Genomic DNA, 57,671 nt, shown 5'->3' with positions numbered 1-57,671 from the left:
GCATATAATTTGTGCTGAAGACCTGCCGAAACAAGACCGATTTTCCTTCTGAGCCTGTCACCGAGCTCTGTTTTGCCGAATTGGTGGCCGAGCACCTGCATCTCTCCTGAAGTGGGGAAGTAATAAGAGCATAACATATTCAGCAAAGCCGTTTTTCCGGCTCCGTTTAATCCGTACAGCACCCAATTTTCGTTTTTCTCGACGCGCCAGTTGATATCTTTCAAAATCCATTTCCCGTTTCTTTTTAATGACACACTGTCCAGCTGTAAAATCATTGCAGTTTCCCCCGTTTACTTTATTTAAATTTTCTAAAAACTTTTACACATTAGAATACATCACTTTTTTGCAAACGTAAACCATCGCATGAAAAAAGCCTTTAAACAAGGTTTAAAGGCTTTTTCCGTTATTGATGGATATTCTTATTCATTTGTTTAATGGCTGCTTTTTCAAGCCTTGAGACCTGAGCTTGGGATATGCCGATTTCTTCAGCGACTTCCATTTGGGTTTTCCCTTGGAAAAAGCGCTTTCGCAAAATCATTTTTTCCCGTTCGTTCAGTCTTCTCATGCCTTCTTTCAGAGCGAGCTCCTCAATCCATTGTGTATCCTTATTGCGCTCATCGCTGATCTGGTCCATCACGTAGATCGGATCGCCGCCGTCATTATAAATCGGCTCAAACAGTGAAACCGGATCCTGGATGGCGTCAAGGGCAAACACAATTTCTTCATGGGGCACTTCAAGAACTTTGGCGATTTCCTCTGCTGTCGGCTCCCTGCTTGTCTCACTGATTAACCGCTCTCTTACTTGAAGCGCTTTATATGCGATATCGCGAAGCGACCTCGAGACGCGGATCGGATTATTATCCCGCAAATATCTGCGGATTTCTCCGATGATCATCGGTACAGCGTATGTTGAAAACTTAACATTATGGCTTAGGTCAAAATTATCAATGGATTTCATTAGTCCGATGCAGCCGACCTGAAATAAGTCATCAACATACTCTCCTCTGTTGTTAAACCTCTGAATGACGCTTAAGACAAGGCGCAGATTGCCGTTTACAAGCTTTTCCCTCGCTGAATCATCGCCCTCATCCTGTAATTGCCTAAACAGCTTTCTCATCTCTTCATTCTTGAGCACCGGTAATTTGGAGGTATCCACCCCGCAAATTTCGACTTTATTTCTTGACACGTTTTTCCCTCCCACTAGGAGCTGCTGTACAACGTTAAGTATCTCCTCGGGTGGGAAAAATATGCACCGCCATTTTACAGAAATAAACATCCGGCTGCGGCAATCCTTGCAGCAGTAAGGGCTGTCAGATGGAAAAAATTTTACACCATTTTGTTAAACTCTTTTCTCAGTCTTTTGATAATCCGCTTTTCGAGCCGGGAGATATAAGATTGTGAAATCCCCATCATGTCGGCTACATCTTTTTGTGTTTTTTCTTCTTCTCCGACAAGCCCGAAACGCAGTTCCATAATCTGCTTTTCTCTTTCGTTTAATTGCTCAAGCGCTTTTTTCAAAAGTTTTTTATCCACATTGGCTTCAATGTCTTTTGTAATAATATCATCATCTGTGCCGAGCACATCCGAAAGCAGCAGTTCGTTTCCGTCCCAATCAATGTTCAGCGGTTCATCAAAGGACACCTCTGAACGGATTTTATTGTTTCGGCGCAAGTACATTAAAATTTCGTTTTCGATACATCGCGACGCGTAGGTGGCGAGTTTGATTTTCTTTTCCGGATTAAAAGTGTTTACCGCTTTGATCAAACCGATGGTGCCGATGCTGATTAAGTCCTCGATGTTAATGCCGGTATTTTCGAATTTGCGGGCAATGTAAACGACAAGACGTAAGTTTCTCTCAATCAGGATGGCCCGCGCCGCCTGATCCCCGCTCGGCAGCTTTAATAAGAGCACCTGCTCCTCTTCTTTAGACAAAGGCGGCGGCAGCGCCTCGCTTCCTCCTATGTAATACACTTCATCGCTTTTCAGTCCGAGTTTCATCAGCCATTTATACCACAAATATGTCAGACGCAGCTTAAGTTTTTTCATCTTCCTCCCCCTTCTAAATACAACGCGTTTTGAGTATGATGAATAACAGACTTTTCGTCAGGAAACATGTTTTACAGCCTTCCCTGTCAGCATCTTCGGATGAACGATTCCGTCAAATTCACCGTCCGCGGATAATGGTTTTGTGCTGATGCCGATCAGGCATTTTTCACAAGCGATCATTTCGTCTTTTGTTAAAATCGTGACGTAATCCGGCTTTAAACAGAGTAAAAATTGATTATCCTGGCCGACGCCCCTGTATGGAATCAGCCTCAGCTTATCCGCATGGCGGAACGAATCATCAAGCTGCTCTATCACTTCAAGCGGACTGGCGGATTTGATGAGGGCCGTTTCCTTTTCGCTGAGAATCGGAGCGAATTTGTCAATGTGAAGGATCATGACCGGCGTTTTCGTCAGCGGATCATACAGCTGATTCCCGGAATCCACCAATCCTTTCGCGCGGATTGTCTGTCCGCTGAATTCCGCCTGCACCATGACAAGTTCATCGTACTGAATGGACTTCGTCTCGATGTCTTCAATTCTCTTTTTCGAAAAAAACCATATGGCCGGAAATCCGATAACTACAAACATCCAGCTGATCGGGTCGCCGAATCCGGTCTGGCTTGTGACCATTACGCCTTGCTGCACAATTGATTCTGTCTGCAGCAGGGAATGTACGCCGATCATTCCCCCGCCGACGAGAAAAGTCGCGAAATAAAAGGCGAACAAATTTTGAAAAAAGTATCGGAACCGTTTAAAGCCAAAAGCCGCAAGCACGATGACTACTGAAAACGCCATTTTTCCCGCCGGATGCTCCACAAAGGGAGAAACAGGCGTAAACATCAGAAGCACAATGGCTGACCCGATGAAACCGCCGGCGGCCACTCTTCTTTTTTTTACCTGGCGTTTTAAAATAAAGGCGGTCAATAAAAGCAAAAGAGAATCAAAACAAAAGTTCAACAGCCAAATGACATCCAGATAGATTTTCACATCTGACCCCTTTCCTCTTTTGTCTTACTTATCTGTTTCTCTCTCTTGTTTCATAAGTATAAAGCAAGCTCTGTGGGAAAGTCTGTCAATTAATGTTGAGGGTAAAGTACAATTTTTAAGGGATAACCGTTTTATTTGTCGAGGGCCAAAAAGGTTGATTTCCTATTGTCCGCTTCAACTAAAAAAGCGCTGCCGTGATCTGGCAGCGCTCTGTTTTTACTCATTGATATAAAGTTTTCCTTTAGCCGTCTGTCTCGTTTCATTTCCGTAGTCATCTCTAGCGATAACGTCAATTTTTGCTCCGCTTGCTTTGATGGAAGAAGTCGCCGTCCAGTAACTCTCATATCGTCCCGGAGAAATTTCTCTCAGCGGAAGCTCTGTTGCGTTTTGGCTCCCTGCCCGGGCGTTTGTCAGAGGCAGACGGATAACGAAGGAAGCGTCTAATTTCTTTCCGCTTGAAAAAGCGATTTTCACTGATTCTCCGGCTTTTAATTCCTTATCCGCTCCGGGAACCAATCCGGAAATGACGGGAGCATTGTAATTGACATCGATTACCGTCTTTTTCGTTGTTTTGTTACCCGCTTCATCTGAGGCCGTGACCTTGATCTCATTGCTGCCGTTTTCCAGAAGGGTTCTCGCTTGATAAGAACCGTTATTTACTTCAGCTTTTTTTTCGTTCACCTTTACCCATTTTAAATGGGCGTCGTGCACTTTTCCTTTTACGGTCACTGCTTCTTTATTTGTTTTATCACCGTTTGCCGGACTGTCAATCGTCACATCCGGCTTATCCTCATCCAGTATGACCGTGACAGGGCTTGACTCATCGGTTGACCCGCTGTCTGTCACAGATGCCGCCGTCAGCCGATTGGCATCTTCAGTGAGTGTGACGCCGGCCTGGAAATTGCCGTCTGCATCTGCTTTCGTTTCTGCGGCGGTTTTACCGTTATTGGTAAGACGGACAGCGGTTTTTGGTGAAGCCGTTCCTTTCACCGTGATTGACTTCTTGTTTGTAAATGACCGGTCTTCAGGCGACGTTATGTCAGGCACAGAAGCTTCGTAGTCGACCAAAGCCCTGATCATAAAGTTTCCGTCTGATTTATCGGTTTTAGACCAGCGGCCGTCGAGGTATTGCCAGTTTCTGTTCGAGTACGGACTGCCGTCATCAGATGACAGGGCAGGTGTATAAGGATCGGGTTTCGTCTGGCGGAACACAAGATAAAAATCCTTTCCGACCGCGATTCCTTTTGAGCTGAGATCCACTTTGGTCCATTCGCCGTTTCGAAGCGCTTCAGCTTGGAACGGGCCGGCAATTTTGCTGCCCGGAGCTCCATCAGGGCCGGATGCATCATATACTTCTGCTTGAAATTCGGTACCGCCCGGATCAGGCCAGTCGGCGCCCCAAAATTTAAAAAGGCCTCCCGTCAGCATACCGTGTTCTTTTCCGTCTTTGAGCGTCATCTTAACGGCAGATTTGCTGCCGGCTTTAAAATATGACAGCGCGGCTTCTTCCGTTCCGTTATCATAGGCAATTTCCCCTTCATAACCGATATACGGCTTAAGCTTGACGTTTTTTTCAGCATCTCCTTTGATGTCAACGGAAAATTCGCTATTGTAAAAGCCTTTTGCCGCTACTTTGATTGTGTAGGAGCCTTCGTACGCCTTAAGCGAATATTCCCCTTTATCGTTTGTCACCGCCGGTTCAATTGCGGCATCCTCAGCCACATAAAGCGCAGCCCCTTTTACCGGTTCGCCTGTTGACTGATTGGTGATGGTTCCTTTTAGCGTGCCGGACGGCATTTGCTCCAGTGTAAAGTCTGCCTGTGCGGTTTTGTCTGATTGAATAGAAACTTGTTTCGAAGCGGACTTAAATCCGTAAGCCTCGGCTTTCAGCGTATAGCTTCCCGCCTTATGCGACAGGCTGTAGCTTCCGCTTGCAGGGTCGGAATATACGGATTTCCCCGTCTCGGCGACACTGATTTGCGCTCTGAGAGGCAGGAGGTTTGTTTCACGTTTTACTCTTTTTCCGGGTGATTTCACTGCCGGTTTGGCCTGTTTCGGACTGACTGCTTTTTTCTTCAGGTGGCCGGGAGGTGTTTGTCTATTGTGTTTACTTTTTTTAGCCGCCTTGCCGAGAGGGCTGCTTGAAAGCCGGACATCATCGATATACCATCCGTCTTCATTGAGTACTTCGTCTGACTGCATATTAAACATGAGCTTTATGTTTTGGCCTTTATACGCAGATAAATCTGCCTCTTCATCGTTCCATCCTGCGGAGTCACCATTGTAAACGGCCGCCTGCTCCCAATGTGATTTTCCTTCCGGAAGAACGAACACATACCCGTAATCAAAAAATTCTTCGAGCTTGTGCCAGCTTTTAAATTGCAAAAACAGCCGTCCTGTTTCCGGAACTTGAATCGGAGGCATCACCAAATTCATGTTGGCTGAATCGGCATAAGGGCCGGACAGATTCGTCGCATACACTTTATCTCCGGAAAATGCGGTGCCGGGCCCTGAACCCGGGATACCCCATTCCCATTGGTCATGTGTCCCGTAACTGGACCAGCCCGCCGGCTGTGATTCAAAATCCTCTTTGTATCCCGCCGTAATGCTCGGTTTCACGTCAGCCCGGTACGTATCAGATTCTACAGAATGGCCTCCGAAATCTTTTATGGTCCATTTATAACTTATCTTGCTTCCCGTTACATCCGGAATTTCCGCCTGGTATGTTCCCTTTTTTTCATCACCGCTTTTTTGAACGGCGGCTGTCGTTTTCCACTCTCCTTCATCAAACTGATAGGAAAGGATGACTTCAGTTACGCTTACATCGTCTTCTGCTGTAACCGTTAACGGAAGGTTTGCCCCTTTGTAAGCCGCTGAGACCGGTTCATGGTGAAAGCTGGGCGGATTGTGATCTTCGCCCGCAGAAGAGACCTTGCCTTCTACGCTTCCGATTCCGTCCGTTACGGCAGAAACGGCATCAAAAGCGTTAACGAGACCGTGGCCGTAACCGTTATTCGGTGATTCCGGAAAAACGGAATCTGTCAGCTTTTCGGCGGTGCGCGTCAAAACGTCTTCCATTTCATCGACCGTAATAGAGGCGTTCGCCTGCCTTAACAAAGCCGCCGTCGCCGCCACATGCGGCCCGGCCATTGAAGTTCCGTCCCAGCCGCCTTCGTATGTTCCTCCAGGAATCGAAGAACGGATATTCACTCCCGGAGCCGAAATGTCCGGTTTTGTTTCATGATACGGTGAGGGGCCTTGAAGTGAGAAATCAGCGAGTTTCTTGTCGATGTCAGTCGCACCTGTCGCAAATGCTTCAGGATAATTGGCCGGATTTGCGATTGAACCCGGTCCTCCCGGTGTAAATAAGTCTTCATTTCCCGCAGAGAATTCCGGAAAAATCCCTGCCGCTCTCCACGCATTCACCATATCGCGGTACCACTCGTCCATTCCCGAACCGCCTGCCCAGGAATTATTAACAACATCCGGCGCCATCTCGGGATGCGGCGTGCCGTTTTTATCTTTAGGCGCGAGCACCCATTCACCGGCATCCAAAATATCGGCATCAGTTCCTCCGTCATCTGAAAATGCTTTTACTGCGATCCATTTCGCCCCCGGAGCCACACCGATTTGATTTGAGCCGTCAGGTTCTGAACCCGTCATGGTCCCTGTTACATGAGTGCCGTGTTCAAGATCATCGTAGGGAGCGTCTTTATGGGACACGGCATCATACCAGTTCATTTCATGATTCGGCGCTGCGGGATTTTCAGGATCGTAACCCCGGTATTTTTCTTTAAGCGCCGGATGATCCCACTGAACTCCCGTATCAATGGAGGCGACAACCGTGCCGGTTCCGTCGTATCCTGAAGCCCAGGCCTGCGGCGCATCAATTTGGCTGATATTCCATTCGATGCCTTCCTTTGCTTTGATCTCTTTTTGTTTTTTCTTCATTTGAAAAGGAGCTTTTGATTGTCGTTGAGTAAGCTGACGTTTTTCATTCGGAAGAACTTTTTCTACTTCAGGAAATGAGGCGGCTTTTTCCATTACCTCTTTCGAAGCAGTGACTGCCATTCCGTTAACAATATAATAGGAATGGATGTGATCAGCCTTGCCTTTCTTTTTTTGTTTTTCCAAATATGTTTTCAGATTCTGCTGCGCATCATGAGCCGCCAGTTTTAAAGAAGAAACGACGGCTGACCGCTTTTGATATTCAGTTTTTGCTGCGGAAAGCGATTGAGACTTGGCGTTTTTTTCTGCTTCTTTGACCGCTTTTTTCGTATTGGCTTTCTCTTTAAATTTGATAAGAAACGTGACTTTATCATTTTTTTCAAAACGCTTCTTGACTGAATCGGAAATCTTATGCTGAATGCTCTTAGAGGAAGAAAGATCTTTGGTGAAAGAAACTGCCCCCGGTGTGCTGTTCGCTCCGGCTGCACCCGGAAACAACAGGGAACTGACGACAATCGCGCTTAAAACGGAGCCTGTCCATCTGTTTCTTGTTTTTTTCTTCAATCGTATCCCCCCTTATTTGGTAACGCCCTATAAAATGTGTATCCCTCCTTCATAATTGGAATCGTTTGTTATTTCGATGCTGTACGTTAAATGTAGACAATCTTCCATCCAGATATTGTCACATTCTGTAGAAAGCCGTATGAAATTAAAAAACAATCAATTCGTCATAGGTATAAAGTTGCTTTTTTCACTGTATAGATCATGGGGATAGGAAGGAAGACTGTACACAAAAAAGAAAAAGGACAAAACCATGTGGTCTTGTCCTTTTTTACATCAGCCGCGTTTGTTGCGGTTTCTTAAAAATGTAGGAATGTCGAGAGCATCATCCGCCGGCTGTGATGTATGGCGGTTCACCGTGTTTTGATGCTGTGTTTCTTCTCGTTTCGGCTCGCGTTTCGCAGCGTTTTGGCTTTGAGACTTCAATCCTTGGTTTAAAGTCGGACGCTGCGGTTTTGAGTCATCTTTTTCCTGTTCGATAAAACCGGTCGCAATAACGGTGACGACGATTTCATCTTTCAGATTTTCATTGATAACTGAACCGAAAATCATGTTGACATCAGGGTCAGATGCAGAAGCGACGATGTCGGCTGCTTCCTGCACTTCGTAGAGGCTCAGGTTTGTACCTCCCGTAATGTTCATCAAAACACCTTGCGCTCCGTCGATTGCCGCTTCCAGTAACGGACTGGAGATCGCCTTTTTGGCGGCTTCAGCAGCACGGCTTTCGCCCGTAGCGATCCCGATACCCATCAATGCTGAACCTTTGTTGGACATGATGGTTTTGACATCGGCAAAGTCCAAGTTGATTAAACCAGGCGTCGCGATGAGGTCAGAGATACCTTGCACCCCTTGGCGAAGCACGTTATCAGCTTCACGGAATGCTTCAAGCATCGGTGTGTTTTTATCGACAATTTCAAGAATGCGGTCATTCGGAATAACGATCAGTGTGTCAACGGCTTCTTTCATTGCCGTGATACCGCCTGCAGCCTGCAGCTGACGTTTTCTTCCTTCAAATGTAAACGGTCTTGTTACGACACCGACAGTCAAAGCGCCTAAGTCCTTTGCGATTTGCGCGATAACCGGTGCGGCTCCCGTTCCGGTACCGCCTCCCATTCCGGCTGTAACGAACACCATGTCAGCACCTTTTAGCGCTTCTTCGATTTGTTCCTTACTTTCTTCAGCGGCTTTTTTGCCGACTTCCGGATTCGCTCCCGCTCCGAGACCGCGGGTCAGCTTTTCCCCGATCTGCATTTTCACTTCCGCTTTTGACAGGTTAAGAGCTTGCGCGTCCGTGTTTACCGCAATGTACTCTACACCCTGCACTTCATTTTCAATCATTCGGTTGACCGCGTTATTACCGCCGCCTCCTACTCCGATTACTTTAATTGATGCTAAGCCGTCTATGTTTGTTTCGAAATCCAACATGCTAAATCCTCCTAATCTGCCGAATGACTATCAATCTATTCCCAAAACATGCTTAATAGTTTTTTCATTTTGCTCGGTTTGTTGTGTTCGGCTTGTGTTTTTTGTTTTGCTTTTGGACGCTGCTGCGCCTCTGGCCGCTGATGATGTTCTTCTTCGTGAGAGACCGCGATTTCCTGCACGGCTTCTTCCGGCATATGAAAGCCTATTTTTCTTCCCTGAATTCTGGCATTTCGGCAGGCAAATTGTATCAAGCCGACACCCGTCATATACTGAGGGTCTCTTACACCGATATAATTCGGGCTTGCGACCCTTACATTGTGCCTCAGCACTTCCTGTGCCAATGAAAGCACTCCGGGCATTGCGGCCTGTCCGCCGGTCAGCACAAAGCCGCCGGGCAGATCTGTAATTCCCATATGCTCAATTTCGGCTGCGGCAATCTCAAGAATCTCTTCCACTCTTGCTTCAATAATATTGGCAATTTCCTGCTGTGTAAAAGATTGCTTTTGATTCGTTCCTATGACGGTGACTTCAAATACTTCATCTTCTGAAGCCTCATCGTAGAATGCATGTCCGAATTGTTTTTTTACTCTTTCAGCCTCTTCGGTGGAAGTGCGCAATCCGATCGATACATCTTTCGTGATGTTTTCGCCTCCGAGCGGAATGACGGCTGTCTCCTTCAGGTGCCCCTGTTCAAATACCGCCACCGTCGTCGAGCCACCGCCGATATCAATCATGGCGACTCCGAGGTTTTTTTCGTCTTTTGACAAAGCCGCCGAACCGGCCGCAAGCGGCTGCAGGCAAATATCAGTAATTTCAACGCCCGCTCTCTCCACACAGCGAAGTAAGTTATGTAAGATCGTTTTGGAGCCGGTAATCAGCGTGCCTTCTACTTCCAGGCGCACGCCGAGCATTTTTTTCGGATCGGTAATTTCGTCTCTTCCGTCAACGATAAACTGTTTCGGAACGACGTCTACGATCAGCTGCTCATGCGGAACTGACACGACCTGTGCCGCTTCCATTACCCTGCGGACGTCTTCAACGTGAATTTCTTTGTTTTCACTGGAAACAGCGACAACGCCGTTCGTATCTTGAATATGAATATAATTTCCATTAACGCCGACAATGGCTTTTTTCAGCGGAAAACCTACCATTCTTTCAGCTTGGTCAAACGCTTTTCTTATAGAATGAACGGTTTCATCTATATCAACGATTGAGCCTTTTTTCAACCCTTCAGACGGTACATTTCCCACTCCGATAATGTTAAGGGAATCATCTGTCATTTCTCCGACGATCACTTTTGTATTGGACGTACCGATGTCAAGACTGACGTAAAGTTCATTGTTGTTCATTCTATGGCACCTCCTCACATTTCGATCAAATTCTATTCTATTATTTGCGGAACAACAATACAATGAATGTGGCTTTACAAGTGTGTAACAAAAACAACAGCATCAACAAATTCTTATCTGATTTCTCACAATTTATGTTTAATGAAACTATTCGTTATATTCTATGTATATCCTCTTTTATATCGTATTTTTTTTATTTTTTTTAGAGACGGCCCACCTTACCGTAAGATTTCCTGTCACGGTGCCATACTGTGCAAACCAGATGCAAATATACCCGCTTTCCATTAGTCTACACTAAGATGAACCTCCAGAAAAGCTATAGATATTGCCAGAAACATCCGAAAAAAGAAGAAACAGGAGGAAAATTCCAAATGCAATGCTCATTGCAGAAGACACGCCCATTGCATTGAGAATTTTCCGCTTGTCCGGCAGCCATATCCCGGGCAAAAACAAACATAGTCATAATGATTCCGCTATCGGTTATATCGGCTGCCCCGCTGATTGTAATAGATTCTTTTGAACCACCTTGAAATTAGTTCTTTAGAACTATTAATCATTTTCTTTTTTCTTGCCGGATTTACCTTTGTTAAATTCTTCAAAATACGTAGCGACTTCTAAGTGGATAATCCCCTTTTTCCCGCCGTCCAGCTGGGAAACGATAGAAGGATAGGTCTTCATCCGGCCGGCAAACGTTTTAATAGAAGCGGTAACTACATACCCGTCGTTCATATACAGCTTGATCCGGTCCTGATCCATTTTTACCGGTGTATAATAGATTTCAGAAATCGACTGCTTTAGCGAACCGGAAAGCTTATCAAGCTGCTCCGCCATTTTGACCCGCTTTTTCGCGTTTGTCCAGTCAACCAAAATCGGGCCCGCGTCATCCGGCGTGACTTCGTTCGGCAGCACAGTGCCGTTTTCGAGCACTTCATAATATACATCATGTCGCTGCAGATACGCGATCGTCTTGTATTCTTCAATGTGAATGCTGACTTTGTTAGGAAATACTTTTGAAAGTTCCGCCTTTTTCACCAGCTTATTCTGCTCAATCTTTTCTTCTGTTTGTTTCTTGTTCAGACTCCAGAACTCGGTTTGTCCGTTATGTATATCAGAAAGCGCGTTGATCTCTTTTACAGACACGTTTTCGTTTCCGGAAACGGTGACAGAAGACACTTTGCTGATCGGCATCTGCAAGTACACGATGATCAGCACCATCATAAAAAAGAGCACAATGAATGAAATCAGCCGGCGGTTTGCTTTTTGTTTCCGCTGCTCTTTGATTTTCGGAATCCGCTCTTCAATATTTACAATTTTTTCTCTTTCATGATTTGGGTTCACTGCCTGTCCACCTCACTAAGAATGAAACAGCTTGACATTCGTCTGATTGAAAAACAAACGGCATGCTGTGATGCCGTTTGACATTTGTTAAAAGTATATCACATGAGCTCACGTAATCAGAGAACCTTTTAACGATTCCCTCCGATGATTTCAACTTCTGTATGCATGTCAACATCATACTGCTCACGGATTGTCTTTTTCACATATTCAATCAGGTCGAGAACGTCCTTGGCAGTCGCTCCGCCGGCATTGACGATAAAATTCCCGTGCATTTCGGACACTTTTGCTCCGCCGATCTGATGTCCTTTTAATCCCGCTTTTTCAACGAGGTTTCCGGCATGATCCGGCAGCGGATTTCTGAATATGCTCCCGGCGCATGGGCTTGAATACGGCTGAGTGTTTTTTCTGTAATCTTTGTTCTGCTGCATTTGCGCCGTAATGGCTTCCCGTTCCTTTTGCTCAAGCTGAAGAACTGCCTCGAGACAGACGCCGGGGCGTTTTTTCTGCAAAACAGACGTTCTGTAGCTGAAATCCATCTCTTCGTTTGTCAGCCATTCGATTGTGCCGTCTTCAAATAAGATACGGGCTTTCACAAGAATCTCACTCATATCAGATCCGTGCGCCCCGGCATTCATATAGACGGCTCCGCCGATTGATCCGGGAATGCCCGCTGCAAATTCGAGACCGGACATTCCTTTTTTACTCATGGAAGTCGCAAGCCGGACGACCGAATAGCCGCCTCCGACCGTCACCTGATCACCGTCAATCTCCAAATGATCCAGACCCGCTCCCAGCTTGATGACAACTCCTCTTATGCCTTCATCAAGCACGAGCAGATTTGAACCGCGGCCGATAACCGTCCATGGCAGATCATGTTTCTTCACAATATCCATAATATCTTTGACCGCTTCCACACGGTTGGGGATGATTAAAATGTCCGCCGGACCGCCGATTTTCATCGTTGTATGGTTCGCGAGCGGTTCTTGTTCCAGCACTTTGCCGACTTCGCGGTCTCTTAATTCCTGAATTACGTTCTCCATCATAAACCTCCGCATTCCATTTGCTCTATTTTTTTATGTCTTCCATGATACTGTACAGTCTGGCTGCCGCATCCGGAACACCGAGTGATTTTGTCCGCTCACTCATGTCTTTTAAGGTTTCTTCATTCATGACGATTTTGTCCAGCGCAGCGATCAGTTTTTCTCCGGTGAGCTCGGTTTCCTTCAGTACGATTGCAGCGTCATGCTGGCTGAGCGCCTTCGCATTGACTTCCTGGTGATTGGCTGTCACATACGGGCTCGGAATAAGCACGCTCGGAATGCCGAGAGCGGTGATTTCCGCAATCGTCGTCGCTCCGGCTCTGGCCACAATGACATCAATTGATTGTAAGTACTCCGGCATTTGGTGCAAAAACGGTTTTGTCACCATATTATCAGCGGCTTTTCCGCCTTTCAGCTCAGCCGTTACCTTCTCGTAATGCACTTCCCCGGTAATATAAAGCACTTGGTAAGGTCTCGTTTTCAATTCTTCCTGCATATCTATAACGGCACGGTTAATGGGAGCCGCGCCTCTGCTTCCGCCGAAAATGAGCACCGTTTTTTGATTGTCTTTCAGCCCGAACTCAGTTAACGAGCGGCCTGTCTTAATTGAGACGACTTCAGAGGCTCTCGGGTTTCCCGTAAACACAACTTTTTCAGCAGGAAAATGCGATTTTGCCTCTTCAAAGCAAATTGCCACCTTATTAACATATTTCGAGAGAAACTTATTTGTGATGCCGGGCAGGCTGTTTTGCTCATGAATGATCGTCGGAATTCCCATTTTTGCCGCCGCGTATACGACCGGACCGCATACATAGCCGCCTGTACCGATAACGGCATCTGGTTTAAACTCTTTTAAATATGATTTGCTTTTCTTCACGCCTTTTAAGAAGCGCATGACGGTTTTTACATTTTCAAAAGAAAGTTTTCGTTTGAAACCTGTAATTTCAATGGCGCGGAACGGAATATTTTCCCGTTCAACAATTTTTTTCTCAAGACCGTTCTCTGTTCCGATATACAAAAATTCCACATCCGGATGCCGGCGCTGAACTTCTTTAATAAAGGCCAGGGCCGGATAAATATGTCCTCCGGTTCCGCCTCCGCTTACTGCAATACGCATTCGTATGTCCCCCTTAATCACATAGCGATAACCCTGTTTTTTAGGACAGGGTTATTGATGTTGTCTGTTTTTTTATAGATAACGAATAAATCATGAGTGATGAGGTAAGATACAGATCAATACCTCGAGTACCGGCTGACATTTAAAAGCACGCCGACCGCTGCGAGCATCAGCGTCAGTGATGAGCCTCCGTAGCTTAAAAACGGCAGCGTAATTCCTGTTACCGGGATCAGCCCCGTCACAACGCCGATATTAATCATGACTTGAATAGCTATCATAGAAATAATACCGATGGCGACAAAGCTTCCGTATAAATCCGGCGCGCCGAGGGCAATCCTGACGCCCCGCCATAATAAAATAGTGAACAGCAGCAATATGAGCGAACCGCCGATAAAGCCGAGTTCCTCAGATAAAATAGCAAAAATGAAATCGGTTTGCGGCTCCGGCAGGTAAAAAAACTTTTGCCGGCTTTGGCCGAGCCCCATCCCGAACAGTCCGCCCGGACCTACGGCATAGAGCGACTGAATGATCTGAAATCCGCTTCCAAGCGGATCCTCCCACGGGTTTAAGTAAGAGGTAATCCGTTTAATCCGATAAGGAGCGGACAGAACTAGCGCCGCAAATCCGCTTAAACCGATGAGTCCGAGGAACGCAAAATGAGCGATTCGCGCACCGGAAACAAAAATCATCACGATGCACGTGCCCACCATTACCGTCCCCGTTCCCAGGTCTGGCTGGCACATAATAATAATAAATGCAGAAAACACGATTCCGAGCGCGGGAACGAATCCGCGTCTGAATGACGTAATATTCTTCTGTTTTTCAGAAAGAAATTTAGCCAGAAACGCAATCATCGCCAGTTTCATAAACTCCGAAGGCTGAATGCTGAACGCTCCCACTCCGATCCAGCTTCTTGAACCGTTCCGCACCATTCCGACTCCCGGAATCAGCACAAGCACAAGCAGAAAAAAACAAATGATCAGAAGCAGCTTCGACCATGTGCGCCATGTCCAATAATCCACATTCATAATGAAAAACATGGCAATGACGCCGATCCCCGCAAACAGCAGCTGCCGTTTCGCGAAGAAAAACGAGTCGTCAAATTTATAATCCGCCCATACCGCACTTGCACTGTAGACCATAATTAATCCTATTGTTAAAAGCAATAACGTAATGATAACTAATAACAAATCAGGCGCTGTTTTTTTAGTAGTCAAAGCAATCGACACCCCAAGCATAAGTCATTTAGGGCTGCCGATGAACAGAGACAAGCCCTTACTTAAGCATATGCACGGCATCTATAAACATGTCACCGCGTTCTTCAAATGTTTTGAACTGATCCCAGCTTGCACACGCGGGTGACAAGAGGATGACGTCTCCTTCATTTGAGAGCGCAAACGCCGCAGATACTGCTTGTTCAACATTATCGACACGTTTGACATGTTGTATTCCCAGCTCATTGCCCAGTTTTTCTATCTTCGGCGCTGTCTGTCCGAACGTCAGGACCGCTTTGACATTGTCCATATACGGTTTCAGGTCGTCAAAACCGTTGCCGCGGTCCAGTCCGCCTGCAAGCAGAATAACCGGTGCTTTGAACGCGGAGAGCGCTTTGCTTGTGGCCAAAATATTCGTCGCTTTGCTGTCATTATAAAATCTACGATTCTGGATCGCAGTTACATACTGCAGACGGTGTTTGACACCGGTAAAGCTTGTCAGCACCTTCTGAATCGCTTTATTAGACGCGCCCGCCGTTTTTGCCGCGGCTACAGCGGCTAAAATATTTTCTAAATTGTGCGCGCCCGGCAGTACGATGTCATCAACAGGCAGAATCGCTTCATCGCCGAACATCAGCATTCCGTCTTTAATGAATGCGCCGCTTGACAGTTCCTGGTGAACTGAAAACGGAACGGTGCCGGCTTTTCCGCTTTCGGCAAGCCGCACGACTGTTTCATCGCTCTGATTCACGATGGCCGTATCACTCTCAAGCTGATGAAGATACACGTTCTGCTTGGCTTTTTCATAGTTTTCACGGCTGTGATGGTAATCCAAATGAGCGTCGAACACATTTAAAATCAGGCCGATTTCAGGTCTGAATGCATGAGTCCCCATCAGCTGGAACGAAGAAAGCTCTGTGACGATCCATTCATCACCGTCAGCATGATAAGCCACTTCACTGGCGACAGTGCCGATATTCCCTGCGATCAGCGTCTTTATCGAATCAGCTTTCAGCATTTCATAAATCAGGGTCGTCGTTGTTGTTTTCCCGTTTGAACCTGTAATGCCGATGAATTTTGCATTGGTGATATAATACGCAAGCTCGATTTCCGTCCAGACCGGGATGCCTCTTCTTTGCGCTTCCTCCACCATGATATTTTCATACGGGATTCCGGGATTTTTGATCAGAATGGTAATGTGATGCTGATCAAAAAGTGACGTCGGATGCTCACCGCAGATGACTTCAATTCCTCTTTCTGCAAGCCTTTGGGCAGGTTCGTTCTCTTCAAAGGCTTTTTGATCATTCACGACGACGTTAATGCCTTTTTCATGAAGAATCGACGCAGCCGCATATCCGCTTTTCGCCAGTCCGAGGACCAGAAAGTTTTGTTTTTGCAAAAAAAGTTCGTTTTCCACTTATAACCACACCTCGATGTAAATTCCTAAAACGGCAAGCAGCAGTCCCGCAGTCCAGAATGTGACGACAACTCTCCATTCAGACCATCCGACCAATTCGTAATGGTGGTGAAGCGGACTCATCTTAAAGATTCGTTTTCCTGTCGTTTTAAAGCTGATGACTTGTAAGATAACAGATAAGGTCTCAATAACAAATACTCCGCCGATAATGACGAGCAGAATTTCAAGCTTCGTCAGAATGGCAACGGTCACGATCGCTCCTCCGAGCGCAAGCGAACCGGTATCCCCCATAAATACCTTGGCGGGATGGGCGTTGAATACAAGAAAACCGAGAACGGCGCCGACAACGGCAACCGAGAAAATCGCAACGTCATATTGTGACTGGTTCCACGCAAGGATGGCGAAAGCGCCGAATGCGATAGCCGCGGTACCGGACAAGAGACCGTCCAGACCGTCTGTCAGGTTGACGGCATTTGAACCTCCGACAAGCATAAAGAGAACGAGGATAAAGTATCCCCAGCCGAGATCGATTGACAGATGTGTGCCCGGCACCCTGATGCCGGTTGAAAAATGGCAATAATGATATACTCCGTAAAATACTATGGCAATAATGATCTGGCCGATCAATTTCTGCTTCGACGTCAATCCGAGATTCCGTTTCATTACTACTTTAATATAGTCATCCAGAAAGCCGAGCAGGCCGTATCCGATCGTGACAAACAGCAGAAGAAACATTTCCGCGCTCAGATGCGAAAATTTCTGCGTCATGACAATCGCCGTAATGGCGATGGATACAATAATCATGACCCCGCCCATCGTCGGCGTCCCTGATTTTTTCATATGTGATTTCGGCCCCTCTTCCCTGATACTTTGGCCGAATTTTAAACGTCTTAAAAACGGGATAAGAATCGGAGATATCAGAACACTGATTAAAAATCCCATTATTATTGTAAATAAAATCACTTGCTCAAGCATTGCTCTTTTCTCCTCCCGTTTCGTTCAAACGACATACGTATTTATCATATTCACATTGTGTCCCCGTAATTCTTTTCATTTCCCTCATTCTAACACTCTTTCCTGTTTTACTTTTTATTCAGCTCAACAATAGCTCTTCCCGCTACTTCGGCGTCATCAAAGTCGAATGTTTCATTGCCGATCTGCTGATAGGTTTCATGCCCTTTCCCGGCAATCAGAACCACATCTCCCTTTTTCGCGTTGGCAATGGCAAAAAAGATAGCCTGCTCGCGGTTTGCGATACTGTGATAGTAAGTGCCTTCTACCCCTCTTTCCATATCTCTTAATATGGCCAGCGGGTCCTCGCTTCTCGGGTTATCTGAAGTGAAAATCGGTTCGTCGGCAATCCGCACCGCAATTTCCGCCATTTTCGGGCGTTTCGTTTTGTCCCGGTCTCCGCCGCAGCCGACGACGACGAAAAGCTTGCCCTCTGTCATGTCTTTACATGTATTCAGGACGTTTTCCAGACTGTCAGGCGTGTGCGCGTAATCGACGACCACAGGAAACGGCTGATTGTGATTCACCAGTTCAAACCGGCCTCTGACACCTTGCAGCTCTTCAAGAGCGCTTGTGATCGTATCAAACGGCAGACCCGCTGCGATCGCTGTCGCCGCTGCAGCCAGTACGTTATACACGTTGAAGCGGCCGACGAGTGAAACCGTGATCTGCTTTGTTCCTTTTGGCGTAACGAGCTCAAAGCTTGTGCCTTGCGCAGAGATCTCGATTTGTTTCGCCATGACATCGGCATCATTCTCGATTCCGTATGTAAGGATGTGCGCCGCCGTCACTTTTTCAAAATAAGCACTGGCTTTGTCATCTGCGTTTAAAACGGCCCGCTTCGGCTTTTCGTGATTAAAGGAGCCGCCCAGCTGGGAAAACAGGAGGCTTTTAGCCTGTCTGTAGTCTTCCATCGTCTTGTGATAATCTAAATGGTCCTGCGTCAGGTTCGTGAATACGGCGATATCATAATCGCAGCCGTGAACCCTGCCGAGTGACAGAGCGTGAGAAGACACTTCCATAATAGCTGTGTCAACATGCTCATCATTCATTTTCTTGAACGTTTTTTGCAGTGTGACGCTTTCGGGCGTTGTATTTTTGACCGGGAATGTCTCATCCCCGATTTTAATGTACATCGTTCCGATTAAACCGGTCTGTCTTCCCGCTTTTTTGAAAATCTCATCAACCATGTGCGTCGTTGATGTTTTGCCGTTTGTGCCGGTGATGCCGATAAGCTGAAGCTGCTTTGTCGGCTGCCCGTAAAACGCGTCAGAAAGAACGCTGAGCGCCCGCTGTGACCGGCGGACAATAATGACAGGAACATCGACGTCAAGCTCTTTCTCGGCAACGATGGCCGCTGCGCCGTTTTCTGCGGCTTTTTGGGCAAAATCATGTCCGTCTACCGTATACCCTTTTATACACACAAAAAGACTCCCTTTTCTCACTTCCCTGGAGTCCATCTCAATTGAAGTTATGTCAGGGTCATGAAAGTCATTTTGAACAGGTTCGGCCATTAAATATGTAAGCAGCTTTGTAAGTTTCATTGTATCAAACCTCTCAGAAATTCTATTCATTCTTTTATCATGATAACCGTTTATAAAAGTCAGAATGGCTTTTAAACATACAGTTCATATTTTAGCGTAAATAAAAGGATACATCCAGTTAATCTTAAAAGTTATCTTCTTTTTTTCTCTTTATGATAAGAGGCAGCCGAAAACAATCGGCTGCCTCAAAAAGACTCATTCTTCACTCAAGTAAACACGGATCTTTGAGCCTTCTTTTACTTTCGTTCCGGCTGCAGGTGATTGTTTCACAATTTTGCTTCCTTTTCCTGAGGAGTCAATATTCAAATTGACAAGCAGCGACTCAAGATCAGAGACAGACATCCCTACAACATTCGGAACCTCTATTGTTTTTGTGTCGTTCCATTGATATTTTTTCTCGATTTGATTTTTTCGCGGTTTCACGCCGAGCTCAGGCAGACTGTCTCTCATCATATTTCCGACAATCGGCGCGGCGACGGTTCCCCCGAATTGAATCGTGCCTTTCGGATTATCAACCGCGACATACACGACAAGGCTCGGGTCATCGGCCGGCGCAAAACCGATAAAGGAGACGATATGGTTGTTTTCGAGATATTTGCCGTCTTTCACCTTTTGTGCGGTACCTGTTTTTCCGCCGACGCGATATCCTTCCACAAAGGCATTCCGCCCCGTTCCCTGAGCGACGACGCTTTCTAAAGCATATCTGATCTGCTTTGACGTTTCCTGGGAAATAACTTGCCTTTTCGCAATCGGCGATTGTTTCTTAACGGTTTTTTTCGTAACGGGATCAACCCACTCTTTGGCAATAAACGGAGTATAAAGCGTTCCGCCGTTTATTGCTGCGGAAACGGCTGCCACCTGCTGAATCGGCGTGACGGAAACCCCTTGTCCGAAAGCGGTTGTCGCCTGTTCGACCGGGCCGACTCTGTCAAGCGGGAATAAGATCCCCGTTCCTTCCCCTTGCAGATCAATGCCTGTTTTCTTTCCAAAACCGAAGTCCTTAATATATTGAAACAGCTTTTGTTTTCCGAGCCGTTCCCCCAGCTGTACAAACCCGGGGTTGCAGGAATTTTGAACGACTTCAAGATAAGATTGCGAACCGTGGCCGCCCTTTTTCCAGCATCGGAGGCGGGCGCCGTCGACCTCGGCAAATCCTTTGTCATAAAAGTGGTCTCTTTGCAAGTTTACTTTTTGCTCTTGAAGAGCCGCCGCAAGCGTAATAATCTTAAAGGTCGAACCCGGTTCATATGTGCTCCATACCGGCAGGTTCCGGTTGTAAACGGACGGATCCACCGATTGATAGTCAGCCGGATCAAAATCAGGACGGCTTGACATGCCGAGCACTTCCCCGTTTTTCGGATTCATTGCGACCGCAATCATTCCGTCCGGGTTATATTTCGCCGCTGCATTGTCGAGCTCTCTTTCTATAATCGTCTGAACCTTGGCGTCAATCGTCAGTTTCATATCAAGTCCGTCTTTCGGAGGGGTGTAATCATCCGCTTCATCAGGCATTTTCTTCCCCTTGGCATCCGTATAAAATTTCACGGATCCCTTTACACCTTTTAAGTCATCATCATAATAAGCCTCCAAACCGAGAAGACCCTGGTTATCAATACCGGCAAAACCGAGAACATGGGACAAAAAGCTTCCGTACGGATAATGGCGGATGCTGTCTTCAGCCACATACACCCCTTTTAAGTCGAGCGCTTTGATTTCTTTCGCTTTTTTATTGGAAATTTTCCGCCCCTCGGGTGAGATTTTTTCTATGGAGGTTTTCTTAGTAATGTGTTTGTAGACCTTCTCTTCCGACATATTTAAAACTGACGCGAGAAGTTTGCCCGTTTTTATGGGATTTTGGATCTGGCGCGGTACGACAAAGACGGTCGGCGCGCTTTTATTAGTAGCCAGCTTCACGCCGTTTCGGTCAAGAATCTCTCCCCGCTCAGGCTCAAACGGCAAATTCCGGCTCCAGGAATCCTTAGCCAGTGAAGTCAGCTTTTCTCCCATCACAAATTGGACATAGCCTAATCTGCTGTCAATGATCAAAAAAATGATTACGCCAAAAAGCAAAACCAGTAATAAACGTTTTCGAACCGTTACATTTGAAACGCGCAAGGGACCGTCCACTCCTTATTTAGGCTTGTTTCAATTTATGCCTCAGCTTGGACACATAGAACGGCGGCGCATAAAAAAGAAGCCCGCGGGCATCCGCGGACTTCTCTGTCCCGTTAATCAGGATTTTTAAATTTCACCTTGATCACGGTATTTCCTTTCAGTTCTTTGCCTTTTTTCACACTTTGGCTTGAAGCGTAACCTTCACCGCTCACATCAATGTGAATGCCTGATACTTTGCTGAATTGAAGCACTTCCCGCCTCGACCATCCGGACATATCCGGCATCGTCATCTTTCCGTCTGTTTTTAAGAAGATTTTCTGATTGGTGATCACATCTTCTCCGGCTGTCGGATACTGCTCTTTTACGGCAACATCGCTGCCGATGACAATCGGTGTGAGATGTTCATTTTTCGCTTCCTTCTCAGCGCTCTTGACCGTCTTATCTGTCAGGTCAGGCATCTTTTGGCTTTTCGTTTCTTCCTGACCGGAATCTGTTTTTTCCGTCGGTTCGATATTCATGTAGTGGAGGCTGTTTTTCATCGTCGGGTTAAAGATTTCCGCGACAGGATCAGAGCTGCTTTGCCCCGCTTTTAATTGCGGCTGCTGCACGGCTACATAGATGACAAGCTTAGGATCATTTTTCGGCGCCATGCCCATGAATGAAAACACATAGTTGCTCGTTCCTCTTAAATATCCGCCCGTCCCGGCAATTTGTGCGGTTCCCGTTTTACCCGCGACGTCAAATCCTTCAATTTTATAAGGTTTTCCGGTTCCGATGTCTGACGTCACGACTTCTCCGAGCAGATTCCGGACTTTTTTAGCCGTATCGGCTGAAATCGGCGTGCCTGCCTGCTCTGGTTTTGTCTGCTTGACGACTTTTTTCGTATCGGGGTCGACAATATGATCAATGACGTAAGGTTTCATCATTTTGCCGTTATTGGCAATCGCCGTGACGGCCTGAAGCTGCTGGATCGGCGTTATCGCCGATGCTTGGCCGTAAGCCGTAGACGCTTTGTCAAAATCATATTTGTAGTTAATTTTACTTGATACTTCACCGGGCAGATCAATCCCTGTTTTTTGATAGAGCCCGAATTTGTGCAGGTACTCATTAAACCGATCAAACCCCAGTTTTTCGTTGGCCAGTTTGGCGAAAGCAACATTCGATGACCTCATGAGGCCGTCATGGAAGCTTGTCATACCCCAACCGGCGCCATCGTTCCAATCTTTAACAGGTTTGCCTCCCACTTTATATGTTCCTGATTTATATTTCTCGTTTGCAGAAAACACATTTTCCTGAATCGCCGCGGCAAGCGTAAAGATCTTCATCGTTGAACCCGGTTCATACGCGTACGACACTAAGTCGTTGTAATAATTGGTGACGTTTCTGATATTCGGGTCAAAACTCGGACGCTGCCCCATCGCAAGCACTTTGCCTGTTTTCGGTTCTACGACAGCCGCCATAATTTTTTTCGGTTTATATTTTTCCGCTACTTTCGTCATGCTGTCTTCTAAAAAGGTTTGAATTTTCTGATCAATGGTTAAATATACATTGTCACCGTTTTTAGGTGCGGTGATTTTTTCTTTGCTGTTCGGAAGTTTCCAGCCGGATTTATCACTTTCGTAAGTGACGGATCCGTCGCGTTCCGTCAGATAGTTGTTCAGTATTTTTTCAAGCCCTAAAGAGCCTTGTATCTCGTTTGTTTTTTCATTCACATCGGCATACCCGAGAACATTTGACAAAAATACGCCGTTCGGATAGTAGCGCTTCGTATCTCTTAAGAAAGAAATACCCGGAAGATTCATTTTTTCGATCTTTTGTTTTTTCGCATAAGAGATATCGCGGCCGGCTGAACCGAATTCCACCTGCTTCGCGCCATCCCTGTTTAAGATGTCCAGAATCTCGCTTTTATCAAGATTGATAACGGTCGCCAGTTTTTCCGCCGTTTTCTCTTTGTCTTTGACATGCTGAGGATGCTTCGGATCACTTGTCATTTTTTTATCAAGCACGGCAATGAGCTTATATGTCGCCGTGTCCTCTGCAAGCACTTTGCCGTTCCGGTCAAGAATAGAGCCGCGGCTCGCTTCTATCGTCCGCTTTTTTTCGTGCTGCTCGGTCGCTTTTGTTGCAAGTTCTACACCGTTTGCTTTACCAGTTAATTGAATGTACGCCATTCTCCCGAGAATGACAAAGAAAAAGAGAGCGAAACAAATACTGAGTATCGCTGCTCCTCTGTTCATAAACTTATTTTTTTTCGGCATGGGTTATCATTCCTGTATGTTTTTCACTTTTTTATCTTTCAGATTCAAACCGTGCTTTTTAGCGATATCCATCAGGCGCTGCGGCTGGCTTAAGTCAGCAGCCGTCTTTTCGAGATCACCGATCTGCTTATTCTTCTCAGATACTTTCTCCTCCAGTTGTTGCACCTCAATATTGGATTGGTACGCCGCGTATGCCTTTGATACGATAAACATTGATGTGGAGAGAACGGCAATGGCAAACAGGACGAGCAGCACCTTTTCCCCGAGTGTAATGGAAGCCCTCTTTTTGACAATCACCTTTTTTTCGGGACTTATCACTGGCCGTTGTTGTTTTTCCTGCTGGTAAGCTAAGTTGCTCATAGGCTGATGACCTCCTTTAATGTTGTCATTTGCTGCCCTTTATATTCGTTTCTCCGCAATGCGGAGCTTCGCTGACCGGGCGCGGTTATTTTCTTCAAGCTCCTCTTTTGATGCCGTAATGGGCTTTCTTGTAATCAGTTTTAATTCCGGTTCAAATTCTTCCGGTATCACAGGAAGACCCGGAGGCAGTTCGGGAAGTGATGATTTTTCCTTGAATGTCGTCTTGCACATTCTGTCTTCCAGCGAGTGAAAAGTGATCACAGACACCCTTCCGCCCGGCTTCAGCACCTCTATCGCTTGCAAGAGGGCCTCTTCAAATACTTGAAGCTCGTCGTTTACGGCGATTCGAATGGCTTGGAATACACGTTTGGCCGGATGACCTCCGCTTCTTCTTGCCGGAGCCGGTATCGCGTCCTTTATTAGATCGACCAGTTGGCCGGTTGTTTGAATAGGCGATTTTTCTCTTGCCTCTTCAATTTTTCGGGCGATCTGCTTGCTGAATTTTTCTTCTCCGTATTTAAAGAAAATCCTCACAAGGTCCTCATACCGCCATTCATTTACGACTTCTTTCGCCGTAAGGGCGGCCGACTGGTCCATCCTCATGTCCAGCGGTGCGTCATGATGATAGCTGAATCCCCGTTCCGGTGTATCAAGCTGCGGAGAGGATACTCCTAAATCAAATAGAACTCCGTCGACACTCGTAATGCCGTGTTCATGTAAACACTCTTTTAAATAACGAAAGTTGCTTTTCACCAGAATGAGCTGTCCTTTGTATTCGGACAATGTTTTCTTTGCGTTTTCAAGTGCCGTATCATCTTGATCAAAGGCGATCAAGCGTCCTTTTTCCGATAATTGCTGCAATAAATATGTACTGTGCCCGGCGCCGCCAAGGGTGCAGTCCACATAGGTTCCGTCCGGTTTGATATTTAAACCGTCGACGGTTTCACGAAGAAGTACTGTCTTATGCTGAAACATTTGTGTCGGTCCCACCTTTATCAGGAATGAATTGAATTGTCAGTTGTTGTTGTGATGCACGAAGATCCATTATATATCAAATCCAATCATGTTTTCAGCAATTTCAGCGAATGAATCTTCTTGCTCTTCTGTGTATTGTTCCCATATTACCTTACTCCACAATTCAATTCGATTGGAAACCCCGATGACAACACATTCTTTTTCCAGTTTTGCGTAATTCAGAAGAGATGACGCAATATTAACCCTTCCCTGCTTGTCCAGTTCGCATTCGGTCGCACCGGAAAAAAAGAATCGGGTAAATGCGCGGGCGTCTTTTTTGGTGAGCGGCAGAGCCTTCAGCTTTTCTTCAATCAGCTTCCATTCATTCATCGGATAGCCGAAAAGGCATTGGTCAAGTCCTCTTGTCAGCACAAACTGCTCACCGAGGCCTTCTCTGAATTTTGCGGGTACGATCATGCGGCCCTTTGCATCAACAGTATGCCGGTATTCACCCATAAACATGATAAGGACCCCCACTTTCTCCCCTAAACTCACCACTATCCGCCACTTCTCTCCACAACCTCATTTTACACTGTTTACACATAAAAAAAAACCCTGAACTATTCAGGGTTCTTTAAAACTTTATTTCAAAGTTTGACAATCTGATGTTGGTTTTGAAAAGAAAATGGCAGATGTTTGAAGGTTGTGAAGAATTTTGGACCGTAGCGGTTCAGATAATACATCACATTCCAAATCCGTTCCTGCGGAGCGCCGAGCGGTCTGATGCTGTTTTGGATTCTTTCATAGTCACGCAGCACAAAGCCTTCTTTTTCTTCAATTCTTTTCGTTACCGTCCGTTCTAAAAACAAGAGCTGATCTTGAATGAAGGCGGCATTCTTCTGTAAGAGCGGCTCAAGGCTTGAATCGACCTTCAGCGCTTCGTCCCTTGCGCGTTTATGGACAGCTTCAATCTGCGACTTCGCCTGTTCCATTACAGAAGAAAACTCTTCCGGAATCTGCTCTTCAAAATAAGTGTCTTTCAGGTGTCCGGTGCCGTGTTCGATCGCTTCCTGAAGCGGGATATTTCGTTCTGAAAGCTTCTTTTCAATATGGCGCTCAAGAATCGTAATGTTCAGTCTCGGCATTACCGGGGTCATGCGAAAGCCCATTAATGAGAAAGCCCGCTTCAGCTCACCCCAATAATTGATCTCCCCCGGTCCCGCGATAAACGCCAGAGTCGGGATGAGAAACTCCTGCATAAGCGGCCTTGTCACAACGTTATTGCTGAAACATTCCGGTTTTTCTTCCATATGGGTATGAAGCTCGTCGTTCGTCCACTTCAGGTCAAGCTCCTTAATGACAAAAACGCCGTTTTCTTTTTCAATTAAGAAACGCTCTCCCTCATGTTCGTAAAACAGATTGGCCTGATCTTTGTCCGATTCAATAATCGGGTGATAACCGGCTTCCCGCATAAGACGCTGCTGGTCTGACACGGCTTTGGCAAGCTCATGATTGTGTTTTAAAATCTGCTGAAACATACCCGTTTCCAGCTTTTTAATCCCCGGATCTCCCGAATTCATCAGAATAAGGCCTTCTTCTTGAAACAAGTCGGCGATCAACAGTTCAAAAAAGTCCGTGAATGTCTCTGATGAGCGTAAACATCGCTTCACGTTTTGAAGGAGTGTGTTTGTGTGATCCGTCTCCTCAAAAGCAGCGAACACTTCATCAATCCAAGCCGCGCATTTTTCCTGATCAAGCTCGGTTTTAGCCGCCGATGTTTTTTTCCAGTACGACTGCGGCAGTTTCTGTTTCACCGGACCTTTATTCTCTGTTGACGTATGCACAAAATTGATTTCTTCCAGATCGTGATCTTCACCCGCCACCCAGAAAATCGGAACGACAGGAATCTGCAACGCCTCTTCCTGCTGTCTGGCAAGTACGATAATGGAGATAATTTTATGTATGGTGTAAAGAGGCCCCGTTAAAAGACCGGCCTGCTGGCCGCCTACTACCGCTGCGCTTTTTGGATCTCTCAGTTTTTCGATGGAGGCCTGCATGGCGGCGGAGTGAAATTTTTCGTGATAGGAGGATAAATAATCCGCTAATTCTTCTCTGGCAAACGGCCGCGAAGACAGGTCATGAAGCCGCTTTTGCCATACGTCCTCTGAATGAATATCATAATCAAAAAATGAAGACATGTTTTCTCCATCTATATAGTGCTGCACAAACTTATTTTGACTTTTGATGGAAAGTTCAGTTAGCTGCATCTGTCTGGAACTTCCTTTCTCCAATAAATAGTTAGGTTTCCGAAATGAGTATAGCATGTTACCGGAAAACCTCAAAAGACTTTGTTTCAGTTTCTTTCTAACGCTTTTATGCCGCGGTGTAAAAATGGGAGATGAACGGCCGGCAATCCGCGGCTTTCCGCTTCTTTTACAATGTAGCCGATAATCGCATCGGCCTCTGTCCGCCTGCCTGCCATGATATCGACGAGCATGGAAGAATGATTTTTTTCCGTCAGTCTGCAAACTTCGCAAACCTTGTTCCACGCTTTTTCTCTATCAGCGAGGCCAAGTATTGTCTCCGCTTCTTCAAACACGTTTCTCATATATTTTTTGTAAGCGTCATTTGTTACCAGCTCTCCGTTTTTCACGCGCAGCAATGCAGTTAACGGGTTGATGCATACATTTATGATCAGTTTTCCCGTTAACAGCCGATACCAGTCGTTTTCATCATATACGGGAAAATCCCGGTGCATGCCGGAAAAGATGCTTTTGAGCGTTTCCGGCCGGGATGCGCTGAATACACTCCATCTTACGGCTCCGGCTCCCGTATGTTCAACGGCATGATCTGATATCTTTTTTGCTCCGTGCTCAACAGTGCCGACATAAAGCGAATGATCCGTATGCCAATCTTTAATGTCGTGTATGTGTCCCATGCCGTTTTGCAAAAACAGCACATTCGTCCCTTTTATCGTCTCAAGATCCCGCAACACAGCACTTAGCTGGTGCTGTTTAACGGCTGCGATTAAGAGGTCGAATCCGGAAGTGAGGCCTGTTTGCGCTCTGCATGCCGCCGTACATTCTATTCCGTCTTTCAAAAGCCGTATACCGCCTGAGTTAATCGCATCAGCCTGCTCCGTCCGCCGCGTAATGACCGTTACCTGATGGCGGGACGATAAGTAGTAAGCACATAAAAGGCCTACCGCTCCGCCGCCGATAATTCCGATTTTCACACTGTCACACCCTATATCTGCATTTTTCCATATTATCATAGCAGAAGCCGCCGCAAATTACTTCAATTTCGTTTTGAGCAAAAAGACTGGCAAGCATATTATAGTTGGAATTTTCAATTAAAGCGTTTACAATAATGGTAGAACACAACAAAGGGGGAGTTTGTGTTGAAAATAGAGCGACTGCTCATCAACTTTAAGACACTCGAAGAATTTAAAAGGTTTAAGGAATACGGGATGCAGGAGCTGTCGATGCTTGAAGATCTTCAGGATAATATCATTGAAAATGACAGCACCTCGCCTTTTTACGGGATTTACTTCGGGGATAAACTAGTGGCGAGAATGAGTTTATATCAGGTAAACGGAGGCGCGAATCCGTATTTTGATCACCGTCAGGACTTTTTGGAACTTTGGAAGCTTGAGGTTCTTCCGGGCTATCAAAACAACGGATACGGAAAAGCGCTTGTTGATTTTGCCAAATCCTTCAGAATGCCGATCAGGACAAATTCACGCATGAAATCAGCAGATTTCTGGGATAAGATGAATTTTGAGCCCGTTAAATATGATATGGCGCGTGATAAAGGAGAAAATCCTTATATCTGGCATCCCGATATGGACGGTGAAATGACATCCGGAGAAACGGCATAATAAAAAACCGGCGGGGCGCCGCCCCCAGGCCGGTTCATTTTACAGGCTCTGCGCCGATTTTCTGTCGTCTTCTTTTGAATTGAACATCCTTCTCGCTCTGTCCATAATGTCAATTAACGCTTTATAATCTTCTTCCGTCATCTCCAGCTTGTTTCTCAAGCTTTCATTTTCCTCACGCAGATCCTCGACTTCTTTTTGCAGCGCGGTCAGCTGTTCTGTGAGTTTTTCTTTTTCATGACGCATATCCGCTGCGGCTGGCGACTCTTTAAATTGCTGCAGAAACAAAATGACATCATCAATGGACAGCTCTTTTTCTCCTTCCGCCCTGCGGATCGGAGGCTGTTTGACGGTTCCCGGCAGATTGGCGGAATGCACCCCGATCTGCTTTCTTAATTCCTTCCGCTGTTTTTTCGCCAGTTCTATCCCTGACTGATATTGTTTTCTGACATAAGAATTCCATCTGAACCCGCAGGCGGCAGCCGTTCTCGTCAGCGCTCTGCCGACTTCTTCAAAAGCGGAAAGCTGGGTCCCGCCTTCCCGAATATGCCTGAGCACCACTTCGGCCAGCAGCAAATCTTCATCTTGCGTCCACGCGTCTTGTCTCGTTATCGTCAATCGTATCTCCCTCCATATTTGCTCATTTACCTCATACATATGCCGCTGATAGATTAGATAGACTACTGGGGCTCACAATTTTTTCGGCGGGAGCAGGCCGGAGGGGCAAAAAAAAAAAAGAAAAGCGCAGGAACCGAGATTCCCGCGCTTTTCTTCATACATTAATTGCTTTTAACATTTATGTCTTTGCCGTTGTATGATCCGCATGCTTTACATACACGGTGAGACAATTTCATCTCTCCGCATGACGGGCATTCTGTCATACCAGGTACATTTAGTTTGAAATGTGTACGGCGCAATCTTTTTTTCATTTTAGAAGTTCTTCTAAAAGGTACAGCCATTATTCCCACCTCCTTAAAGAGTTAAGATTCATCATCTTGTGTTAAGAGCTTTTTCAGATCCGCAAGTCTGGGGTCGATTTGATTTTTCTTGTCTTCCTCAGAAATCACTTGCCAATCCTTCCCCACTTGGGGAGCGGCTCCTTCTTTTTGTTCAGTTTCACAAAAGACTTGCATAGGAATTTCTAAAAGAATCTCTTCTTTTATGATCGGAGTTAAGTCGACGGTATCGTCTTCAGCAAAATGAACGTCCTCATCTTCTATATCATCCGACTTATGAAATCTAAACAGTTCTTTTGTCGCGATTGTAAATGGATACGGCACATCAACTAAAGTTCTTGAGCACGGCAAAACCATTTCGCCTGAAATCGTAAAGTCAAACGAAACTTGCTTGGATTCAATCTCCGCGCGGCCCTTCACCCGGACGGGAGAAATGCGGCGGATGTCAGAATTCAATTTTGTCAGCTCATTTAACTCAACTGTTTCATCAAATTCAAAGCTCTTTTTCGCGATTTGATGAAGCTGATAAATCGTCCATTTCATTTGTATCACCTCAGGAAAGCAACAAACATGATTATAGCTTTTCAGAATGTTTTTGTCAATATTTTTTCTTTACAGCATAATGCCGCCGTCATGCAATCGTTGACAGCCGGATAGGCTATGCATACACTAAACGAAACGGACTAAAATATGCACTTCATTTGCAAATGTACCACACGAAGCAAAACATAGCAAGAAAGGCGGGACAAATATGAAAGCAGTCGGCCTGGTTGTTGAATATAATCCCTTTCATAACGGACACCGCTATCATGCGGAACAAGCAAAAATCAAAACGGACAGCAGCGTCGCGGCGGCGGTGATGAGCGGCCCTTTTTTGCAGCGCGGGGAACCGGCCGCCGTCTCAAAGTGGGCCCGGACAAAAATGGCGCTGGAAAACGGCGTGGATATCGTCATTGAGCTCCCTTATATATATGCCGTACAAAAAGCGGAATTATTCGCGCGCGGCAGCGTTTCGCTTCTTCATCATTTAGGATGCAGCAGCTTGTTTTTCGGCAGCGAAAACGGGCGGATCGAATCCTTTCTTGAAGCGTCTGAAGCGTTCAGCCGAAAGGAAGATGACTGCAGCCTGATTCTGAAAGAGGAGCTGAAAAAGGGTCTCAGCTATCCGGCCGCCGCCTCAAAAGCTTTTTCACACATATTCAAAGGGCGGGACATGCTCGATTTGTCCAAGCCGAACAATATTCTCGGTTTTCACTACGTTAGAGCGATACACACCTCCGGTTCCGCTATGAAGCCTTATACGACAGCCAGAATCGCTTCCCAATATCATGACGCCGAGCTTCCCGGAGATAACAGCCGGATAGCCAGCGCAACAAGCATCCGGAAAGCGCTGATAGAAAAAGGAACGGCGGCCGCAAGGAGCTTTCTCCCGGAAGCGTCTGCGCGTGAGCTGGAGGCATACAGAAATTCATACGGCATATGGCACAGCACGGAAGACTATTTTTCATATGTAAAATACAGCCTCAGCACTCTTTCCGCTGAAGAATTGAGCCGAATCTATGAAGTGGAAGAAGGCCTTGAGCACAGAATTCTGCGCACCATCAGACAAGCCCGATCCTATCGCGAAATGATGGAACGATTGAAAACAAAACGATACACGTGGACGAGGCTGCAGCGGATGAACACGCACATTCTGACACGGACGAAAAAAGAAGACATGCATCGGCTCTTAAAGCCTTCAAGCGCTCCTTATATCCGTCTTCTCGGAATGACGAAAAAAGGACAGGCGTACCTGTCGGCAAAGAAAAAAGAGCTTACCGCACCTCTCGTCAGCAAGCTCTCTTCTTTCTCTCATCCCGCTCTGGATCTGGACATACTGGCGGGACGGGTTTACAGCCTGCCGATAAACGAACCTGAACGCACATTGTTTGAGAAACAGGAATTTTCACAAGCGCCGATCCGCTATGATGAAGACGAAAAGCGTTTTTTGAATGCGTAAAAAAAAGCACCTGTCTGTATCAGGTGCTTTTTACTTTCAGCTGATCCAAATAGTCAAGTGCGTCCTGCATGGTGTCGACAGGGACGATCTTCATATCGGACTTGATTGCTTTCGCCGTTTTTACCGCATTTTTGTAATCAGAATTTTCAGCTCCGTTTTGATTCGGAGCAAAGAAAATATCTTTTCCCGCTTTGTCTGCGGCGACGACTTTCTGATCGATTCCGCCGATCGGTCCGACTTTGCCGTCCACGTCGATTGTCCCCGTTCCGGCTATATTATAGCCTTTTGTTTCGTCAGGTTTTGTCAGCTGGTTGTAAATTTCTAAAGACATCATGAGACCCGCAGAAGGCCCGCCGATGTTTTCAATGCTGAAATGAAGATCCGGCTTCACTTTCACGTTCCGGTCCGTATATAATGCGACACCGATTCCCGCTCTTTTCGGGTCGTCCGGGAATGATTTCAGCACAATGTCAACGGTCTTTTCTTTCGTGTCCCGTTCAATGTGAAACGTTACTTTTTCCCCCGCTTTTTTGCTGCTGATATAATCAATCAGCTTTTCAGCGGATTCGTATGTTTTCCCGTCCGCGCTGATGATTTTATCACCGACCTCTATTTTTCCTTTTGCCGGCATGTCAGAGACGACTGAACTGGCATAAATGCCGTTAAATGAGTATTTCACCTGTTTCCCGGCTTTTTGATAAGCGGCAATGACCGCGTTTTCTTGGGAGCTTTTCATCATTTGCAGCTGGCGCTTCATATAATCCGAGTCCGATTCGCCCTCTTCTTTTATGCTTTCATCAGGGACGATTTCTTCGTAAGGATGCACTTTCGCCCAAAGATATGTATACGGATTGGCGGGGCCTACTTTGACAGTCATCAAGGAAAGGCTTCCTTTTTCAGGATAGCCTCCGTCCACCTTAATCAGCGGTCTCAGCTCTGATGCTTCTCCCGGCTGTGTGATGTAATACGGAAGCTTAATAAATGTAACAGCGATTAATAAGATCAGGATGATAAACACCCAGCGAAAATGTTTTGCTTTCATATGAGTTAGCCCTCCCAGTTCTCTATTTCTTGTTTAATCCGGCCGATCATCCGGTCTGCGGCTTCTTCGCCCGCTGTGATCATATGATCAATGTGGGCAAAAGAACTTGAGCTGAATGATTCAAGAGAAGGGCGGATCATGACGTCTGCGGCAATGGTCTGGTGACGGACCAATTCATTTTGCAGTATATCCATACTTTGCATGATTACATCAAAAATATGTGCCGCCTTTTCCGTTTTTTTCACCCGGGATACGTCAGAGGCGATGACGATATCAGCACCCATATCTTTTACGGCGGAAACCGGGATTCTGTCGACCACCGCGCCGTCGACTAACATACGTCCGTTCATTTTTTGCGGGACGAAAACGCCCGGTATGCTGATGCTCGCGCGGACGGCTTCGGATACTGAACCTTTCGTAAAAACAAGCTTTTCGCCGGTCTGAAGGTCGCAGGCCACGATGCCGAGCGGGATCCGCAGTTCTTCTATCGGCTTGCCGTACGTATAGGCATGAACGAGCTGCCTGATGCGGTCTCCTTTTAAAAATCCGAGCCTCGGCATCGTATAATCCGCGTACAGCCGCCGCTTAAATGCTTTGGCGACTTTTTTCATCGTGGCCACGTCATGCCCGGCCGCATAAAAGCTTCCAACTAATGCTCCCATGCTGCTGCCGGCAATCATATCAATTGGAATCTGATGCTTATGTAAACTGGATAACACTCCGAGATGAGCGATGCCTCTTGCCCCTCCCGAACCTAACGCTAACCCGATTGTAGGTTTGGCCAACGCGACGAACCCCCTAATAGACATCCTATACATGAATTCTATGGTCTAAATTGAACCCCTATGCTCGTATATTAGTACAGGATGACAAATAGGTACTTGCCCGGCCGCCTTTAAGGTCTGTTCTATATTTTATCATGATATAAATGTCAGTGTGCAATTTTAGCATCGGGGAGGTAAGAATGAATTTGTCTAAGTTTCATACATTTTTGATTTCATTGTTTTTCATTTTTTTGACGGCTACGGTTATTTCACACCCTCAGGCCTCATTCGAAGCCTCCAAAACCGGTCTTTCCATGTGGTGGGAGGTAGTTTTTCCTTCATTGCTTCCGTTTTTTATTCTATCTGAGCTTTTAATCGGATTCGGCATTGTCAAGTTTGTCGGCCTTTTACTCGAACCCTTTATGCGTCCCATTTTCAGAGTGCCGGGGGTCGGCGGATTTGTACTGGCTATGGGCATGGCTTCAGGCAATCCGGCCGGCGCGAAGCTGACTGCACGGCTGCGCCAGGATAAACAAATCTCCAGAGTAGAGGCTGAACGCCTCGTCTCTTTTACCAATTCATCCAATCCGTTATTTATATTCGCTGCTGTGGCAGTCGGCTTTTTTCATAACGCGTCTCTCGGCATTCTGCTGGCATCGGCTCACTATCTCGGAAACATCGCCGTCGGCCTGACGATGCGTTCATACGGACGGAAAGAAGAAGCGGCGTATACCGGTAAAAAGACGATCGCTCTCCCTTCTCTGAAGGAAGCATTTCTGGCCCTCCACAAGGCGCGGCTTTCGGAAAAGAGGCCGCTCGGAAAAATTTTGGGCGACGCCGTCACCTCTTCTGTACAAACCTTGCTGATGGTGGGCGGTTTTATTATATTGTTTTCGGTTTTCAGCCGGTTATTATCAATCGTACAAGTCATGGATGTGCTTTCTGTATTTACAAACGCGCTGCTTTCGCTTTTTCATCTTCCGGCAAATCTGGACATCCCTCTTATCAGCGGAATGTTTGAAATTACACTTGGGAGCAAGCTGGTCAGTGAAGCTGATGCCGCCTTGCTGCCGAAAGCCATGATTGTGAGTTTTATTCTCGGGTTCAGCGGCCTTTCCGTACAGGCCCAGGTAGCCGGCATTTTATCGGAAACAGATATCCGCTTTAAACCGTTTTTCGCGGCGCGTATCCTTCAGGGCATTTATGCCGCACTCTTTATTCTCTTACTGTGGAAGCCGCTTTACCTTGCATTGGACGAACCTTACCAGTCCGTATTCCTCCCTTTCCGCGATCAGGAAGCGGGATCTGCTGCCGTCAGCGGCTGGAATACACTTGTTGAAACCGGGCCCGCCATCACGCTGACAGCTCTCGCCGTATACGCATTGATTTATTGTTACAGGCTGTCAGCACGGACAAAAAAAGGATGAGACGCCAATCAGCGCTTCTCATCCTTTAAATTTCTGCATCAGCGCCTGTTCAACTTCCGGAGGAACAAACTCTGAAACAGGCCCGTTATATTTTGCGACTTCTTTTACGATGCTTGAACTTAAAAAAGAGTACTGATTGTTCGTCATCATAAAAAAAGTTTCTATTGATTCGTCGAGCACGCGGTTGACGGAAGTCCCCTGCATCTCATATTCGAAGTCAGAAACGGCTCTGAGCCCCCTGATAATCGCCTTCGCCCGCTTTTTTTTCGCATAGTCGATTAACAGTCCCTGTGACGTCTCGACCGTAACATTCGGTATGTCTTTTGTCACTTCTCTTAACAGCTCACATCGTTCCTCAACTGTAAACAGCGGCTGCTTAGAAGAATTATTGAGCACGCATACGTACACCTGCTCAAACACGTTTGCCCCCCGTCTGATAATGTCCAGATGTCCGTAGGTGACGGGATCAAAACTTCCGGGACATACAGCTATACTTGCCACATCATTACCCCCTATTTCGGTATATCGTCACTCCTGTAAGCCCGTAAATTTCCCTTCTTGTTACAGAAAGCGCGCCGACGGCTTCAGGAAGCGCAACGGCTTTATCATGCTCGGCTACGACAAAACCGTCTTCATTCAGCATGTTCTGCTCATCAATCATTTCGATAAGCGCTTTCAGCTTTTGTTCCTTATACGGAGGATCTAAGAAAATTCCGTCAAAACCTTTTTCCCGTTTCGCCGCGGCATAGAGGGCCCGTTCTGCATCATTGCGGTATACTTCCGCTGAAGACAGCAGATCAAGCGCTTTGATATTCGCTTTTACCGTTTGGATGGCTTTGAAATCACGATCCACAAAGATACAGCGGTCAAATCCGCGCGACAGCGCTTCAATCCCGAGACCGCCGCTCCCCGCAAACAAATCCAGCCCCGTTCCTCCGTCAAAATACGGGCCGATCATATTAAAAATAGACTCTTTTACTTTATCCGTCGTCGGCCTTGTTGATGTGCCCGGCACAGCCTTTAAGGCTCGTCCTTTTCTTGAACCGGAAATTACTCTCATTATTCACACCACTTTTTCTGAAAACTTTGATGTTTCTCATCGGCTGAGCCGTTATGTATCAAAACAATCCCTATCTTATCATAAAGCATTCTTTCAAACAATGAACGTGAAAAACGTGTATACATATTCACATTCCTGTCAAGACTACGTGTAACAGCATCAATGAATGATGTTGTTGCCAACCGCGGAGAAGACTTACGTTTCCCCATAAGTTCTTCCTCCGGTTTCTCCTCTCCCTTTTCCTTCTCCTTAACTTGTTAAGGAATAGAAGGACCCCGCAGGTATCTGCGGGGATTTTTTTATATACCGACTTTGTAATCGTACTCTTTCGCCTTATCAAGCTTTGATTCAAATTCCAGCTTTAAAAAAGGTTTATAAGAAGGCTCTACCTTCTTCACATAAGAATAAGAAGAAATCTTTTCCATTGTTTTTTCGATTAGGTCCATATCGCAATACAGCACAACGTATTTCAGCCGCTTGGAAACATAATGAACGTTGCCGAATTTTCTCAGCATTTTGCTGTGTTTTAAGGAATGCAGATATACGATTATGCCTTGGCGCTTATTTTCCATCATGATCACCCGCCTGACTTTCTGTTCATTTTATGTAAAAGACGAGACGGCCGTCTCGTCAGGAAACTTTGCATCCGCAGCCGCCGCCGGAACCGCACCCGCCGCCGCAGGATGACAGGCCGTCAAAATAAGGATTCCCCGTCGGAACTTTTACATGCTCCGAGACGGCCGTTCCGAGTTCAATGCTGATCTCGTCAAGCAGCGACTGAAGCTCAGTCTCCGCTTTTTTAAATTCGGCCACCTTATCGTTTAAATCCAGTTCCCGCTTCATTTCTCTCATTTTGCGGGAAATCTCTCTATAATCAGGATGGTATTTGCCAAAACGCTGCACATCCTCATACTGCTCTTTAACGCTCATAAAAGAACGAATGATCCGCCCTGCCTCTTCATCTTCACGGAGACGCTTGTAACAATCGCGGTAATTTTCAGCCGTCTCAGACTGCAGAATCATGCCGGCAAGCTGCTCCGCTTCACTTTGAAGCTTGACGGACTCAATTGTTGCATACATAAATACGCACCTCCAGTTGCTAGTTTACCATGAAACCACCCAATTGGAAAATGCGGCGTTTAAACGCTTTTTAATCCTGTGAACGCATGGCGTGAACCATCTGCATCATCATCTGCGCCATTTGAATCCCGTTTGAGAATTGGCTTACTCGATGCGGTATCGTCTTTTCATAAAAATTCATCATGTCAAGCTGAAAGGAATTGAGATCGTCCGGTTTTCTCGCAAGTCTGCGGTACCAGACGGGACGCTGCCGTATAAACCGTTTCCGTTCCTCATCTGCGGATATGAATTCCTGAACCTCTTTTCGCATACACGATCCCCTTCTTTAATCCTTTCTGAACGAAAAAGGATGTTGTCCGGAGCCTTGCCGGGGCTGCTTCGTGCTGCTCCCCGAAAATTGGCTTAAAAGGCTTTGCAATGATGAAATGGATTGGCTCATTTTATTGATCTGCTCATTCATTTGGTTGATATCCATCTTTTTGACGGCAGTGACCATTTTTGAAACGAAATCGTTTTTTTCAGCTGGTTCCTGTTTGGTTTCCGCGTCGGAAGAAGGCTGAACGGCCTCGTCTTTAAAAGGGTTCCATATCGGATCATCCTCGCCCAGAAGAACCCAATTTTCATAGACTTCCTGCCATCTTCTTTGTTCCTTGCGAACATTTTGGATCAGTTTGGGATGCTTTTTTACGAATTGTTTAAAATCATCGATTGATTGCCGTGATTGCTGATTCGCCACAATTCTCACCCCCTCCGAAAAGTTTTGCCTGCTATAATGTATCGGTTCATGCGCCTTAATGTTCGCCTAAATTGCGAAAAAAAGCAGGTATATATAAAAATTGTTTTTTTCGGCAGGAGCGCCGCTCGCGAAAAAACATAAAAAAACCGCGGGGGACGCGCCCCTCTGCGGTTTTTTACTGCCAAGGCTTAATGAAGTTTTGCGTATAATACTTCTGATCAACGCCGACACCGAGGTGCGTATAATCCGGGCTTAACAGCGCCTTTCTGTGGCCTTCGCTGTTCAGCCAGCCCTCCACGGCTGCAGGACCGTCCACATAGTTGTAGGCAATATTTTCACCGGCCTCCCGGTATTTCACATCGCCTTTTTCCAAGCGGTCCTTCAGAGTCCCGTATTTCTTTGAGACGTGAGAGAAATACTTGTTATCCTTCATGTCCTTGCTGTGGCCGAATGCCACTTTTGCGGCGCCTTCGTCCCATTTCAGCCTTGCAAGTCCGTGTTTTACGCGGATGACATTTGTAATATCGAGAATCTGCTGCTCACTCGCTCGTTCAATGTCGTTCCATTTTTTATCAGAAACAGGCTCGGGTTCTGTCAGCTTTCCTCTGTACATGACCTCATACGGCCTTTGTTTCACAAGTGTTTCCGCATCAAATGCCCTGATGCTTGACAGATTCCCGTCAAATTTGTCCATGTACAGCTGAACATACATTCCGCCTATCTTAACGGTGGGACGGGTATTGATATCTTCTTCAGAAAATTCGAACCGATACGTGTTTCCCTTGTCAGTCACATTGACAAAAGGAGAAACCTGCGTCGTTTTAAAAACTTCGCCCGTCGATTCGCCGATCTTAAACGGTTTTGCGTTGATGCCGCTTCCCGAAGCGTATAAAGTCACGGCTTTATCATTCAAAATACCGACTTGTACGTATTGGTCTTTCCCCTGGTTGTACACCCACCACTCGTAATCGTAGGCAGAAGGATCTTTCCGGGACGGTTCCCCAAGTTTCTTTTTCACATCGGCGGCAGATTTCCCCATGAGAGAAAGCAGTCCGGATGACGGCATTTTCAGCCGTTTTCCGCTCTCTTCTTCATTGGAAACCTGAGGCTCCTCCTGATCCGTCTTTTTTTGAGGAGCCGATCCATATTGTATAAACAGAACATACGCTCCGTAAATAAGCAAAAGGATAACGAGAGCCCTTGCGATATTTTTCAATCTCTCACCCCCATATGTTCAAACCGTTCTGTTTTTGTTTACTCTTATACAGTACAGCCTATTTGCATCGTCCGTGATTTATGTTTAATGGATAAACCCCTCCGGACCGCCGTCTTCAGAAATGTCAGACAGCGCCAGGCCTGCTTGCTCATTTGATTGCTCGGCCAACGAAAGATCGCCGAGCGTAACAATGCCGACCAGTTTTTTATCCCTTGTGACGGGAATTCTTCTGAGCTGATGTTCAGCCATCAAATGGAGCACCTCCTCCACAGAGGCGTCTTCTTCTGCACTGATAACCCGCTCTGTCATTGCGTCGGTTATTTTTTCAGAGTTCGGCTTTTTTGAAGCAATTCCCCGTAATACGAGATCTCTGTCTGTCACGATCCCGACAAGTGTGGCGCCGTCTTCATCCACTATCGGAATGGCGCCGACATCTGCGTCTTTCATCTTCACCGCAGCTTCATATACATTATCTAATACTGTACAATATTGCAAGTCTGACGTCATGAGCTTATTGATCTTTGTCATTGCGGAATTCCTCCTTTTTTCTGCTACTATTGTCGTCAAATTTTTCTTTTTGCATACTTTCACCGTATGAATCATTGAAAGTGTAACGCTTTCATACTATGATTGTCAGGAAAGGGCATTTTTAAAAGGAGGGGGAAGGTTTGAAGTTTGAAAACAGCGGTCTTGAAGGGGTAACAGCGGAGCTCAGCCGCTTGAATGATCTGATGGAAGGTAAAGGGCTCATTCTGGCTGGACAATGGGATTATGAAAGAGTGACTTACGACAAAAAGTTTTCAGTACCTGAGGGGACATTTTATCTGCGGATTCAAGGAACGGCAAAAGAGGGCGATGTCGGCGGCAGCCGGGCCGTAATTCAGCTGAAGGCCCCTCTTTTAGGAAAGCATTATTATCCGCACGGCGTAGAATACGGCAGCGCTGAAGAATTTCCGGAATATGTCGTCGCTGAAAGCAAAGCTTTACTGCTTGAATTGGAAGAGTCATTAAAAACAGTGCAAATGTAATAAAAAAGTACAGCATATTCTGCTGTACTTTTTTTCATGAGACGGTATGCTCGATATACGGCGGCTCTGACAGCGTATCTTTTTCCCGTTCCGTTCTGACCCACTGAAAAAAGATGACAGCCAAATATGTTCCGTAGACCGCTTCTTGAATGATTTTCATCAGTACTGCCCCAAGCTGCTGATCTTCCAGAGGAGGAAGCGTGTTAAACATCTCCGGCCCGGATAAAGGGATCTCCTCCAGCAAATCTAAAGGAACGCAAAGCTTCATTGCTTCGGCCCAAGCCGCCGGATCTGTATACGTGGCATACATGGGCGCCCCGCTGAACATAATGAGCGCGCAGGCCGGCGTTAACAAAATCCCGTCTGCCATAATGTACCCCAGCTTCATTAAACCGCTGAGACGGGGCAGACCGTCCACCTTATGCACAAGCGGCCACCACATAAAAAACGCCGTTACAAAGATGAGTCCGTTCATCAGCGTGTGATACAGCGAATCCGTTTTGACGAAATCAAATATAAACGGGATGTGATACAGTGAAAAAATACCGTTAAACAGCACTAATGCGATAAGCGGCATTGAAAAGAACGAAAACAGCGGCTTTACGACAGGACGGAAGATCAGTTTTTTCCATGCCCAGCCGGGAATTCCGGAAATCAACAGCGGCGGTACGACTAAAAACAGAACCGCCATCTGCGTCATATGGGCGCTGAACATCACATGGCCCAATAAATCAACCGGACTTCCCGCAGCCGCGTAAAAAAATAGCGCGGAAAGCACAAACAGCACCTTCTCCTTAGCGGACACACGTCCTTTATGCCGGCTGCACCAGTAAAAGTAAACACCTGTTATCACGGCAGTTATACAAAACAGATACGGGCTCCACATTGCGCGAAACCCGAACATTTCCAAATTAATCAAATCTCTCACTCCCCGCCGTCCCGATTACCACCAAATAATCGTGACAAATGCAAGCACGGTGATAAACGCGACAAATATTCCCGAATACAGAAATAATGACGGCGCTTCATGCCCCTTCTGGCTCATATGCATAAAGTAAAACAGCTGAAAGATGACCTGGATGACCGCAAGCAGGATCAGAAACGGCATCGTAAACCATCCGGCAATGCCGTCTGCAGCCACCGTCAAAAACGCGACAAGCGTAAGACCGATCATCAAGCCGAAGGATATGACCTGATATTTCATCTCCTCGGCATTTTTCTTTTTTCGATATTCGAGATCCGTACTGACAGTCCCTCTGTTTTTGTTATCGTCCATCGTTATCCCACCATCCCCATCAAATATACAACGGTAAAGATAAAGACCCACACGACATCGATAAAATGCCAATATAAGCTGGCCACGTAATATTTCGGCGCATTATAAAGACTGAGCCCTCTTTTTGCATTCCGGATCATCAGCGCGCTGATCCACAACAGCCCGAACGCCACGTGTGCTCCGTGTGTGCCAACGAGCGTGTAAAACGCTGAGCCGAGCGCAGAGCTTGTAATGGTAAAGCCGAATTCGTGAGTGTAATGCATAAATTCATAGATTTCTACCCCTAAAAATCCTGCTCCCAATAAAACGGTAACCAAAAGCCACACCTGCATTTTTTTAAAGGAGAAATTTTTCATATGATACATCGCATACACACTCGTTAAGCTGCTCGTTAAAAGAAGCATCGTCGCGATAAATACGATCGGCAGCTCAAACATCTCAGCCGTTGACGGCCCTCCGGCTTTAGATTCCCGTAAAGCAAGGAATGTTGCAAATAGCGAGGCGAACAGAACCGTTTCCCCGCCGAGAAACAGCCAAAATCCCAAAAACTTATTTTTCCCCTCCAGCGTTGCTTTTTCAGGAGAAGCCGGAAAGGTTTCAGCCGTCATTTTTTCCTGCAGCTGCATTACGCCTTCACCCCTTTATCATCATTCGGCAGATCTTCTTTGTGAATATGATAGCCGTAATCATCGACCACAGAGCGAAGCAGCATGGTAAAGAATGTGATGCCGAGCCCTATGAAGATAACCGGAAGCCCCCATGAATAATCGGAGTGGTATAAAAACCCGAACGCTGCGACAAACAGCCCGAAAGATATAATAAACGGCATGATGGAGCCGTTCGGCATATGAATGTCCTCTACAGGCTCTGCAGGCGCCATCCCTTCATTTCCGGCCTGCTTTTCAATCCACAGCGGGTCAAGTCCCCGGACAAACGGAAGCTGTTTAAAATTATATTCCGGCGGCGGCGAAGAGACCGCCCATTCAAGCGTACGACCGTCCAGCCACGGGTCGTTCCCGACGTATTTCCCCTTTATTGAGGTATAAATAATATTGACGACGAGTAAAGCAGCCGCGCCCGCCATGAAAAACGCGCCGATTGAACTGATCAGGTTGCCGGTATCAAGCCCCTGGCCGGGCAGATATGTGTAAACGCGCCGCGGCATTCCCATCAAACCGAGGAAATGCTGAATGAAGAAGGTAAGATGAAACCCGATAAAAAATAAGACGAACGAAATTTTCCCCATCGTTTCATGAAGCACCTTCCCGAACATTTTCGGCCACCAGAAATGCACGCCCGCCAGGATGCCGAACACAACGCCGCCGATAATGACATAGTGGAAATGCGCTACGACAAAATACGTATCGTGGAACTGATAATCTGCCGCTGCGGCCGCCAGCATGACACCCGTGACTCCTCCGAGTACGAAAGAAGGAATAAAGGCGACGGCATACAGCATAGGCGTAGTGAATTTGACGTTTCCTCCCCAGATGGTCAAAAGCCAGTTGAAAATTTTAATGCCGGTAGGCACCGCGATCGCCATCGTCGCAACCGCAAATATCGCATTAGCGATCGGTCCGAGTCCCGTCGTAAACATATGGTGAACCCAAACCATGAACCCGAGAAAGCCGATCAGCACGATCGCAAAGACCATAGATGAATAACCGAACAGACGTTTCCTCGCAAATACGGGAATGATTTCTGAAAAAATCCCAAAGGCGGGAAGAATTAAAATGTATACTTCCGGATGCCCGAAAATCCAAAACAGATGCTCCCAGATTATCGTATTGCCGCCCAATTCAGGATTAAAGAAATTCGTTCCGAACAAACGATCCAGCATCATCAGCGCCAAACCGACGGTGAGCGGAGGAAATGCGAATAAAATGAGTGCCGACGCCACAAATGTCGTCCACGTAAACAGCGGCAGTCTCATATACGTCAAACCCGGCGCCCTCATATTAATAATCGTGGCGAGAAAGTTGATCCCCGCAATCAGCGTACCTAAGCCTGATATTTGCAGGCCGAGCACGAAAAAGTCTATGCCGTGCCCTTTCGAATTCAGCGCAAGCGACGCGTACGACGTCCAGCCTGCATCAGGAGCGCCTCCTAAAAACCAGCTCAGATTCAAAAAGATGCCTCCGAAGAAAAACAGCCAAAATCCGAGCGCATTCAGAAATGGGAACGATACGTCACGCGCCCCGATCTGAAGCGGCACAACCGCGTTCATCAGCCCGAATAACAGCGGCATCGCCGCCAGGAAGATCATTGTCGTGCCGTGCATCGTCATAATTTCATTAAACTGCTGCGCACCCATAAAATCGTTCCCCGGCCTCAAGAGCTGAATCCTGATAAGCATGGCCTCAAGTCCGCCGACGACGAAGAAAAATCCCCCGGCGATCATATATAAAATCGCGATTTTCTTATGGTCAACCGTCGTCAAATAATCCCAAAGCAAAGAGCTTTTTCTTTGCTGTCCTGTAAGCGTATTCATCATTTACGACCTCCCCCCTGATATCTCCCTGTCCTCACTTGTTCTCCGCTTTCAGCCCTTTTAAATATTCATACAGCGCATCCGTTTCAGCGTCCGAGAGCTTCGGATAAGTGCCTGTCATTTTATTGCCCGGTTTAATGCTGTCCGGATTTTTCAGCCAGGCTTTTATATTCTCTTTATTCGCATCCTTAATGCCGGCCACTTTGACCCGTTCACCGAAGGTAGCGAGGTTCGGAGCCGTTCTTGCCGCTTCAGCCCGTTTATCATTGGGCTCAACCGCATGACAGCTCAGGCAGTTTTTTTCCTTAAACAGCTCTTCTCCTTGCGCGGCTAAACCGGAGTCTGTTGTATGCTTATAATTTTTCATCGCTTTCGTCCATTGTTTAAATTCTTTTGACGGCAGCGGTTTCACTTTGAAATCCATCAGCGCATGTGAAGGTCCGCACAGCTCTGCGCATTTCCCGAAGAAATATTCTCCCGCTTCTTTGCTGCGTTTAGAATCGAAGGTCAGAAAGAAAGTATTGTCATTATCCGTATTCGTATCGATTTTTCCCCCGGCTGACGGAATCCAGAAAGAGTGTTTCACATCTGAGGACTTCAGCTTGAAATAGACGCGTTCATCTGTGGGAACGATCAGCTCCTGACTTGTCACAAACCCGTAATCAGGATACTCGAATTCCCACCAGTATAAATTCGCCCTTACATTAATCACGAGCGCATCCTCTGCTTTACGGTTTTTCTTATCCATCGGCGACGTATCCGCCAGCGCCAATGTATCGATGACAACCGGAATGACAAGAATAATCAGAAGCAGGATCGGAATAACGGTCCAGGTGATTTCTAAAAAACGGTTCCCCTCCACCTGTTTCGGTATCGTGTCTTCCCCTATACGCGACCGTCTGAATCTCACAATGACGTAAAAGAAAATAACTGCTACGACCGCAACGACGACAACCATGATAAGTGTGCTGAGCACCGTCAGATCATATTGTTTATCAGCCACTTCGCCGGCAGGCTTGAGTGTGGACAGAAACGGTTTTCCACAGCCGCTCAATAAAAGCGGCACTAAGGCTAATAATGATAAAAGACGCCAACGCTTTAACATTTCACCCAACCCCTTTTTTGAATCAGTACGAGATGCACAAGCAGTAAATCTGCTTCCAGCCGAAATACTTCTTTTCCTCATTTCTTAAAATATGAGATTTTTTACTTAAAATTCCATCTATGTATAAAAGCAAAGCCGCCTGATTAAACAAAAGGTCAAGGCGGCGTTTACTAGTTGTCATTGTTTGTTTTGGCGATCAAACAAGCTCATTATTCAATTAAAACAGCGTAAAGACCACCATCGCTACAAAATAAATGGTCATGTAATTAAGCGAATAGACAAACATAAGAGTTGCCCACTTCATGATGTTTTTCATGCGGAATCCCATCAGTCCGAGAACAAGCCATCCGACATTCAGCAAAGTGCCGAGAATGACGATCGGAAGACCGAGACTGCCGAGGAAAAACGGAAGCGGCAGCAGGCATGCGACCCAGACGATAATCTGTCTTTTCGTCACTTCAAAGCCGTGCACTACCGGAAGCATCGGAATATTCGCTGCTCTGTAATCTTCCGTCTTTTTAATCGCAAGCGCTAAAAAGTGCGGAATCTGCCAGATGAATAAAATCATGAATAAAACCCACGCGACAACACCGATGTGCCCTTCAACCGCTGTCCAGCCGATTAACGGCGGCACGGCGCCTGATACACTTCCGACAACCGTATTAATCGTATAACGGCGTTTGGTCCACATTGTATAAAGAACAACGTACGTAAACACGCCGATAAAACCGATGACTGCTGCCATCACGGTGGTCATCAAAAGCATGATAAGTCCTAAAGCAATGAGTAAAATTCCTGACCACAGCGCTTGATTCGGCTGAATCTTTCCGGTTACCGTCGGTCTTACTTTCGTGCGTTCCATTAAATGATCAATATCACGGTCGTAATAGTTGTTAACCGCACAAGAACCGGCGATGATCAAAGAAGATCCTATTAATGTAAGAAGCACGGTGTTTAAATTGCCTAAAAAACTCAGACCGGATATATGTAACGCAAGCCACATGCCGGTAAAAGTCGTAATTAAATTCGAATTGACGATTCCTATTTTGATAAGCGAAAGGAAATCCTTCCATGCCGTCGTCTCTTCAATCTGTCCGTCTATAGCTGTATCGTTTAAAATTCTGGAATTAGCCATAACGTAAACCTCCCTTACAAACCTAAAGCAGGTTTTTTAAGACCTGCAACTCTATCATACAAGATAATGACCTGTAAAAAAACATCCTCTTAAATATTAAACGAGAAACAGGAATTTATTTGTGAACTTTTTATGAATTTTACCAAATCCGCCGGTTTCATAATAAAGCGGTTACTTTATTTCTATCAGACCCATCTGGAATAATCAACCCCATTATCTAAGAAGTCCTGATTCTATTATATTTTTGTGAACAAACAGAATTGAGAATTGCCACAAAACACATATTCGCTTACACTTGGTACGTATATCATTTTGTCCAGTTTGTTAAGAAGGTGAATGTAAAATGAATAAAGCTTTGAAAGCGCTCGGCGTGCTGACGACATTCGTTATGCTCGTCGTGCTGATCGGCGGCGCTCTTGTCACAAAGACAGGATCGGGTCTCGGATGCGGAAGGCAGTGGCCGCTTTGCCACGGCCGGTTTTTCCCGGAGCTTAACGCCGCTTCTATCATTGAATGGAGCCACAGACTCGCAAGCGGTGTCTCAATCGTTCTCGTGCTGAGTCTCGCTTTTTGGGCATGGAGAAAAGTCACGCCTGTTTTCCGTGAAACAACCTTTCTCGCCATTATGTCCATTATCTTTTTATTTTTACAGGCGCTTCTCGGCGCATTAGCGGTTGTTTTCGGATCAAATGCGCTCGTTATGGCGCTTCATTTCGGCATATCGCTGATTTCTTTCGCTTCTGTTCTGATTTTGACGCTGCTCATATTCGAAGCTGATAAATCAGACAAAAAGCTCGTCAAGCCGCTCAGAATCGGCAGAAAAATGCAGTTTCATATGATCGGCCTTTCGATTTACACGTATATCGTCGTTTATACGGGGGCTTATGTACGCCATACGAAATCAAGCCTTGCCTGCCCTGACGTTCCGCTTTGCAGCAGGCTGAATCACGGGCTTCCGTCCCATTTTCAGGAATGGGTGCAGATGGGCCACAGAACGGCAGCGCTGCTTCTGTTCGTATGGATTCTTGTCGCTTTTGCACATGCGGTGCGCTCTTACAAAGACCAAAAACAGATTCTTGGGGGCTGGATAGCGGCTGTTGCCTTTGTTGTATTACAGGCGCTCTCCGGAATCATGGTTGTTTATTCAGAAATGGCCACCGGCTTTGCACTTGCCCATTCGCTCTTTATTGCCGGCCTGTTCGGCGTCTTATGCTATTTCTTATTATTAATCGCCCGCTTCCGCTATGAATCAAAACAGCGGAACATCTGAGGCACATGAAAAGGCCGAAGCATTAGAGCTTCGGCCTTTACACATAAAAAACCTGATCGCACACGGGGGCGGATCAGGTTTTTTTAGGTTCATTTTTTACGCTTTTTCAATTTCGATCAGTAAATCGCCTGTCTGAATCGGTTCACCGTTTTTCACATGAATCTGCTGTATCGTCCCGGAGAACGGCGCCTGTACCGTCGTCTCCATTTTCATCGCTTCATTAATCATCAGATGGTCGCCTTTATTCACCTTTGCCCCGGTTTCCGTTAACAATTTAATGACGGTTCCCGGCATGGATGCCGCAATGTGGCTCGGGTTTGTCCGATCTGCTTTTAATTTTTCCTGTACGGACGATTTAATGCTTTCATCTTTAATGACCACCTCGCGCGGCTGGCCGTTCAATTCGAAATAAACGACACGTGTCGCATCTGGCTGCGGTTCACCGATAGATACAAGCTTCACGATCAGCGTTTTTCCGCGCTCAATTTCCACTTCGATTTCTTCACCGAGTGTCATGCCGTAGAAGAAAGTCGGTGTGTCCAATACGGAAATATCACCGAAGCGTTCCGCCGTTTTAACATATTCAGTAAACACCTTCGGATAAAGAGCATACGCGATTGCGTCCTGATCACTCAATTCCATCTGATGCGTTTCTTTCCATTCTTCTTTAATACCTTCAAAAGATACCGGTTCAAGCAGCTCACCCGGTCTTACCGTGATCGGCGTCTGTCCTTTCAGAACGAGCTTTTGCAGTTTTTCCGGAAATCCGCCGTGCGGCTGGCCGATCTGTCCTTTAAAGAGCTCAACGACTGAATCCGGAAAATCAAGCGTTTCGCCTTTATCATAAACATCTTGTTCTGTTAAATTGTTTTGCACCATGTAAAGCGCCATGTCTCCGACGACTTTGGAAGAAGGTGTTACTTTCACGACGTCGCCGAACATGCGGTTGACGACGCTGTACATGTCTTTCACCTCATTCCAGCGATCACCCAGGCCGACTCCTTTTGCCTGCTGCTGCAGATTACTGTACTGGCCGCCCGGCATTTCATGATTATAAATCTCAGTATGCGGAGACTTCATCCCGCTTTCAAATTCACTGTAATACTGACGGACGGATCCCCAGTATTGCGACAGTCTTTCCACCTGCCGGACATCCATTTCAGGACGGCGGCTGTTTCCTTCAAGGGCATGATAAAATCCGCTTGCGCTCGGCTGTGAAGTCAGACCCGCCATTGAGCTGACGGCGACATCCACGATGTCCACACCCGCTTCAACAGCTTTGGCATAGAGAAAGACGCCATTGCCGCTCGTATCATGCGTGTGAAGATGAACGGGAATATCAATCGTTTCCTTCAGCGCTGAGACAAGTTCGTATGCGGCTTGAGGTTTCAAAAGACCGGCCATGTCTTTAATGCCGAGAATGTGGGCACCAGACGCCTCAAGCTCTTTCGCCATAGAAAGATAATATTGCAAATCATATTTCGTCCGGGTCTTATCAAGAATATCTCCCGTGTAACAAATCGCAGCCTCCGCCACTTTTCCGGTTTCACGGACGGCATCGATGGCCAGCGTCATCCCTTTTACCCAGTTCAGGCTGTCAAAGATCCGGAATACGTCAATACCTGACTCCGCTGACTGCCGGACAAATTTTTGGATGACATTGTCCGGATAGTTTGTATAACCGACGGCATTTGATGAACGAAGCAGCATCTGGAACAATGTGTTCGGCACTTCCTTGCGAAGATCTTCAAGGCGTTTCCAAGGGTCTTCTTTTAAGAAACGGTACGCTACATCAAATGTCGCGCCTCCCCACATTTCAAGGCTGAACAGTTCAGGCCACAGGGCAGCCGTAGGATTCGCGATTTTTTTCAAATCATTGGATCTGATCCGGGTTGCAAGCAGGGACTGATGGGCATCCCTGAACGTTGTATCGGTCAGGAGCACGGATTTTTGCTCTTTCACCCAGTCTGCAAGCCCCTCGGCGCCTCTTTCCTCAAGGATCTGTTTCGTACCGCTTGCCGGCTTTTCTTCGATACCTAACGTAACGGTCTGAGGCTTATCAAATGCAGGTTTTTCTTTTTTCCCGATTCCCGGAAAACCGTTCACCGTGACATTGCCGATATAGGAAAGCATTTTTGTTCCGCGGTCCTTCTGTTTTGGGAAAACAAACAGCTCAGGCGTTGTGTCGATAAACGATGTGTCATATTGGCCCGTCAGGAATTTTTCATGCTTTGCCACGTTTTCAAGAAACGGAATATTGGTCTTAATGCCCCTGATCCTGAATTCCTGCAGGTTGCGGACCATTTTCGCTGATGCCTGTTCAAACGTCAGCGCCCATGTCGACAGCTTGACAAGCAGTGAATCATAATAAGGCGTGATGACGGCGCCCTGGAAGCTGTTTCCCGTATCAAGGCGGACGCCGAAGCCGCCGCCTGAGCGGTAAGCCATAATTTTACCCGTGTCAGGCATAAAGTCATTCAGCGGATCTTCAGTGGTCACACGTGATTGTATCGCATACCCGTTTGTAAAAATGTCTTTCTGCTCAGGGATATTGACGGCACGGCTGTGCAGTCCGTGGCCCTGCGCCACGAGGATTTGCGTCTGAACGATATCAACCCCCGTTATCATTTCCGTAATCGTATGCTCCACTTGCACGCGCGGGTTCACTTCAATAAAGTAAAATTCACCGCCCGCTACGAGAAACTCCACGGTCCCTGCGTTGATATAGCCGACATTTTTCGCAAGCGCCACAGCCGCTTCACAGATTTCGTCCCTTAATTCAGGCTGCAAAGATACACTAGGCGCCACCTCAATGACCTTTTGATGGCGTCTCTGAACGGAACAGTCCCGCTCATACAGATGAACGACATTGCCTTCTTTATCTCCGATCACCTGAACTTCAATATGCTTAGGATTTTCGATCAGTTTTTCAACATACACTTCATCGTTTCCGAATGCGGCTTTCGCTTCTGATTTGGCCCGCTCAAACGATTCTTTCAATTCGCTTTCGTTTCGGACGATTCTCATTCCGCGGCCTCCGCCTCCGAGCGATGCTTTAATAATAAACGGAAATCCGTGGACTTTTGCGAATTGTTCGACATCTTTTAATGTTTCAGCCGGTCCGTCACTCCCCGGAATAACGGGGATGCCGGCTTTTTCTGCCTGCTCCCTCGCCTTTACCTTATCTCCGAACATATCCAAATGCGCTGACGTCGGTCCGATAAATACGATGCCCTCTTCTTCACAGCGTCTCGCAAATTGGATATTTTCAGAGAGAAATCCGTAGCCCGGATGAATGGCATCTACGCCGTTTCTTTTTGCGATCTCAATAATCCCTTCAATATCAAGATACGCATCAATCGGTTTTTTGCCTTCTCCCACAAGATAAGCTTCATCCGCTTTATAGCGATGATAGGAGCCCGAATCTTCTTTTGAATAAACGGCTACCGTTCTGATGTTCAATTCTGTGCACGCCCGGAAAATCCGGATCGCAATTTCTCCCCTGTTTGCTACTAACACTTTTTGGATGGATTGTTGTGACAAACTTTTCTCCCCCTTGGCCTAATAAATATGTAGTTTATAATAAAGGAATATCCGCCCTGTGTATACACTTGTTTTTTAGAGATACACAGATTTTTCCGTCTGCCGTCTTTTTACCCCCTTAGACGGAACGGGCTCCCTCTTTTTCTTCTTTTCTGAGTACTTGACATGCATGCTGACATTCACCAATATACCGGCGCTCGTTAATAACAAAAACATTGATGAGCCCCCGTAGCTGATAAACGGCAGCGGAACACCTGTGATCGGAATTAAGCCGCTGACACCGCCGAGATTGATAAAGGTCTGAATCGCAATCATGCTGGATATCCCGATTGCCAAAAGGCTCCCGAACGGATCTTCACATTTTCTCGCAATATAAAAACCTTTTAACACGACAAAAGCCAGCAGCACAATGACAAACAGGACGCCGAAAATGCCGAGCTCCTCTGAAATAACCGCCATAATAAAGTCTGTATGCGATTCAGGCAGATAACCGTATTTTTGAATGCCTTCTCCAAGACCGAGACCGAAAAAACCGCCTGAGCCGATCGCATAATACGAATTTATAATCTGCAGGCCTGATGTGCTGGCGTATTTAAATGGATTTTCAAGGCTTTCAAACCGGCTCATACGCCCGGGTGTCAAAATATCGTCCCATTTCAGATAGATGATCGGGCTGACAAGGAGCAATACGATTCCCGCCATGAGCACCAGCCTGAGCAGGGTCCTTCCGCTGAATCCCGAACACATGATGACGCAAAACGCGATCAGACCGATAATCATCGCCGTTCCGAAGTCGGGCTGAATGGCGATAAGCGCACAAATGACTACGGTGACGATCACCGGCGGAGCAACCCCCGTCAAAAGCTGATCGATGTAGCTTTGTTTCTTTGCGTATACCGCGGCAAGGTACAGTATCAGGGTCAGCTTGACAAATTCCCCCGGCTGAATGGCCATTCCGCCGATTTTAAACCAGCTTTGCGCGTTTCCGGCAACATGTCCGAAAACAAACAGCGCGCAAAGCGCAGCCACTGACGCAAGCAGTATGAATTTCTGAATCTTTTGATGGGCGAACACTTTGTACGGAAAAACGGCCGCGATGATAAACAGCACAAACCCTGCGATGACGGCGAACAGCTGCCGTTTAAAGAAATAGTCGCTGCTCACGCCGTAACGCATAACGGCGGTAATCATGCTTGAGCTGTATACCATTACCAATCCGAAACAGCACAGCAGAATGATAGCGCATATCAATGAATAATCGTAAGATTTTAACATTCTTTTAAACATAACATCCTCTTTCCTGCTTAAAGCTTACGTTTAATACCTATTGCGTATTATATTTTACTATAATTCATAAACATTTTACGCAGTTTCTTTATAGTTTTTCGGATGAAATGCAGATTAAGAGACCGTCTTACGAAAAGAAGATGCAAAAAAAACGGTTTACGGTTATAAAAAAACCCAAACCGTTAAATAGTTTGAGTTTGATCATTTATTTTCCTGTAAACGCGTCATGCAAAGCAGACAGTTCTCTTTCAAGTCTGTCCAGCAGCTCTTTGCCGTCGTTTTCGTCAACTAATCCCAGGCGGACAGCAAAATCGATTTCCCTCGACAGTCCGAACATCTGAGTATCCAAGACCTCTTCATACAGAGGACATTGAGGCATCGTTAAGTTATCCATTTGTACTCGGATCAGCTTCAAAATCTTCTCAGCATCTAACTTCAACAGCTCGAATGCTTTCTGCTGATGGTCAACTATAATCTCTGAAGCCAAAAGTATCCCTCCGTTCCCCAGGCGAGTACCTAATTCTTCTATTTATCATAAAGGGTATCAGATGAAATTGCAAGAGGATTTAAGCAGATGTTATGATAAAAAATGTTTCAAAAAATACTCAGCCTGTATTTCTCAGACATGATTTCCAAAAGCTTCACACCCGCGATGCTGTTGCCTTTTTCATCAAGCGCCGGGCCGAATATACCGATTCCGAAGTTGTACGGCGAAATGCCCATGATCCCTCCCGAAACGCCGCTTTTAGCTGGAATGCCGACCTTAATTGCGAATTCCCCGCTCGCATTGTACATGCCGCATGTCACCATAAACGTCTTGCAGATTCTCGCCACATCTTTTTTAATGACCTGCTCCCCGGTTTCCGGATGCTTGCCGTCAAGGGCGAATACACAGCCGATTTTGGCTAAATCCAGACTGCTCATCTTAATCGCGCACTGTTTTGTATACAAATCCATGACCTCTTCAACATCGCCTTTAAAAATGTCATACTGCTTCATGTAATAACACATGGCCCGATTAATCATGGATGAACTGAATTCCGATTCCGCGACATGTCTGCAATATGTAATGTCCTGATTATTCGCAAGTCTTCTGATGAATCCGAGCAGGTAATCCAGGCGGTCTTTCGGCGAATGCCCTTTAATGAAACCCGTAACGATGAGAGCTCCCGCATTAATCATCGGATTTAAAGGCTTGCCCGGATTCACTGTTTCAAGCTTAATCATGGAATTAAACGGGTCGCCGGTCGGCTCCTGACCCACGCAGCTGAACACCTTTTCCTTTCCGTAATCCATCAGTACGAGCGCCAGAGAAAGCACTTTCGAAATGCTCTGCAGCGTAAATGTCCGGTCGGCGTCTCCTGCCGTCAGACATGTATTTTCCGCATGATAAATCGTGACCGAAAGGCTGTCTTGTTCAGATTCAGCCAGAGCCGGAATATAGTCTGCCACTTTGCCTTCTTCGGTCCTTTTTTTCGCTTCTTGAACTAATGCGTCCAGCTCTTGGTAATGCCGGCATACCATGTCGATCATCCTCACTTCGCTGCCGTTGTATACATCTAATTTGCGACGCAAAGTGACAATTCATGCGAAAACTTTTATACTTTAAGTAAAGGGGGGCTTCACCATGAGCGTTATTCAAGTAAAAGGCAATGTTACATACCCGATTACAATTGATCCGAGTGTCTGGATTTTCGATGACCGTAAGTTTCCGTTTGAAAAAAATCAGCCTGTTCATCCGGACGGCTCTGCAGAAACCCAGGAGCATACGCTTGATCCGGAACGGGTGATCAGAGAAGGGCGCATTTCGCCGCCGACTTTAAAAAGCGAAAAACGTTATGAAAAAGAAAGACTGATGAACGGCAGCTTCGCCATGAAGCTCGGCGCTGTTTTAGCAAATGCCGAGCCGAAAGAAAGCGCTGTCCTGTGCGCATTTATTTCAAAATCAGAAAGAACCGAAGTGGCGCTTGAAAAGGCGATGGACGCAATCGCGCATTTCAGCGATGGGGGGAAACCCCTTCAAGACGGCGGCCCGGTCCATTTTTACGTGGACGGAGACTTAGAAAAACCGATAACGGGCGTCACAGAAATCGAAGTTTTATAACAAATCGGCTGCAAGCTGTGCAAGGCCGGATCTCTCACCTTTCACAAGCTTCACGCTGCCGGAGACGGTTTGTTCTTTAAACCGTTCTACAACATAAGCAAGTCCGTTGTTTAAACTGTCTAAGTATGGGTGATCTATTTGCTCCGGATCGCCCATCAGGACAATTTTGCTGCCCTCTCCCACCCGAGTCAAAAGCGTTTTGACCTCGTGCCTCGTCAAATTCTGAGCCTCATCAATAATAATAAACTGATCCGGAATGCTTCTCCCCCGAATGTATGTCAGCGCCTCCACCTGAATCGATCCGATTCCTGCCAAAATCGCTTCAAGTTCACCCGGCTTTTTCGCATTGAATAAAAATTCAAGATTATCAAAGATTGGCTGCATCCACGGCTTGAGCTTTTCCTCTTTTTCGCCAGGCAAATATCCGATATCCTTTCCCACCGGGACGATGGGACGCGCGACGATCAGTTTTTTATAAATACCGAGATCCTCCGTCTGCAGAAGCCCTGCCGCGAGAGCAAGCAAGGTTTTTCCCGTTCCCGCTTTTCCGATCAGGGTGACGAGCGGGATATCTTCCCTCAGCAGGAGTTCAAGCGCCATTGTCTGCTGGACGTTCTTCGGCCTGATTCCCCATACGTGCTCATCATCGAAAACGAGTCTTTTTACGGTCTCGCCTTTCTTATCTGTCATGCCGACCGCAGACGAAGATCCTCCTAATTCATCTTTCATCAGCACAAATTGATTCGGATAAACCTGATGCTGCTGAAGCTCCTTGACTGAAATTTGTTTGTCTTTATAAAACGAGGCAAACCGCTCTTTATTCATAAATATATCTTTGTACCCGCTATATATTTCATCATGGTCAACGACTCTGTCGTTTAAAAAGTCCTCCGCCAAAAGCCCGATGGCATCCGCCTTTACCCTGACAAGCACATCTTTGCTGACCAGGATGACGAGGCGGCCGTTTTCTTTCGTTTCCTCCTCAAGGCTTAAATTTTTTGCCACCGCCAAAATGCGGTTATCATTCGTTTTTTCGATAAAAATTTCTTGGAGCTGGTGAAATGACCGGTGGTTCAGTTCAATTCTGAGCGTTCCTCCGCTTTCAAGCGGAACTTTCTCGTGCAGCCTTCCTTTCTCCCTGAGCCCGTCTATCAGCTTAGATACGTGCCTCGCATTTCTCCCGACCTCGTCCATATACCGCTTTTTTGAATCGACCTCTTCCAGCACGACGGCGGGGATGACAACTTCGTTTTCTTCAAAGGAAAAAATGGCGTTAGGATCCTGCAAAAGTACATTCGTATCTAACACATAAATTTTACTCAAGTCTCAGCCTCCTGAAATAAGGATCAAAGCCCATCGTGTGCTTCTCTTTCCGCGAAAAACGGGGATGCCTGCTAAAATATATGATTTGGTGAATAAAGATAGAAGGTTAATTCAACAATAAAATAAATGAAAGCATTCAAGGAGGAAATCTGACGTGCGAATTCTTTTCATTATCATACAAGCCTTGTTTATCCTTACCGGCTGCACTGCTGTACAGGACGGCCGCGGCCGCAATATTCAGAACGAATCAGCCGATCAGCGCGATGCAAAACCGATCCATGTGAAAAATACGGCTCCTGAGACAGCTGAAAATCCCGGCCGGACAGACATCGCTAAGCATCTCGTCGAGGTAACCGAAAAAATCCCCGGCATTTCAGATGCCACCGCGGTTGTACTCGGAAGATACTCCGTTGTCGGTATCGATGTGGATGACAATTTAGAAAGAAGCAAAGTGGAGAGCATTAAATACACGGTTGCCCAGGCGTTAAAAAACGATCCTTACGGCGCCAATGCCGTTGTCGTGGCTGATCCTGATACGGTTTCCCGTCTGAGAGGCATGGGCAGCGACATTAAGGCCGGCCGCCCCGTTTCAGGCATTTTGGACGAACTTGCCGCCATCGTCGGCCGTGTCATGCCGGAAGTCCCGAATGATGTGACCGACAATGAAAAAGAATCACCGACTCAATCGAATGATGATCAGCTGAACCAAAGAGACCAGAACAAGCTGCAAAACGAACAGAACGATCAATCGGATCATCATATGAAAAACCGCCGGTAAAAAGCAGCGCCCGCTCCAAAGGAAGGGCGCTGCTTTCTTTCCCTTTGGCAGGAGGAGCATCCATGATATAATGCTTGTCATAGTGAAAGAGGTGAAAAATCAATGAGAGTAAAATGTTCCATTTGCGACAAAATCGAACAAATTGATGATGAAACACTGACAGCCAAACGCCTCCGCAATCGTCCGATTCATACATATATGTGCCGGGAATGCCATGACCGAATCAAAGTCAAAACGGAGGCGCGGCTGAATACCGGACACTTTTCCTTTCATCCCGGACAAAAAGCGAAAAAAGATAAACTGAAAAAATAAACCGAATAAAAAATGACCCGCCGGAAGGCAAGGTCATTTTTTTATTGCGGTTTAGCTGACTGGCTTTTTTTGGACTGGTGCAGACGGATTTTGTAAATGATCAAAATCAAGGCGGCGACAACAAGCCCTTCTCCGACCGGCAGAAACACACCGAAAAAAGTCAGTACGGTGCAGCCGAGCACGAGAAAGAGATAAACTGCCGCAGCCTTCAACACCGGCAGCCGTTTGGCAAAGCCGAGTTTAAATACAATTACCGAAAGCACGACGATCGTTCCGTATAACAGCCACATTCCCGTCAGCGGATGCTCATCCACTTGGTAAAGAGCCGCAAAGAACGACAGCCGTTCACTTACTTCATTCAAAAGGATCCCCCTCCCCTTTTCCGTTCGGGTTCTACCTTTTCAAATTCTGCAAGTGATTAAGACATTCCTGCTGTTTTTTTCTTTTTCGCCGCTTTTTCACGTTCGTTTTTATTCAGGATTTTCTTTCTTAAACGGATGGATTCCGGCGTTACTTCACAGTATTCATCTTCGTTTAAGTACTCGAGTGATTCTTCCAGCGACATAATGCGCGCTTTCTTAATCGTAGTCGTTTGATCCTTCGTAGCGGAACGGACGTTTGTCTGCTGTTTCATTTTGCTGACATTGACGACAAGGTCATTGTCACGGTTATGTTCGCCGACAATCATGCCTTCATATACTTCTGTTCCGGGCTCAACGAAGATGACGCCGCGGTCTTCAATACCTTGAATTCCGTAAGATGTCGCTTTTCCGTTTTCCATGGAAACGAGCACACCCTGACGTCGGCCTCCGACTTGGCCTTTTTGCATCGGCTGATAGCTGTCAAACGTGTGGTTCAGGATACCGAAACCGCGTGTCAGTGACAGAAACTCAGTAGAATAGCCGATGAGTCCGCGTGAAGGTACGGTAAAGATCAGGCGGACCTGGCCGTTTCCGTTATTAATCATATCAAGCATTTCGCCTTTTCTCGCACCCATTGATTCCATAACAGAACCGGTATGCTCTTCAGGCACGTCAATCTGCACGCGCTCAACAGGCTCGCAGCTTACGCCGTCGATTTCCTTAATGATAACTTCAGGTTTAGACACTTGAAGCTCATAGCCTTCACGGCGCATGTTTTCAATTAAAATGGACAGGTGAAGCTCACCGCGTCCTGAA

Annotated in this window: 56 protein-coding genes (2 of these 56 running past the window's edge); 8 read left to right on the top strand and 48 right to left on the bottom strand. The window is 46.4% G+C overall.

What is annotated here, in order from left to right; all coding sequences use genetic code 11:
• From NQS30_RS07265 to NQS30_RS07165, 21 genes are all read right to left on the bottom strand, one after another.
• Positions 1 to 275 carry the 5' end (the start) of an ABC transporter ATP-binding protein gene (locus tag NQS30_RS07265; RefSeq protein ID WP_015239823.1) on the bottom strand. 523 nt of this gene lie to the left of the window's left edge, so the window shows 275 of its 798 coding nt (coding positions 1–275); its start codon is at positions 273 to 275; its stop codon lies beyond the left edge, outside the window.
• Positions 276 to 403: 128 nt separating this feature from the next.
• Positions 404 to 1,186 (bottom strand): RNA polymerase sporulation sigma factor SigG, encoded by a 783-nt coding sequence (sigG, locus tag NQS30_RS07260; RefSeq protein WP_003154420.1) that lies wholly within the window; start codon positions 1,184 to 1,186, stop codon positions 404 to 406.
• A gap of 140 nt (positions 1,187 to 1,326) precedes the next feature.
• Positions 1,327 to 2,046 carry an RNA polymerase sporulation sigma factor SigE gene (gene sigE / locus NQS30_RS07255; RefSeq protein ID WP_007409714.1) on the bottom strand — a complete coding sequence of 240 codons (720 nt, stop codon included), beginning with the start codon at positions 2,044 to 2,046 and terminating at the stop codon, positions 1,327 to 1,329.
• 57 nt (positions 2,047 to 2,103) lie between these two features.
• A complete protein-coding gene (gene spoIIGA / locus NQS30_RS07250) occupies positions 2,104 to 3,033 on the bottom strand; it encodes a sigma-E processing peptidase SpoIIGA (RefSeq protein ID WP_025284698.1) in 930 nt (309 codons plus the stop codon).
• 216 nt (positions 3,034 to 3,249) lie between these two features.
• Positions 3,250 to 7,545 carry a S8 family peptidase gene (locus NQS30_RS07245; protein WP_069007001.1) on the bottom strand — a complete coding sequence of 1,432 codons (4,296 nt, stop codon included), beginning with the start codon at positions 7,543 to 7,545 and terminating at the stop codon, positions 3,250 to 3,252.
• A gap of 273 nt (positions 7,546 to 7,818) precedes the next feature.
• A complete protein-coding gene (ftsZ, locus tag NQS30_RS07240) occupies positions 7,819 to 8,967 on the bottom strand; it encodes a cell division protein FtsZ (protein WP_003154424.1) in 1,149 nt (382 codons plus the stop codon).
• A gap of 35 nt (positions 8,968 to 9,002) precedes the next feature.
• Complete coding sequence (gene ftsA / locus NQS30_RS07235) at positions 9,003 to 10,316, bottom strand: cell division protein FtsA (RefSeq protein WP_003154425.1); 1,314 nt, start codon at positions 10,314 to 10,316, stop codon at positions 9,003 to 9,005.
• A 549-nt stretch (positions 10,317 to 10,865) separates the two neighbouring features.
• Positions 10,866 to 11,654, bottom strand: coding sequence for a cell division protein FtsQ/DivIB (locus NQS30_RS07230; protein ID WP_007409710.1), 789 nt, complete (start codon positions 11,652 to 11,654; stop codon positions 10,866 to 10,868).
• Positions 11,655 to 11,782: 128 nt separating this feature from the next.
• Positions 11,783 to 12,694: a UDP-N-acetylmuramate dehydrogenase gene (gene murB, locus NQS30_RS07225; protein WP_007409709.1), complete on the bottom strand. Its 912-nt coding sequence runs from the start codon at positions 12,692 to 12,694 to the stop codon at positions 11,783 to 11,785.
• A 25-nt stretch (positions 12,695 to 12,719) separates the two neighbouring features.
• Complete coding sequence (murG, locus tag NQS30_RS07220) at positions 12,720 to 13,811, bottom strand: undecaprenyldiphospho-muramoylpentapeptide beta-N-acetylglucosaminyltransferase (protein WP_015417423.1); 1,092 nt, start codon at positions 13,809 to 13,811, stop codon at positions 12,720 to 12,722.
• A gap of 116 nt (positions 13,812 to 13,927) precedes the next feature.
• Positions 13,928 to 15,028 carry a stage V sporulation protein E gene (gene spoVE / locus NQS30_RS07215; protein ID WP_015239818.1) on the bottom strand — a complete coding sequence of 367 codons (1,101 nt, stop codon included), beginning with the start codon at positions 15,026 to 15,028 and terminating at the stop codon, positions 13,928 to 13,930.
• Positions 15,029 to 15,086: 58 nt separating this feature from the next.
• Positions 15,087 to 16,442: a UDP-N-acetylmuramoyl-L-alanine--D-glutamate ligase gene (murD, locus tag NQS30_RS07210; protein ID WP_015239817.1), complete on the bottom strand. Its 1,356-nt coding sequence runs from the start codon at positions 16,440 to 16,442 to the stop codon at positions 15,087 to 15,089.
• On the bottom strand, positions 16,443 to 17,417 hold the full coding sequence (gene mraY / locus NQS30_RS07205; protein ID WP_007409707.1) for a phospho-N-acetylmuramoyl-pentapeptide-transferase: 975 nt from the start codon (positions 17,415 to 17,417) through the stop codon (positions 16,443 to 16,445).
• 107 nt (positions 17,418 to 17,524) lie between these two features.
• Complete coding sequence (locus NQS30_RS07200; protein WP_003154436.1) at positions 17,525 to 18,997, bottom strand: UDP-N-acetylmuramoyl-L-alanyl-D-glutamate--2,6-diaminopimelate ligase; 1,473 nt, start codon at positions 18,995 to 18,997, stop codon at positions 17,525 to 17,527.
• 195 nt (positions 18,998 to 19,192) lie between these two features.
• Complete coding sequence (locus NQS30_RS07195; RefSeq protein ID WP_003154438.1) at positions 19,193 to 21,112, bottom strand: stage V sporulation protein D; 1,920 nt, start codon at positions 21,110 to 21,112, stop codon at positions 19,193 to 19,195.
• 113 nt (positions 21,113 to 21,225) lie between these two features.
• Positions 21,226 to 23,370 (bottom strand): penicillin-binding protein 2B, encoded by a 2,145-nt coding sequence (gene pbpB, locus NQS30_RS07190; protein WP_072589074.1) that lies wholly within the window; start codon positions 23,368 to 23,370, stop codon positions 21,226 to 21,228.
• Between the two features lie 6 nt (positions 23,371 to 23,376).
• On the bottom strand, positions 23,377 to 23,730 hold the full coding sequence (ftsL, locus tag NQS30_RS07185; RefSeq protein ID WP_015239815.1) for a cell division protein FtsL: 354 nt from the start codon (positions 23,728 to 23,730) through the stop codon (positions 23,377 to 23,379).
• Positions 23,731 to 23,769: 39 nt separating this feature from the next.
• On the bottom strand, positions 23,770 to 24,705 hold the full coding sequence (gene rsmH / locus NQS30_RS07180) for a 16S rRNA (cytosine(1402)-N(4))-methyltransferase RsmH (protein WP_076424092.1): 936 nt from the start codon (positions 24,703 to 24,705) through the stop codon (positions 23,770 to 23,772).
• A gap of 69 nt (positions 24,706 to 24,774) precedes the next feature.
• Complete coding sequence (mraZ, locus tag NQS30_RS07175; RefSeq protein WP_007409703.1) at positions 24,775 to 25,206, bottom strand: division/cell wall cluster transcriptional repressor MraZ; 432 nt, start codon at positions 25,204 to 25,206, stop codon at positions 24,775 to 24,777.
• 125 nt (positions 25,207 to 25,331) lie between these two features.
• Positions 25,332 to 26,951: a bacillithiol biosynthesis cysteine-adding enzyme BshC gene (gene bshC / locus NQS30_RS07170; RefSeq protein ID WP_015239813.1), complete on the bottom strand. Its 1,620-nt coding sequence runs from the start codon at positions 26,949 to 26,951 to the stop codon at positions 25,332 to 25,334.
• A gap of 86 nt (positions 26,952 to 27,037) precedes the next feature.
• Complete coding sequence (locus NQS30_RS07165) at positions 27,038 to 27,919, bottom strand: 2-dehydropantoate 2-reductase (protein WP_015239812.1); 882 nt, start codon at positions 27,917 to 27,919, stop codon at positions 27,038 to 27,040.
• Between the two features lie 162 nt (positions 27,920 to 28,081).
• On the opposite strand from NQS30_RS07165, the gene NQS30_RS07160 reads away from it, so the two are divergent.
• Complete coding sequence (locus NQS30_RS07160) at positions 28,082 to 28,564, top strand: N-acetyltransferase (RefSeq protein ID WP_007409700.1); 483 nt, start codon at positions 28,082 to 28,084, stop codon at positions 28,562 to 28,564.
• 39 nt (positions 28,565 to 28,603) lie between these two features.
• On the opposite strand, the gene gerR is transcribed toward NQS30_RS07160, so the two are convergent.
• The 3 genes from gerR to NQS30_RS07145 form a co-directional block, all read right to left on the bottom strand.
• Complete coding sequence (gene gerR / locus NQS30_RS07155) at positions 28,604 to 29,179, bottom strand: sporulation-specific transcriptional regulator GerR (protein WP_012117496.1); 576 nt, start codon at positions 29,177 to 29,179, stop codon at positions 28,604 to 28,606.
• A gap of 161 nt (positions 29,180 to 29,340) precedes the next feature.
• Positions 29,341 to 29,520 (bottom strand): 50S ribosomal protein L32, encoded by a 180-nt coding sequence (rpmF, locus tag NQS30_RS07150; protein WP_003154457.1) that lies wholly within the window; start codon positions 29,518 to 29,520, stop codon positions 29,341 to 29,343.
• A 21-nt stretch (positions 29,521 to 29,541) separates the two neighbouring features.
• A complete protein-coding gene (locus tag NQS30_RS07145; protein WP_012117495.1) occupies positions 29,542 to 30,060 on the bottom strand; it encodes a YceD family protein in 519 nt (172 codons plus the stop codon).
• Between the two features lie 208 nt (positions 30,061 to 30,268).
• On the opposite strand from NQS30_RS07145, the gene NQS30_RS07140 reads away from it, so the two are divergent.
• Positions 30,269 to 31,516, top strand: coding sequence for a nucleotidyltransferase (locus NQS30_RS07140; protein ID WP_052827397.1), 1,248 nt, complete (start codon positions 30,269 to 30,271; stop codon positions 31,514 to 31,516).
• Between the two features lie 19 nt (positions 31,517 to 31,535).
• On the opposite strand, the gene NQS30_RS07135 is transcribed toward NQS30_RS07140, so the two are convergent.
• Positions 31,536 to 32,558, bottom strand: a complete 1,023-nt coding sequence (locus NQS30_RS07135; RefSeq protein ID WP_007409697.1) for a SepM family pheromone-processing serine protease — start codon at positions 32,556 to 32,558, stop codon at positions 31,536 to 31,538.
• A 5-nt stretch (positions 32,559 to 32,563) separates the two neighbouring features.
• Positions 32,564 to 33,343 carry a patatin family protein gene (locus tag NQS30_RS07130; protein ID WP_218791623.1) on the bottom strand — a complete coding sequence of 260 codons (780 nt, stop codon included), beginning with the start codon at positions 33,341 to 33,343 and terminating at the stop codon, positions 32,564 to 32,566.
• A 179-nt stretch (positions 33,344 to 33,522) separates the two neighbouring features.
• On the opposite strand from NQS30_RS07130, the gene ylbJ reads away from it, so the two are divergent.
• Positions 33,523 to 34,749, top strand: a complete 1,227-nt coding sequence (gene ylbJ, locus NQS30_RS07125; protein ID WP_094031688.1) for a sporulation integral membrane protein YlbJ — start codon at positions 33,523 to 33,525, stop codon at positions 34,747 to 34,749.
• An 18-nt stretch (positions 34,750 to 34,767) separates the two neighbouring features.
• Here ylbJ and coaD read toward each other — a convergent pair whose 3' ends face one another.
• The 9 genes from coaD to NQS30_RS07080 all read right to left on the bottom strand — a co-directional run bounded on the left by coaD (position 34,768) and on the right by NQS30_RS07080 (position 39,369).
• Positions 34,768 to 35,250: a pantetheine-phosphate adenylyltransferase gene (gene coaD, locus NQS30_RS07120; RefSeq protein WP_007409694.1), complete on the bottom strand. Its 483-nt coding sequence runs from the start codon at positions 35,248 to 35,250 to the stop codon at positions 34,768 to 34,770.
• Positions 35,251 to 35,254: 4 nt separating this feature from the next.
• The gene (rsmD, locus tag NQS30_RS07115) at positions 35,255 to 35,809 is read right to left on the bottom strand and encodes a 16S rRNA (guanine(966)-N(2))-methyltransferase RsmD (RefSeq protein WP_007409693.1); all 555 of its coding nucleotides are present in this window, start codon (positions 35,807 to 35,809) and stop codon (positions 35,255 to 35,257) included.
• Complete coding sequence (locus tag NQS30_RS07110) at positions 35,809 to 36,018, bottom strand: hypothetical protein (RefSeq protein ID WP_007409692.1); 210 nt, start codon at positions 36,016 to 36,018, stop codon at positions 35,809 to 35,811. Before NQS30_RS07110 ends, rsmD begins: the two co-directional genes overlap by 1 nt.
• Positions 36,019 to 36,108: 90 nt before the next feature.
• Entirely contained in the window at positions 36,109 to 36,381 is a 273-nt protein-coding gene (locus NQS30_RS07105) for a YlbG family protein (RefSeq protein WP_003154470.1), read from the bottom strand.
• A 58-nt stretch (positions 36,382 to 36,439) separates the two neighbouring features.
• Complete coding sequence (gene ricF / locus NQS30_RS07100) at positions 36,440 to 36,889, bottom strand: regulatory iron-sulfur-containing complex subunit RicF (RefSeq protein WP_003154472.1); 450 nt, start codon at positions 36,887 to 36,889, stop codon at positions 36,440 to 36,442.
• A 70-nt stretch (positions 36,890 to 36,959) separates the two neighbouring features.
• Positions 36,960 to 37,199, bottom strand: coding sequence for a YlbE-like family protein (locus NQS30_RS07095; RefSeq protein ID WP_003154475.1), 240 nt, complete (start codon positions 37,197 to 37,199; stop codon positions 36,960 to 36,962).
• Positions 37,200 to 37,214: 15 nt separating this feature from the next.
• Positions 37,215 to 37,625 carry a YlbD family protein gene (locus NQS30_RS07090; RefSeq protein ID WP_122503895.1) on the bottom strand — a complete coding sequence of 137 codons (411 nt, stop codon included), beginning with the start codon at positions 37,623 to 37,625 and terminating at the stop codon, positions 37,215 to 37,217.
• A 175-nt stretch (positions 37,626 to 37,800) separates the two neighbouring features.
• A complete protein-coding gene (locus tag NQS30_RS07085; RefSeq protein WP_007409690.1) occupies positions 37,801 to 38,841 on the bottom strand; it encodes a CAP domain-containing protein in 1,041 nt (346 codons plus the stop codon).
• 84 nt (positions 38,842 to 38,925) lie between these two features.
• Positions 38,926 to 39,369: a CBS domain-containing protein gene (locus tag NQS30_RS07080; protein ID WP_218791622.1), complete on the bottom strand. Its 444-nt coding sequence runs from the start codon at positions 39,367 to 39,369 to the stop codon at positions 38,926 to 38,928.
• A 140-nt stretch (positions 39,370 to 39,509) separates the two neighbouring features.
• On the opposite strand from NQS30_RS07080, the gene NQS30_RS07075 reads away from it, so the two are divergent.
• Positions 39,510 to 39,869, top strand: a complete 360-nt coding sequence (locus NQS30_RS07075) for a YugN family protein (protein WP_015239802.1) — start codon at positions 39,510 to 39,512, stop codon at positions 39,867 to 39,869.
• A gap of 34 nt (positions 39,870 to 39,903) precedes the next feature.
• On the opposite strand, the gene ctaG is transcribed toward NQS30_RS07075, so the two are convergent.
• The 6 genes from ctaG to cyoE form a co-directional block, all read right to left on the bottom strand.
• Positions 39,904 to 40,788: a cytochrome c oxidase assembly factor CtaG gene (gene ctaG / locus NQS30_RS07070; protein ID WP_020953993.1), complete on the bottom strand. Its 885-nt coding sequence runs from the start codon at positions 40,786 to 40,788 to the stop codon at positions 39,904 to 39,906.
• A 24-nt stretch (positions 40,789 to 40,812) separates the two neighbouring features.
• On the bottom strand, positions 40,813 to 41,145 hold the full coding sequence (gene ctaF, locus NQS30_RS07065) for a cytochrome c oxidase subunit IVB (protein ID WP_007409686.1): 333 nt from the start codon (positions 41,143 to 41,145) through the stop codon (positions 40,813 to 40,815).
• A gap of 2 nt (positions 41,146 to 41,147) precedes the next feature.
• Positions 41,148 to 41,771 (bottom strand): cytochrome c oxidase subunit III, encoded by a 624-nt coding sequence (ctaE, locus tag NQS30_RS07060; protein WP_003154482.1) that lies wholly within the window; start codon positions 41,769 to 41,771, stop codon positions 41,148 to 41,150.
• Entirely contained in the window at positions 41,771 to 43,639 is a 1,869-nt protein-coding gene (gene ctaD, locus NQS30_RS07055; RefSeq protein WP_007611227.1) for a cytochrome c oxidase subunit I, read from the bottom strand. Before ctaD ends, ctaE begins: the two co-directional genes overlap by 1 nt.
• A gap of 31 nt (positions 43,640 to 43,670) precedes the next feature.
• Complete coding sequence (gene coxB, locus NQS30_RS07050; RefSeq protein WP_003154484.1) at positions 43,671 to 44,741, bottom strand: cytochrome c oxidase subunit II; 1,071 nt, start codon at positions 44,739 to 44,741, stop codon at positions 43,671 to 43,673.
• Positions 44,742 to 44,958: 217 nt separating this feature from the next.
• The gene (gene cyoE / locus NQS30_RS07045; RefSeq protein WP_003154486.1) at positions 44,959 to 45,876 is read right to left on the bottom strand and encodes a heme o synthase; all 918 of its coding nucleotides are present in this window, start codon (positions 45,874 to 45,876) and stop codon (positions 44,959 to 44,961) included.
• A gap of 343 nt (positions 45,877 to 46,219) precedes the next feature.
• On the opposite strand from cyoE, the gene ctaA reads away from it, so the two are divergent.
• Positions 46,220 to 47,146, top strand: a complete 927-nt coding sequence (ctaA, locus tag NQS30_RS07040; protein WP_015239800.1) for a heme A synthase CtaA — start codon at positions 46,220 to 46,222, stop codon at positions 47,144 to 47,146.
• Positions 47,147 to 47,242: 96 nt separating this feature from the next.
• On the opposite strand, the gene pyc is transcribed toward ctaA, so the two are convergent.
• From pyc to glsA, 4 genes are all read right to left on the bottom strand, one after another.
• Positions 47,243 to 50,689 (bottom strand): pyruvate carboxylase, encoded by a 3,447-nt coding sequence (gene pyc, locus NQS30_RS07035; RefSeq protein ID WP_169510446.1) that lies wholly within the window; start codon positions 50,687 to 50,689, stop codon positions 47,243 to 47,245.
• Positions 50,690 to 50,764: 75 nt separating this feature from the next.
• The gene (locus NQS30_RS07030; RefSeq protein WP_007611202.1) at positions 50,765 to 51,976 is read right to left on the bottom strand and encodes an FtsW/RodA/SpoVE family cell cycle protein; all 1,212 of its coding nucleotides are present in this window, start codon (positions 51,974 to 51,976) and stop codon (positions 50,765 to 50,767) included.
• Between the two features lie 205 nt (positions 51,977 to 52,181).
• On the bottom strand, positions 52,182 to 52,463 hold the full coding sequence (locus NQS30_RS07025) for an Fpa/YlaN family protein (RefSeq protein ID WP_003154494.1): 282 nt from the start codon (positions 52,461 to 52,463) through the stop codon (positions 52,182 to 52,184).
• 107 nt (positions 52,464 to 52,570) lie between these two features.
• Complete coding sequence (gene glsA / locus NQS30_RS07020) at positions 52,571 to 53,500, bottom strand: glutaminase A (protein WP_015239797.1); 930 nt, start codon at positions 53,498 to 53,500, stop codon at positions 52,571 to 52,573.
• Positions 53,501 to 53,603: 103 nt separating this feature from the next.
• Between glsA and NQS30_RS07015 the strand changes: the two genes are divergently transcribed.
• Positions 53,604 to 54,080, top strand: coding sequence for a hypothetical protein (locus NQS30_RS07015; protein WP_043021054.1), 477 nt, complete (start codon positions 53,604 to 53,606; stop codon positions 54,078 to 54,080).
• Here NQS30_RS07015 and NQS30_RS07010 read toward each other — a convergent pair.
• Positions 54,075 to 55,403, bottom strand: coding sequence for a PhoH family protein (locus tag NQS30_RS07010; RefSeq protein WP_015417407.1), 1,329 nt, complete (start codon positions 55,401 to 55,403; stop codon positions 54,075 to 54,077). The genes NQS30_RS07015 and NQS30_RS07010 overlap by 6 nt on opposite strands.
• 154 nt (positions 55,404 to 55,557) lie before the next feature.
• On the opposite strand from NQS30_RS07010, the gene NQS30_RS07005 reads away from it, so the two are divergent.
• Both NQS30_RS07005 and NQS30_RS07000 read left to right on the top strand, forming a co-directional pair.
• Positions 55,558 to 56,181 (top strand): YhcN/YlaJ family sporulation lipoprotein, encoded by a 624-nt coding sequence (locus tag NQS30_RS07005; protein WP_012117484.1) that lies wholly within the window; start codon positions 55,558 to 55,560, stop codon positions 56,179 to 56,181.
• Positions 56,182 to 56,283: 102 nt separating this feature from the next.
• On the top strand, positions 56,284 to 56,493 hold the full coding sequence (locus tag NQS30_RS07000) for a YlaI family protein (protein WP_007409677.1): 210 nt from the start codon (positions 56,284 to 56,286) through the stop codon (positions 56,491 to 56,493).
• A 41-nt stretch (positions 56,494 to 56,534) separates the two neighbouring features.
• Here NQS30_RS07000 and NQS30_RS06995 read toward each other — a convergent pair whose 3' ends face one another.
• Both NQS30_RS06995 and typA read right to left on the bottom strand, forming a co-directional pair.
• Positions 56,535 to 56,855 carry a YlaH-like family protein gene (locus NQS30_RS06995; protein WP_015239793.1) on the bottom strand — a complete coding sequence of 107 codons (321 nt, stop codon included), beginning with the start codon at positions 56,853 to 56,855 and terminating at the stop codon, positions 56,535 to 56,537.
• 56 nt (positions 56,856 to 56,911) lie between these two features.
• Positions 56,912 to 57,671, bottom strand: the end of a protein-coding gene (typA, locus tag NQS30_RS06990; RefSeq protein ID WP_015239792.1) for a translational GTPase TypA. The gene runs 1,079 nt beyond the window's last position; only the last 760 of its 1,839 coding nucleotides appear in the window; the start codon falls outside the window, past its right edge; it ends in the stop codon at positions 56,912 to 56,914.

This window comes from Bacillus sp. B1(2022), assembly GCF_040259625.1.
GTDB classification, from domain to species: Bacteria; Bacillota; Bacilli; order Bacillales; family Bacillaceae; genus Bacillus; species Bacillus velezensis.
This window is presented reverse-complemented; position numbering and strand designations above follow the sequence as displayed.

Excerpts from the sequence above, each read along its gene's own strand:
- sigE (WP_007409714.1), bottom strand. The coding sequence starts at position 2,046 with ATGAAAAAACTTAAGCTGCGTCTGACATATTTGTGGTATAAATGGCTG.
- ftsZ (WP_003154424.1), bottom strand. The coding sequence starts at position 8,967 with ATGTTGGATTTCGAAACAAACATAGACGGCTTAGCATCAATTAAAGTA.
- ftsA (WP_003154425.1), bottom strand. The coding sequence starts at position 10,316 with ATGAACAACAATGAACTTTACGTCAGTCTTGACATCGGTACGTCCAAT.
- murB (WP_007409709.1), bottom strand. The coding sequence starts at position 12,694 with ATGGAGAACGTAATTCAGGAATTAAGAGACCGCGAAGTCGGCAAAGTG.
- murG (WP_015417423.1), bottom strand. The coding sequence starts at position 13,811 with ATGCGTATTGCAGTAAGCGGAGGCGGAACCGGAGGACATATTTATCCG.
- mraY (WP_007409707.1), bottom strand. The coding sequence starts at position 17,417 with ATGCTTGAGCAAGTGATTTTATTTACAATAATAATGGGATTTTTAATC.
- NQS30_RS07200 (WP_003154436.1), bottom strand. The coding sequence starts at position 18,997 with ATGAAACTTACAAAGCTGCTTACATATTTAATGGCCGAACCTGTTCAA.
- pbpB (WP_072589074.1), bottom strand. The coding sequence starts at position 23,370 with ATGCCGAAAAAAAATAAGTTTATGAACAGAGGAGCAGCGATACTCAGT.
- ftsL (WP_015239815.1), bottom strand. The coding sequence starts at position 23,730 with ATGAGCAACTTAGCTTACCAGCAGGAAAAACAACAACGGCCAGTGATA.
- rsmH (WP_076424092.1), bottom strand. The coding sequence starts at position 24,705 with ATGTTTCAGCATAAGACAGTACTTCTTCGTGAAACCGTCGACGGTTTA.
- mraZ (WP_007409703.1), bottom strand. The coding sequence starts at position 25,206 with ATGTTTATGGGTGAATACCGGCATACTGTTGATGCAAAGGGCCGCATG.
- bshC (WP_015239813.1), bottom strand. The coding sequence starts at position 26,951 with ATGCAGCTAACTGAACTTTCCATCAAAAGTCAAAATAAGTTTGTGCAG.
- rpmF (WP_003154457.1), bottom strand. The coding sequence starts at position 29,520 with ATGGCTGTACCTTTTAGAAGAACTTCTAAAATGAAAAAAAGATTGCGC.
- NQS30_RS07145 (WP_012117495.1), bottom strand. The coding sequence starts at position 30,060 with ATGAAATGGACGATTTATCAGCTTCATCAAATCGCGAAAAAGAGCTTT.
- NQS30_RS07140 (WP_052827397.1), top strand. The coding sequence starts at position 30,269 with ATGAAAGCAGTCGGCCTGGTTGTTGAATATAATCCCTTTCATAACGGA.
- NQS30_RS07135 (WP_007409697.1), bottom strand. The coding sequence starts at position 32,558 with ATGAAAGCAAAACATTTTCGCTGGGTGTTTATCATCCTGATCTTATTA.
- ylbJ (WP_094031688.1), top strand. The coding sequence starts at position 33,523 with ATGAATTTGTCTAAGTTTCATACATTTTTGATTTCATTGTTTTTCATT.
- rsmD (WP_007409693.1), bottom strand. The coding sequence starts at position 35,809 with ATGAGAGTAATTTCCGGTTCAAGAAAAGGACGAGCCTTAAAGGCTGTG.
- NQS30_RS07110 (WP_007409692.1), bottom strand. The coding sequence starts at position 36,018 with ATGGGGAAACGTAAGTCTTCTCCGCGGTTGGCAACAACATCATTCATT.
- NQS30_RS07105 (WP_003154470.1), bottom strand. The coding sequence starts at position 36,381 with ATGGAAAATAAGCGCCAAGGCATAATCGTATATCTGCATTCCTTAAAA.
- ricF (WP_003154472.1), bottom strand. The coding sequence starts at position 36,889 with ATGTATGCAACAATTGAGTCCGTCAAGCTTCAAAGTGAAGCGGAGCAG.
- NQS30_RS07095 (WP_003154475.1), bottom strand. The coding sequence starts at position 37,199 with ATGCGAAAAGAGGTTCAGGAATTCATATCCGCAGATGAGGAACGGAAA.
- NQS30_RS07080 (WP_218791622.1), bottom strand. The coding sequence starts at position 39,369 with ATGACAAAGATCAATAAGCTCATGACGTCAGACTTGCAATATTGTACA.
- ctaF (WP_007409686.1), bottom strand. The coding sequence starts at position 41,145 with ATGGACGATAACAAAAACAGAGGGACTGTCAGTACGGATCTCGAATAT.
- ctaE (WP_003154482.1), bottom strand. The coding sequence starts at position 41,771 with ATGCAGCTGCAGGAAAAAATGACGGCTGAAACCTTTCCGGCTTCTCCT.
- ctaD (WP_007611227.1), bottom strand. The coding sequence starts at position 43,639 with ATGATGAATACGCTTACAGGACAGCAAAGAAAAAGCTCTTTGCTTTGG.
- coxB (WP_003154484.1), bottom strand. The coding sequence starts at position 44,741 with ATGTTAAAGCGTTGGCGTCTTTTATCATTATTAGCCTTAGTGCCGCTT.
- cyoE (WP_003154486.1), bottom strand. The coding sequence starts at position 45,876 with ATGGCTAATTCCAGAATTTTAAACGATACAGCTATAGACGGACAGATT.
- ctaA (WP_015239800.1), top strand. The coding sequence starts at position 46,220 with ATGAATAAAGCTTTGAAAGCGCTCGGCGTGCTGACGACATTCGTTATG.
- NQS30_RS07030 (WP_007611202.1), bottom strand. The coding sequence starts at position 51,976 with ATGTTTAAAAGAATGTTAAAATCTTACGATTATTCATTGATATGCGCT.
- glsA (WP_015239797.1), bottom strand. The coding sequence starts at position 53,500 with ATGGTATGCCGGCATTACCAAGAGCTGGACGCATTAGTTCAAGAAGCG.
- NQS30_RS07015 (WP_043021054.1), top strand. The coding sequence starts at position 53,604 with ATGAGCGTTATTCAAGTAAAAGGCAATGTTACATACCCGATTACAATT.
- NQS30_RS07000 (WP_007409677.1), top strand. The coding sequence starts at position 56,284 with ATGAGAGTAAAATGTTCCATTTGCGACAAAATCGAACAAATTGATGAT.